The 56,011-nt window shown below is 39.3% G+C and carries 65 protein-coding genes, 1 tRNA gene, 2 pseudogenes and 1 riboswitch (1 of these 69 cut by a window edge); of the genes and pseudogenes, 19 read left to right on the forward strand and 49 right to left on the reverse strand.

The features are described 5' to 3' along the window. The first annotated feature begins 116 nt into the window (after positions 1-116). Positions 117-255, forward strand: a riboswitch (yybP-ykoY riboswitch). A gap of 59 nt (positions 256-314) precedes the next feature. Beyond that, positions 315-902, forward strand: a complete 588-nt coding sequence (gene mntP, locus JEP36_RS07995; protein ID WP_109374204.1) for a manganese efflux pump MntP — start codon at positions 315-317, stop codon at positions 900-902. 91 nt (positions 903-993) lie between these two features. Here the strand turns inward: mntP and rlmA are convergent, their stop codons facing one another. Together rlmA and psiE are read right to left on the reverse strand one after the other, a co-directional pair. After that, entirely contained in the window at positions 994-1,809 is an 816-nt protein-coding gene (gene rlmA / locus JEP36_RS08000; protein WP_109374203.1) for a 23S rRNA (guanine(745)-N(1))-methyltransferase, read from the reverse strand. 146 nt (positions 1,810-1,955) lie between these two features. Next, positions 1,956-2,369 (reverse strand): phosphate-starvation-inducible protein PsiE, encoded by a 414-nt coding sequence (gene psiE / locus JEP36_RS08005; protein WP_023581865.1) that lies wholly within the window; start codon positions 2,367-2,369, stop codon positions 1,956-1,958. A 235-nt stretch (positions 2,370-2,604) separates the two neighbouring features. On the opposite strand from psiE, the gene JEP36_RS08010 reads away from it, so the two are divergent. Next, the gene (locus JEP36_RS08010) at positions 2,605-3,051 is read left to right on the forward strand and encodes a universal stress protein (RefSeq protein WP_198621010.1); all 447 of its coding nucleotides are present in this window, start codon (positions 2,605-2,607) and stop codon (positions 3,049-3,051) included. Between the two features lie 191 nt (positions 3,052-3,242). Here JEP36_RS08010 and JEP36_RS08015 read toward each other — a convergent pair whose 3' ends face one another. From JEP36_RS08015 to cycA, 3 genes are all read right to left on the reverse strand, one after another. Then, positions 3,243-4,061 (reverse strand): MBL fold metallo-hydrolase, encoded by an 819-nt coding sequence (locus JEP36_RS08015; protein ID WP_198630056.1) that lies wholly within the window; start codon positions 4,059-4,061, stop codon positions 3,243-3,245. 214 nt (positions 4,062-4,275) lie between these two features. Continuing rightward, positions 4,276-4,710, reverse strand: coding sequence for a universal stress protein (locus JEP36_RS08020; RefSeq protein WP_100160390.1), 435 nt, complete (start codon positions 4,708-4,710; stop codon positions 4,276-4,278). A gap of 175 nt (positions 4,711-4,885) precedes the next feature. Then, entirely contained in the window at positions 4,886-6,298 is a 1,413-nt protein-coding gene (gene cycA / locus JEP36_RS08025) for a D-serine/D-alanine/glycine transporter (protein WP_198621008.1), read from the reverse strand. 260 nt (positions 6,299-6,558) lie between these two features. On the opposite strand from cycA, the gene JEP36_RS08030 reads away from it, so the two are divergent. After that, a tRNA-Lys gene (locus JEP36_RS08030) sits at positions 6,559-6,634 on the forward strand. Between the two features lie 769 nt (positions 6,635-7,403). Here the strand turns inward: JEP36_RS08030 and JEP36_RS08035 are convergent. The 23 genes from JEP36_RS08035 to JEP36_RS08140 all read right to left on the reverse strand — a co-directional run bounded on the left by JEP36_RS08035 (position 7,404) and on the right by JEP36_RS08140 (position 24,847). After that, on the reverse strand, positions 7,404-9,050 hold the full coding sequence (locus tag JEP36_RS08035; RefSeq protein WP_198630057.1) for a hypothetical protein: 1,647 nt from the start codon (positions 9,048-9,050) through the stop codon (positions 7,404-7,406). 3 nt (positions 9,051-9,053) lie between these two features. Further along, positions 9,054-9,638, reverse strand: coding sequence for a baseplate complex protein (locus JEP36_RS08040; RefSeq protein ID WP_161752052.1), 585 nt, complete (start codon positions 9,636-9,638; stop codon positions 9,054-9,056). Further along, complete coding sequence (locus tag JEP36_RS08045) at positions 9,610-10,332, reverse strand: hypothetical protein (RefSeq protein WP_198630058.1); 723 nt, start codon at positions 10,330-10,332, stop codon at positions 9,610-9,612. Before JEP36_RS08045 ends, JEP36_RS08040 begins: the two co-directional genes overlap by 29 nt. Before the next feature lie 8 nt (positions 10,333-10,340). Next, on the reverse strand, positions 10,341-12,344 hold the full coding sequence (locus JEP36_RS08050; protein WP_198630059.1) for a phage tail-collar fiber domain-containing protein: 2,004 nt from the start codon (positions 12,342-12,344) through the stop codon (positions 10,341-10,343). Positions 12,345-12,347: 3 nt separating this feature from the next. Continuing rightward, positions 12,348-12,905, reverse strand: a complete 558-nt coding sequence (locus tag JEP36_RS08055; RefSeq protein ID WP_159364089.1) for a phage tail protein — start codon at positions 12,903-12,905, stop codon at positions 12,348-12,350. Beyond that, complete coding sequence (locus tag JEP36_RS08060; protein WP_198630060.1) at positions 12,898-14,082, reverse strand: baseplate J/gp47 family protein; 1,185 nt, start codon at positions 14,080-14,082, stop codon at positions 12,898-12,900. The genes JEP36_RS08055 and JEP36_RS08060 overlap by 8 nt, the downstream gene beginning before the upstream one ends. Further along, positions 14,072-14,407 carry a DUF2590 family protein gene (locus JEP36_RS08065; protein WP_198630061.1) on the reverse strand — a complete coding sequence of 112 codons (336 nt, stop codon included), beginning with the start codon at positions 14,405-14,407 and terminating at the stop codon, positions 14,072-14,074. Before JEP36_RS08065 ends, JEP36_RS08060 begins: the two co-directional genes overlap by 11 nt. A gap of 11 nt (positions 14,408-14,418) precedes the next feature. Further along, positions 14,419-16,935, reverse strand: a complete 2,517-nt coding sequence (locus JEP36_RS08070; protein WP_198630062.1) for a phage tail tape measure protein — start codon at positions 16,933-16,935, stop codon at positions 14,419-14,421. Further along, the gene (locus JEP36_RS08075; protein ID WP_192940817.1) at positions 16,935-17,078 is read right to left on the reverse strand and encodes a DUF6890 family protein; all 144 of its coding nucleotides are present in this window, start codon (positions 17,076-17,078) and stop codon (positions 16,935-16,937) included. Before JEP36_RS08075 ends, JEP36_RS08070 begins: the two co-directional genes overlap by 1 nt. Before the next feature lie 44 nt (positions 17,079-17,122). Then, positions 17,123-17,392, reverse strand: a complete 270-nt coding sequence (locus JEP36_RS08080; RefSeq protein ID WP_109373044.1) for a putative phage tail assembly chaperone — start codon at positions 17,390-17,392, stop codon at positions 17,123-17,125. Beyond that, positions 17,389-17,607 carry an Rz1-like lysis system protein LysC gene (gene lysC / locus JEP36_RS17925; protein ID WP_232805433.1) on the reverse strand — a complete coding sequence of 73 codons (219 nt, stop codon included), beginning with the start codon at positions 17,605-17,607 and terminating at the stop codon, positions 17,389-17,391. The genes JEP36_RS08080 and lysC overlap by 4 nt, the downstream gene beginning before the upstream one ends. Then, positions 17,501-17,875 carry a hypothetical protein gene (locus JEP36_RS08085; RefSeq protein WP_198630063.1) on the reverse strand — a complete coding sequence of 125 codons (375 nt, stop codon included), beginning with the start codon at positions 17,873-17,875 and terminating at the stop codon, positions 17,501-17,503. Before JEP36_RS08085 ends, lysC begins: the two co-directional genes overlap by 107 nt. Then, the gene (locus JEP36_RS08090; protein WP_123822327.1) at positions 17,875-18,207 is read right to left on the reverse strand and encodes a M15 family metallopeptidase; all 333 of its coding nucleotides are present in this window, start codon (positions 18,205-18,207) and stop codon (positions 17,875-17,877) included. The genes JEP36_RS08085 and JEP36_RS08090 overlap by 1 nt, the downstream gene beginning before the upstream one ends. Then, entirely contained in the window at positions 18,204-18,497 is a 294-nt protein-coding gene (locus tag JEP36_RS08095) for a phage holin family protein (RefSeq protein WP_060554727.1), read from the reverse strand. The genes JEP36_RS08090 and JEP36_RS08095 overlap by 4 nt, the downstream gene beginning before the upstream one ends. 17 nt (positions 18,498-18,514) lie before the next feature. Next, complete coding sequence (locus JEP36_RS08100) at positions 18,515-18,967, reverse strand: DUF2597 family protein (RefSeq protein WP_036907273.1); 453 nt, start codon at positions 18,965-18,967, stop codon at positions 18,515-18,517. Further along, on the reverse strand, positions 18,967-20,085 hold the full coding sequence (locus JEP36_RS08105; protein ID WP_198630064.1) for a DUF2586 domain-containing protein: 1,119 nt from the start codon (positions 20,083-20,085) through the stop codon (positions 18,967-18,969). Before JEP36_RS08105 ends, JEP36_RS08100 begins: the two co-directional genes overlap by 1 nt. A gap of 14 nt (positions 20,086-20,099) precedes the next feature. Further along, positions 20,100-20,798, reverse strand: coding sequence for a hypothetical protein (locus JEP36_RS08110; RefSeq protein ID WP_198630065.1), 699 nt, complete (start codon positions 20,796-20,798; stop codon positions 20,100-20,102). After that, positions 20,795-21,286: a phage tail protein gene (locus JEP36_RS08115; protein ID WP_109373038.1), complete on the reverse strand. Its 492-nt coding sequence runs from the start codon at positions 21,284-21,286 to the stop codon at positions 20,795-20,797. Before JEP36_RS08115 ends, JEP36_RS08110 begins: the two co-directional genes overlap by 4 nt. After that, positions 21,283-21,735, reverse strand: coding sequence for a head completion/stabilization protein (locus JEP36_RS08120; RefSeq protein WP_198630066.1), 453 nt, complete (start codon positions 21,733-21,735; stop codon positions 21,283-21,285). Before JEP36_RS08120 ends, JEP36_RS08115 begins: the two co-directional genes overlap by 4 nt. Further along, the gene (locus JEP36_RS08125) at positions 21,729-22,160 is read right to left on the reverse strand and encodes a hypothetical protein (RefSeq protein WP_198630067.1); all 432 of its coding nucleotides are present in this window, start codon (positions 22,158-22,160) and stop codon (positions 21,729-21,731) included. Before JEP36_RS08125 ends, JEP36_RS08120 begins: the two co-directional genes overlap by 7 nt. Positions 22,161-22,258: 98 nt before the next feature. Next, the gene (gene gpM, locus JEP36_RS08130; protein WP_198630068.1) at positions 22,259-22,963 is read right to left on the reverse strand and encodes a phage terminase small subunit; all 705 of its coding nucleotides are present in this window, start codon (positions 22,961-22,963) and stop codon (positions 22,259-22,261) included. A gap of 5 nt (positions 22,964-22,968) precedes the next feature. Further along, on the reverse strand, positions 22,969-24,000 hold the full coding sequence (locus tag JEP36_RS08135; RefSeq protein WP_198630069.1) for a phage major capsid protein, P2 family: 1,032 nt from the start codon (positions 23,998-24,000) through the stop codon (positions 22,969-22,971). Between the two features lie 10 nt (positions 24,001-24,010). Beyond that, positions 24,011-24,847 carry a GPO family capsid scaffolding protein gene (locus tag JEP36_RS08140; RefSeq protein ID WP_198630070.1) on the reverse strand — a complete coding sequence of 279 codons (837 nt, stop codon included), beginning with the start codon at positions 24,845-24,847 and terminating at the stop codon, positions 24,011-24,013. Positions 24,848-25,008: 161 nt separating this feature from the next. Here JEP36_RS08140 and JEP36_RS08145 point away from each other — a divergent pair, with 161 nt between their 5' ends. The 3 genes from JEP36_RS08145 to JEP36_RS08155 are packed head-to-tail and all read left to right on the forward strand — an operon-like array spanning position 25,009 to position 28,138. Continuing rightward, complete coding sequence (locus tag JEP36_RS08145; protein ID WP_232805434.1) at positions 25,009-26,799, forward strand: terminase large subunit domain-containing protein; 1,791 nt, start codon at positions 25,009-25,011, stop codon at positions 26,797-26,799. Continuing rightward, on the forward strand, positions 26,799-27,833 hold the full coding sequence (locus tag JEP36_RS08150) for a phage portal protein (protein ID WP_198630072.1): 1,035 nt from the start codon (positions 26,799-26,801) through the stop codon (positions 27,831-27,833). The genes JEP36_RS08145 and JEP36_RS08150 overlap by 1 nt, the downstream gene beginning before the upstream one ends. Then, positions 27,830-28,138 carry an ogr/Delta-like zinc finger family protein gene (locus tag JEP36_RS08155; RefSeq protein ID WP_036935239.1) on the forward strand — a complete coding sequence of 103 codons (309 nt, stop codon included), beginning with the start codon at positions 27,830-27,832 and terminating at the stop codon, positions 28,136-28,138. The genes JEP36_RS08150 and JEP36_RS08155 overlap by 4 nt, the downstream gene beginning before the upstream one ends. 1 nt (position 28,139) lies before the next feature. Here the strand turns inward: JEP36_RS08155 and JEP36_RS08160 are convergent, their stop codons facing one another. The 9 genes from JEP36_RS08160 to JEP36_RS08200 form a co-directional block, all read right to left on the reverse strand. Next, a complete protein-coding gene (locus tag JEP36_RS08160) occupies positions 28,140-28,322 on the reverse strand; it encodes a hypothetical protein (RefSeq protein WP_109373031.1) in 183 nt (60 codons plus the stop codon). 91 nt (positions 28,323-28,413) lie between these two features. Further along, positions 28,414-28,848 carry a hypothetical protein gene (locus JEP36_RS08165; protein WP_109373030.1) on the reverse strand — a complete coding sequence of 145 codons (435 nt, stop codon included), beginning with the start codon at positions 28,846-28,848 and terminating at the stop codon, positions 28,414-28,416. A gap of 208 nt (positions 28,849-29,056) precedes the next feature. Next, the gene (locus tag JEP36_RS08170; protein ID WP_109373028.1) at positions 29,057-31,177 is read right to left on the reverse strand and encodes a replication endonuclease; all 2,121 of its coding nucleotides are present in this window, start codon (positions 31,175-31,177) and stop codon (positions 29,057-29,059) included. A gap of 1 nt (position 31,178) precedes the next feature. Continuing rightward, complete coding sequence (locus JEP36_RS08175; RefSeq protein WP_109373027.1) at positions 31,179-31,430, reverse strand: DUF2732 family protein; 252 nt, start codon at positions 31,428-31,430, stop codon at positions 31,179-31,181. A gap of 76 nt (positions 31,431-31,506) precedes the next feature. Further along, positions 31,507-31,854, reverse strand: a complete 348-nt coding sequence (locus tag JEP36_RS08180) for a DUF5347 family protein (RefSeq protein WP_109373026.1) — start codon at positions 31,852-31,854, stop codon at positions 31,507-31,509. An 11-nt stretch (positions 31,855-31,865) separates the two neighbouring features. Continuing rightward, a complete protein-coding gene (locus JEP36_RS08185; protein ID WP_109373025.1) occupies positions 31,866-32,336 on the reverse strand; it encodes a hypothetical protein in 471 nt (156 codons plus the stop codon). A 172-nt stretch (positions 32,337-32,508) separates the two neighbouring features. Next, on the reverse strand, positions 32,509-32,790 hold the full coding sequence (locus JEP36_RS08190; protein WP_109373024.1) for a hypothetical protein: 282 nt from the start codon (positions 32,788-32,790) through the stop codon (positions 32,509-32,511). A gap of 6 nt (positions 32,791-32,796) precedes the next feature. Further along, complete coding sequence (locus JEP36_RS08195; RefSeq protein WP_109373023.1) at positions 32,797-33,306, reverse strand: phage regulatory CII family protein; 510 nt, start codon at positions 33,304-33,306, stop codon at positions 32,797-32,799. A gap of 30 nt (positions 33,307-33,336) precedes the next feature. Then, positions 33,337-33,561 (reverse strand): regulator, encoded by a 225-nt coding sequence (locus JEP36_RS08200; protein ID WP_109373022.1) that lies wholly within the window; start codon positions 33,559-33,561, stop codon positions 33,337-33,339. A gap of 148 nt (positions 33,562-33,709) precedes the next feature. Here JEP36_RS08200 and JEP36_RS08205 point away from each other — a divergent pair, with 148 nt between their 5' ends. The 4 genes and pseudogenes from JEP36_RS08205 to JEP36_RS08220 form a co-directional block, all read left to right on the forward strand. Further along, on the forward strand, positions 33,710-34,300 hold the full coding sequence (locus JEP36_RS08205) for a phage repressor protein CI (RefSeq protein ID WP_109373021.1): 591 nt from the start codon (positions 33,710-33,712) through the stop codon (positions 34,298-34,300). A 1-nt stretch (position 34,301) separates the two neighbouring features. Beyond that, entirely contained in the window at positions 34,302-34,751 is a 450-nt protein-coding gene (locus tag JEP36_RS08210; RefSeq protein ID WP_109373020.1) for a hypothetical protein, read from the forward strand. Continuing rightward, positions 34,741-35,778: a phage integrase gene (locus JEP36_RS08215; protein ID WP_109373019.1), complete on the forward strand. Its 1,038-nt coding sequence runs from the start codon at positions 34,741-34,743 to the stop codon at positions 35,776-35,778. The genes JEP36_RS08210 and JEP36_RS08215 overlap by 11 nt, the downstream gene beginning before the upstream one ends. Before the next feature lie 102 nt (positions 35,779-35,880). Next, a pseudogene (locus JEP36_RS08220) lies at positions 35,881-36,903 on the forward strand (aldehyde dehydrogenase family protein); the annotation flags it as partial. Positions 36,904-37,339: 436 nt separating this feature from the next. Here the strand turns inward: JEP36_RS08220 and fliZ are convergent. From fliZ to JEP36_RS08245, 5 genes are all read right to left on the reverse strand, one after another. After that, the gene (gene fliZ, locus JEP36_RS08225; protein WP_088495242.1) at positions 37,340-37,870 is read right to left on the reverse strand and encodes a flagella biosynthesis regulatory protein FliZ; all 531 of its coding nucleotides are present in this window, start codon (positions 37,868-37,870) and stop codon (positions 37,340-37,342) included. A gap of 58 nt (positions 37,871-37,928) precedes the next feature. After that, complete coding sequence (locus tag JEP36_RS08230) at positions 37,929-38,651, reverse strand: RNA polymerase sigma factor FliA (RefSeq protein WP_036912728.1); 723 nt, start codon at positions 38,649-38,651, stop codon at positions 37,929-37,931. A gap of 441 nt (positions 38,652-39,092) precedes the next feature. Next, positions 39,093-40,244, reverse strand: a complete 1,152-nt coding sequence (locus JEP36_RS08235; RefSeq protein ID WP_198630073.1) for a FliC/FljB family flagellin — start codon at positions 40,242-40,244, stop codon at positions 39,093-39,095. Between the two features lie 305 nt (positions 40,245-40,549). Beyond that, entirely contained in the window at positions 40,550-40,828 is a 279-nt protein-coding gene (locus tag JEP36_RS08240; protein WP_198630074.1) for a type II toxin-antitoxin system RelE/ParE family toxin, read from the reverse strand. Between the two features lie 227 nt (positions 40,829-41,055). Then, positions 41,056-42,198 (reverse strand): FliC/FljB family flagellin, encoded by a 1,143-nt coding sequence (locus tag JEP36_RS08245; RefSeq protein WP_198630075.1) that lies wholly within the window; start codon positions 42,196-42,198, stop codon positions 41,056-41,058. Between the two features lie 387 nt (positions 42,199-42,585). Between JEP36_RS08245 and fliD the strand changes: the two genes are divergently transcribed. The 3 genes from fliD to fliT are packed head-to-tail and all read left to right on the forward strand — an operon-like array spanning position 42,586 to position 44,806. Further along, a complete protein-coding gene (fliD, locus tag JEP36_RS08250; protein ID WP_198619840.1) occupies positions 42,586-44,016 on the forward strand; it encodes a flagellar filament capping protein FliD in 1,431 nt (476 codons plus the stop codon). A gap of 19 nt (positions 44,017-44,035) precedes the next feature. Next, positions 44,036-44,434 (forward strand): flagellar export chaperone FliS, encoded by a 399-nt coding sequence (fliS, locus tag JEP36_RS08255; RefSeq protein ID WP_023581844.1) that lies wholly within the window; start codon positions 44,036-44,038, stop codon positions 44,432-44,434. An 18-nt stretch (positions 44,435-44,452) separates the two neighbouring features. Beyond that, positions 44,453-44,806 (forward strand): flagellar protein FliT, encoded by a 354-nt coding sequence (gene fliT / locus JEP36_RS08260; RefSeq protein ID WP_023581843.1) that lies wholly within the window; start codon positions 44,453-44,455, stop codon positions 44,804-44,806. Positions 44,807-44,932: 126 nt separating this feature from the next. On the opposite strand, the gene JEP36_RS08265 is transcribed toward fliT, so the two are convergent. From JEP36_RS08265 to fliE, 7 genes and pseudogenes are all read right to left on the reverse strand, one after another. Further along, positions 44,933-45,391 (reverse strand): GNAT family N-acetyltransferase, encoded by a 459-nt coding sequence (locus JEP36_RS08265; protein WP_198619839.1) that lies wholly within the window; start codon positions 45,389-45,391, stop codon positions 44,933-44,935. 251 nt (positions 45,392-45,642) lie between these two features. Next, the gene (locus tag JEP36_RS08270) at positions 45,643-45,924 is read right to left on the reverse strand and encodes a DUF2622 domain-containing protein (protein WP_198619838.1); all 282 of its coding nucleotides are present in this window, start codon (positions 45,922-45,924) and stop codon (positions 45,643-45,645) included. 185 nt (positions 45,925-46,109) lie between these two features. Then, positions 46,110-47,243 (reverse strand): hypothetical protein, encoded by a 1,134-nt coding sequence (locus tag JEP36_RS08275; protein WP_198630076.1) that lies wholly within the window; start codon positions 47,241-47,243, stop codon positions 46,110-46,112. Positions 47,244-47,595: 352 nt separating this feature from the next. Then, positions 47,596-47,811, reverse strand: coding sequence for a hypothetical protein (locus JEP36_RS08280; protein WP_198630077.1), 216 nt, complete (start codon positions 47,809-47,811; stop codon positions 47,596-47,598). 133 nt (positions 47,812-47,944) lie between these two features. Next, positions 47,945-48,043: pseudogene (locus JEP36_RS17770) on the reverse strand (DUF6500 family protein); the annotation flags it as partial. A 74-nt stretch (positions 48,044-48,117) separates the two neighbouring features. Continuing rightward, positions 48,118-48,456 carry a GlpM family protein gene (locus JEP36_RS08285; RefSeq protein ID WP_151435470.1) on the reverse strand — a complete coding sequence of 113 codons (339 nt, stop codon included), beginning with the start codon at positions 48,454-48,456 and terminating at the stop codon, positions 48,118-48,120. A gap of 487 nt (positions 48,457-48,943) precedes the next feature. Further along, positions 48,944-49,255, reverse strand: coding sequence for a flagellar hook-basal body complex protein FliE (fliE, locus tag JEP36_RS08290; RefSeq protein WP_004248328.1), 312 nt, complete (start codon positions 49,253-49,255; stop codon positions 48,944-48,946). Positions 49,256-49,531: 276 nt separating this feature from the next. Between fliE and fliF the strand changes: the two genes are divergently transcribed. The 6 genes in view from fliF to JEP36_RS08320 are tightly spaced (at most 36 nt apart) and all read left to right on the forward strand, a layout consistent with a single transcriptional unit that may run on beyond the window. After that, entirely contained in the window at positions 49,532-51,259 is a 1,728-nt protein-coding gene (gene fliF, locus JEP36_RS08295) for a flagellar basal-body MS-ring/collar protein FliF (RefSeq protein WP_198619836.1), read from the forward strand. Further along, positions 51,256-52,254: a flagellar motor switch protein FliG gene (gene fliG / locus JEP36_RS08300; RefSeq protein WP_109373784.1), complete on the forward strand. Its 999-nt coding sequence runs from the start codon at positions 51,256-51,258 to the stop codon at positions 52,252-52,254. Before fliF ends, fliG begins: the two co-directional genes overlap by 4 nt. Further along, positions 52,247-52,966: a flagellar assembly protein FliH gene (fliH, locus tag JEP36_RS08305; RefSeq protein ID WP_109373785.1), complete on the forward strand. Its 720-nt coding sequence runs from the start codon at positions 52,247-52,249 to the stop codon at positions 52,964-52,966. Before fliG ends, fliH begins: the two co-directional genes overlap by 8 nt. Continuing rightward, complete coding sequence (fliI, locus tag JEP36_RS08310; RefSeq protein ID WP_198619835.1) at positions 52,966-54,333, forward strand: flagellar protein export ATPase FliI; 1,368 nt, start codon at positions 52,966-52,968, stop codon at positions 54,331-54,333. The genes fliH and fliI overlap by 1 nt, the downstream gene beginning before the upstream one ends. Positions 54,334-54,369: 36 nt before the next feature. Next, positions 54,370-54,816, forward strand: coding sequence for a flagellar export protein FliJ (gene fliJ / locus JEP36_RS08315; RefSeq protein ID WP_006533149.1), 447 nt, complete (start codon positions 54,370-54,372; stop codon positions 54,814-54,816). Further along, a protein-coding gene (locus JEP36_RS08320; protein WP_198630078.1) for a flagellar hook-length control protein FliK crosses the window boundary here: on the forward strand, positions 54,816-56,011 show its 5' portion. It continues 208 nt past the right edge of the window; the window shows 1,196 of its 1,404 coding nt (coding positions 1-1,196); its start codon is at positions 54,816-54,818; the stop codon falls past the right edge of the window. The genes fliJ and JEP36_RS08320 overlap by 1 nt, the downstream gene beginning before the upstream one ends.

Genomic DNA, 56,011 nt, shown 5'->3' on the forward strand with positions numbered 1-56,011 from the left:
GATCGTTTAAAATATATTTAAAGCAATCTGATTTAATAATGATAATTATTATCAATATCATCTTTGAAATATAATAAATAATATGTTGCCTTTCGAAAATAATATGTTATCTTCTGCACCAAGTCATTGGGGAGTAGCCTGTCTTAAAATAAGAATAATTATTTTAAGAAATCTGTATCAACATACTCGCTTATTTTCATCTAGCGTGGTGCAGATGCCGTAATACGGTTGGCAAGACCATAGACACATAATTGTACTTCTTTGGTTGGGGGTCAATTGTGTGTATATGGAAATACCCCAACCGAGGCTTTATTATGAGTTTCTACGCTACTATCATTCTCGCCCTTGCCCTTTCTATGGACGCATTTGCTGTTGCTGTCTGTAAAGGAGCCACATTACACAAACCTCGTTTTCGCGAAGCACTCCGCACTGGATTTATATTCGGTATTATTGAAGCCAGCACACCCGTTATTGGTTGGGCGATAGGCTTATATACTAGCCAATATATTATTCAATGGGATCACTGGGTTGCCTTTGGATTACTGTTTGTTCTTGGTAGCCGGATGATTTACCAAAGCTTAAAACGTGGCGATGATTGTCCTTGTGAAGAAGAAGCCCCACAACGCCACGGCTCACTGTCTTTAATCGCCACAGGTATTGCTACAAGCCTTGATGCAATGGCAATTGGTGTCGGTTTAGCGTTCCTTCAAGTCAATATTGTTCATACCGCAATGACGATTGGTATGATGACCATGATCATGGCTACGCTGGGTATGCTAATTGGGCGCTACATTGGCCCAGTACTTGGAAAAAAAGCAGAAATTATTGGCGGGATCGTATTAATTGCTATCGGCTTTAATATTGTATTCGAACACTTAGAATTATTTATGTACGCCAAATAATCGCTAATAAAGCATATTAAAAAGCTTAGGTTTGAAATATCACGACCTAAGCTTTTTTATTAACTTAATAAAATATTGTTATTTCACATTATTAAGCATGACGTTGATAGACTCGAATTAAAAAGTCTGTTTCACATTCAAAGTTTTTACTTTCCGCTAATGTCTGTTTTACTTCTTCGCTTGCACGCCATGCAAACGGCGTCATTTGTAATAAATCAAAAGCCTGCTTACCGTTTAAATTCATCATATAAGCAACCTGATGTTCAGACACTTTATTAAATCCATCAAAATGTTCTTCTTTTAATGGATGAAGATGTACTTCTGAATAAATCAGTGCTTTTAACTGATAAAGGTGACGAGGGGCTGGTGTAACAGTAATAATATAACCATTGTGCACAATGACTCTTGCTAATTCATCACTATTGCAAGGGGCGTAAATACGCACAACTGCATTTAAAGAAGCATCACAAAAAGGTAAACGTTGACTTGAAGCTACACAAAAATGAATGGATGAATAACGTTTAGCTGCATATTTAATTGCAACCTTAGAAACATCTAAGCCATAAACTTGTGGATTATGTAATTTTAGATTTTGATAAAATTGATTGGTGTAATAACCTTCACCACAACCAATATCCAATACAACACTGTTATCTTCAGGCAATAATGTTTGTATTAACTCAGCCACTTTATCTCGCATTGGCTGGTAAAAACCTGCATCTAAAAACTCACGGCGTGCGTTAATCATTTCAGCACTATCACCAGGCTCTTTTGAGCGTTTAAATTGCACTGGCAACAAATTGACATACCCTTCTTTAGCACAATCAAATTGATGATTATTTTCACAGACCCAACTGTGAGCTTGAAGAGAAAGCGCCTGATAACATAATGGACATTGATAAGACATAGTAATATTTTTGTATAACCCAGAATAGAATTGGGAGAGATAATAACATACCTCTCCCAATCTTGCGGAAAACCTTACTCTTTATTTTTAATCTTAAGTCATGCTTTCTATGCTGAGTAGCTTACTAAGCACAACTTATAGGCGAATTAAGTTCGTTTTAGTTTTTCAGTGTTAGCGATAAATAACGCAATAACTAACAACAATATTGCACCTGATTGAATTAGCGTATCAACGGAGTCTTTATGCTCAACAATAATGAGTCGTACTATTGCTGTTATTCCGATATAAATAAAATACCTTAATGGGAAATGCCCACCAGATAAAAAATACTTAACAATAAGTGCAATAAACTCAAAATAAAGAAAGTAGATCAAAATACCTTCTAATAATTGATAAGACGACTCTTCTGCACCTAAATTAAATAATAATGAAGCAATTACATATGTTTCTTTGATAAGAAAACTGACCAATACAATCGCTAAAATAAGTAACCCAATATTAAGCACCCACTGTAATATAGTGGCAATACATTTCAGTAAGTCTTCGCTTGATTTTCTCATATAAACTATAACCTAGTGGGATCATCCCGTGATGTGTAATAATAATAAAAGATCTATTAGACAATTTTACTAAATTTTAATGGATTTACGCATTCACCACACCATTTTTTTATCTTTTAGAGCCAAAAAAACAAGAATAATGATGCAATAATCGCAATATTTACTTTTAAATTTCAACTTATAAGCCGATTTACTTATACTTAATTTAAGGGCTAATTTATTGAAAAGGCACACTATGGCTAACAAATACCTCGTTGCAATTGATTTATTAGAAGATAGCAGAATTCAGCGCATGATCGAAGATATTCACTTCCTAGCTAGGAAACCAGAAAATTATTTCCATTTCATTACAGTTATGCCTAATTTGCGCTCTTTAGAAGCTTATGGGCTTAATTGTGACAGCTCGTCGGTCATTGAGAAAAAGCAACAAGCTTTAGTTTTATTGACTGAAAAATTAGAGCAATGCGTAAAACAACAATTTAACTTACCCAAAGAGCAATACCAATGCCATGCCGTTATTGGTACGCCTAATTATAATATTCTAGAGTTAGCAGATAAAATTGATGCAGATACCATTATTATTGGTTCAAGTTCACGCAATAAACGTAATATTTTACTAGGTTCGACAGCGGATTATATTGTAAACAATACGTCGCGTTCAGTAATGGTTATCCGCAAGTAAAATCACCAAAACACTTTCCTTTTGGCAATAAAGTTATATTATTTATTGCCAATAAGTATTCGACTATTCTCTTCATTGTAAATAGCACTAAATGCACTTTAATTTTTTTGTTTCAATAGCTTATTTTGTTAGAATGCAAACCAAAAAAACAAAAATTTCGTCTCTTTCAATAGACTTCGTTCTATTAAATACTACTCAAAAGATAAAGATTGTCCTGCATTGAAATCTTTCGCATTAAGATATTTTCGCCCTAATACCCCAGTGCAATGGCATCCATACACATCAATATTTTCATCTATGGCTTTTTTAGCACGCTGTAAATCAAATGGTGTTGCACAACGTAAATGCAATCCCCCGACAATCGCTTGAATTTGGTTATTTCCGGTTATTTTTTTCGCGTGCTCAATGATAGATTCAATACCAGAATGACTACAACCAGTGATAATCACTAGGCCTTTTTTTCCTTGCCAAACAAGAAAACTATCATCAAGAACATAATCATCTTCTTCACCTGATTCATAAATAATAACACCATAGCGTTTATTCACTTGACGTTGAGTCACTTGTCCCGAATAGATAAAACTTTTTTCGATTACTAACGGTGCTTGTGTTAATTCAAAAGAAAACTGCGCTTCGAGTTTTGCTCGATCAAATAAAGGTGCTAAACGTTTAAATTTAATATTTTTATTACCTAAAAAAAGGGCTGAATAGCGAACAGAAAATAAATGAGGATGGGCGATAATTCGTGGTTTATGGGTGAAAAAATCTGCTGACAAATGTGTAAGTCCACCAAAATGATCATAATGCCCATGAGACACAACAATCGTTTTCAATGTGGTTAAATCAATACCCATTTTTTTTGCATTTGAAATAAAGGTAAGGTCTTTTCCAGTATCAAAGAGAATTTTAGCTTGGCACTCATCATCTTCTAACAATAATGATAAACCAGGATAATGGTTAAGTTCAGGATTAATCGATTTGTTTTCTAGTAATGCGGTGATCGTTAACATAGGGATTTTTTAATTATTATCAGGAGATAACGTAATAGTAATTAAAAAAAGAATTTGTTCCAAATATAAAAGCTGCTGATTTGTGCGATTGCTTTACCTTTTTAATCGCATAATCGCTGTTACGTGTGAACAAAACATAACAGCGATATCACTAAACTCTGCAAATATTCTTATTTTTCACTTATAAACACATTAGAGTTATCTTACGACTCTATTATCTTACTACCATAACAGAACGTTTTGCATAACGTGTAATATCTGCGGCGGTTGAACCGATATGATAAGAATCATCTTCAGGATTATGCGAACCAATCACAATTAAATCCGCATTCACCTCATCAGCAATCTGCAATATTGCATCTCGTGGTGTACCAATACAAATGTGAGTTTGCATTCTGTCATCAGGTAAATCAAAACGTTCGATTATTTTTTTAAGCTCTTTTTCCGCTGACGTTTTTAAGCATCCTTGATCTAATTGATCGCCATTCATAACAAGTCGATAATAAGAAGATTGTGGAAGTTTAGGTAACACATACAAAAAGTGAACATAAGGATCTTCATTTTTTGCAATATTTTCCACTAACGGAATTGCTTTGTTCATCAGGTTATCTTCATCAATATCAATGGGAACCAAAATATTCTTATACATACCGTCTCCTTTTATTTTAATTGTAGGATAGTGTATTTTTAAAAAATTGCTGGATATAGTTAACATATTCTAAAAATATTTTAACTCACTTGAATGACACCTAATTTTTAATTAAAAAAATAGCCCTATCATGGATTGATAAGGCTATACATTTAATAAAAAAAGAATGCGTAATTTATTTTTCTATTGCCATTTTTTGTTTACGTTTTTTAACGTACTGATAGCCAATTGCTAATGCAATAAACCATAATGGAGTCACACTTAATGCTTGGCGAGTATCATGTTCAAAAGCGAGTAGCAACGTCATAAATGCAAAAAATGCAAGACACAGCCACGACATAATAATTCCCAAAGGCATTTTATAGATAGACTTTTCATGCAATTGTGGGCGTTTTTTACGATATGCCAAATAAGAGCATAAAATCATACTCCAAATAAACATAAATAATAACGCAGAAACTGTTGTTACCAAGGTAAATACGTGCATAACATCAGGAATAAAGTAGATTAATATAATTCCACATGACAAACATAAGCTAGTAAATAACAGTCCATTGGCAGGTACTGCACGTTTAGATAATTGGCTAAACTGTTTTGGTGCTTCGCCTTCTTTAGATAAACCGAATAACATTCGGCTTGTGGAAAATATCCCACTATTTGCAGAAGAGGCTGCTGCCGTTAATACCACGAAGTTTACTAAACTTGCAGCTGCGGGTATTCCTATCATAACGAATAACTCAACAAATGGGCTTTTATCCGCCAAAATAGAACGCCATGGAGTTACCGACATGATAATTGCTAATGCTAATACGTAAAAAGTAATAATACGGATAGGAATAGCATTGATAGCTTTCGGCAAGGATTTTTCTGGATCACGAGTTTCTGCAGCCGCAGTCCCGACTAATTCAATCCCAACAAACGCAAAAATAGCAATTTGGAATCCAGCAAAAAATCCACTTAACCCTTTAGGGAACATTCCCCCATCATTCCAAATATTCTCTAGTGCTGCTGTATGTCCTGCTGGCGATTCAAACCCAATACTGATAAGAACAATACCAACAATAATTAAAGAGACAATTGCGGTTATTTTTATCATGGAGAACCAAAATTCCATTTCTCCGAAGAGTTTGACTGTTGCTAAATTTAAAATAAGCAATGTCAGCACACAAATAAAGGATGTTCCCCATTCAGGAAAATTAGGAGCCCAATAACTAATATAGGACGTTATAGCGACGATATCGGCAATACCCGTAATGACCCAGCAAAACCAATAAGTCCAGCCGACAAAAAAACCAGCCCACGGCCCTAATAAATCACCAGCAAAATCACTAAATGACTTATATTCTAAATTTGATAACAACAGCTCGCCCATCGCTCTCATCACAAAGAACAAGACAAAGCCAATTATCATATAAACAAAAATAATTGATGGTCCAGCTAACGAAATGGTTTTCCCTGATCCCATAAATAGACCAGTACCGATAGCACCACCAATAGCAATTAATTGAATATGACGATTTGTTAGCCCGCGCTGTAGAGTGGCATTTTTCACTCTAGCGGGAGGAGAAATTTCTGTTTGATCTTCCATACAATACCTGAAGTGTTTTCATATTTTCGATGTTGTTTTTACCGCTATTTTATTTTTTGACGCGGTAATATGTTTGCGAAATTATTGTGACACAAATCTCAGTATAAGTAATGAAAAGATCACTTTTAGTAAAATGAATGATGCTTTGATAACCAGATAAGATCCTTTCTTTAATTTAATCGGCGATATTTTATCCATTTGAAAAAAAATCAAAATAAGCACTTGACCATCGCATTTGAGAGGAGAATAATCAGCGCATCGGGTTGTTAGCTCAGTCGGTAGAGCAGTTGACTCTTAATCAATTGGTCGGGAGTTCGAGCCTCCCACGACCCACCAAATTTAAGCTGATAAATCAGACATTTACGCCACTTAGAAATAAGTGGCTTTTTTGTTTTTATAGCTGAGTGTCGCAAAAGTGTCGCACGAGTTTTTTTATCTCTCCCTTCCGAAAGCCGAAAGTTATCGATTTTATTTAAAAATAATTAGTCGTAATAAATTTAATAATTAATAAAAAACATACAGAATAAAAAACTATTAAAAATAATAAAGCCAGATAATCCATTCACATCCACTCTATGTTAACCAAGCATCTCAAAAATAAATTTTCTTAATCATTTCAGTTTCAAAAATATATAACTCACTGAAAAATAAATATTCTCTAAAATGCTCTCACGTAAAATGTGGATCATCAACCCCACGTAAAGTATAAAATTTCTTTTACTATCAATGCGTTATTTTTTTATCGCGATCCTTTTTCTATCTCTCAAACTGAAATAACCTGAAATCTTTTACAATCATTTCAGTTTGACGCCTACGCAAAGAACCCAATCACCGTGCGCCCTCGCTATATGTTTTGTAAAAATTTCAAACTGAAATATTTTTTTGATCCAAATTGTGCAGGCGGGTGCGGAGTAGTGCGAATTACGTGGTGAATGATTTTATTTCATGGGGATTATGCGCACGCAGTCGCACGCTATCAATGCGATCCATTTTGAGTTAATGCAGATGTATTATGAGAATTGAACGCCGTAGCGTGGCGTAGAAGTGGATATATTGACGGGTATAAAAAAGCCCGCAAGCGCGGGCAAGGATGGTAACGATTTTATCACCCAATGACAGGTGAATACTTCTGTTTAAGTCCTGTTGATTTGGTGCCTGTGTTGCTAATGGCTGAGGCATTTAATGGACTGCCCGTGTTGTTATGAGTATGGTTTGCCGTGAGTGTGGCCAACTCATTGACGACATCTAGCGTATCTAACATGCACTGCATCACATTCAATTGTTCATTACCCAAATAAACAACCGGTGCCATGATTTTTTGCATCGCGCCTGCAATACTCGAACGCACTGCCCCGATTTTTTCCTCCAGTTTCTGACCAACATCAACCGTCATATTTTTACCAACCGCCACAACCTTATTGGCTTGCGTTGCTTGGCTAAAGTCACCTTCAGCAATTTGCATAATGGCACCCGCCATTAACGTACTTGTGCCAATGACTGTCGTTTTATCGGTAGCTTGTACGGTGGTTTCTCTGGCGATAACGGTGCGATTTTCTGTGTCTGTTTTGACTTCACGGTGCATCGACTCTTCAATGATTTGCTGGTCAGTTTGACGATGCCATGTGCCGTCCTGCGTAACCCGTTGTGATACCTCTTGACGTTGCTGTTGCAGTTGTTCACCTGGCTTGATGTCGGGCAAGGTATTGCCATGACTTAACACTTGGCGAATAAAGGGCTTATCTGCACGACCATTTTCAAATGCAATTTCAACCATTGAACCCACAGGCGGATATTGAAACATCCCCGACTCATTGCCTGCCATGGGCAACGGTAACGGCACCGCGTGATAAACGGGTGCCACATCATTGCCGTCGGCATCAACCATTTGCACATCAACCGCATATTTTGGTCTGAATGGATCAGAAATATCCCCCGCGGTGGTGTTTTCGGTGGGTGCTTCAACACGGGCAAATTTCGGCAAGTGCAATCCTGCCGAAAGCTCGGGGTAGGCATTATCAATTTGTTGTTGTGCTATGGTGCGGTTTTCGGCTCGTCCTGTAATCGCATCGGGGCTAATCCATGTTAGCGTCATATTGTCGTTATCCAGCGCCACACGCTCTAAGCGTTTATCATTCACTTTCACACCAGGGCGTAAACTTTGCACCATGGGGATAGTCATTTGATTACCCGCACGTTGTTCAGAAGAAAACTGATTGTCTATTTCAATCTCTTTATCTTTCCAAAATGAATCACTCCAGCTTCCCACGAACACGTCACCGTCTGGTGTTTGATACCACACGTAATCAGGAATATTGAAGACTTTGCCCAGGCTATTTAATAATTGATAGCCCGTGCCATTATGGGTGTAGTGTGGGATTGGGGTATTCACATATTCAGCATCTGGTAACACAAAATGTAATCCGCTGTGCTCTTTTAGATAGTCGGTGATCTGTTTTAAAGTTGGGTGTTGAAAAGAGCATGGCCACATTCTGTCGAATACGCCAACCAATTCGCGCACGAACAATTTTTGAAAACCATTTTGTGACGGTTGCGAACGTTCCACGTAGCCCGTGAAATACCGTAATAGTAAATCTGTGTAGCCAATATCAAGACGCACCAATTTACCTGTGTAATCAGTATCGGTTTTAGCAGTAATAAATCCACGACCACATTGGGATAATTCCAGCACCATTTTCACGTCAACAAGGTGCGTTTCATCACCCGATAAATAAAGTCGATTAATCGGTTTCATCTTTTAATCCCCCAAAGCATCATTAACGGGCTTCAACACATTTTTCTCAAACCAGCTCAATTCCTGCTCTTGTTCTGGCGTTCCTTCGCCATTAGCTTTCGGCTTATCACTCATGTTTTGTGTTTTGGCTTTAACCTGTCCTGCTGAACGGCTCTCACGCTTTTCGGGTACGGATAAATGCTCACGTAAGGTAAAGGTGATTTGCCAGGCTTGCTTGCCGTCCATCTTTGATGCATCAATGCCATTGGTAAATGTGCCAAGACGAAAATTAATCGCGCTGGCCATACGGTTGGCGACCCGATAACGTTTTAATAATCCATTTTCTTTGGCTTCAGCTAACGCAAATAAACGGGTTAGCGTTTTTTCTTCAGTGAAAGGAATAGTACCCGTTATACGTAGCTCTTTAGGTTTGATCCCCTGCTCACTGTTAACGGTGCTTGAGGACTGCCCCGATTGGTCTTTATCTTGGTACATCATCGAGGGCGTGACGGTCAGATTTTTTAATAAGATAGCTTCACCATCCAGCGCCAACGTAATGATTTGACTGACTTTCGGTGTGTTATTTTCGTTGAGTGGTATCTGTGTCATGCATCATTCCTTTGATTGCATCAATATCGCCCGCAAACAATGTGGCCAAGGTATAAACCGCATCTTGTTCAGGGATTTCTTTTTTCATTTTATCCGCTAATTCTGCGCCGTTACCTTTTCCCTGGAACACCCAAACAGGGGTTGATTTTCCCAGCAAGCTTGCCAATGAATCAGCCATGTCTTGCAAAATGTTTTTTCGACTTTCCGCAAATCCTTTTACGCTGGAAAGTAACCCTGCAACACTTGCCCCGCTTGAGGCTTCACTTTTTGCCTTTTCAATTAATCCCGCATTAACCACTGCACGGCTATTATTCGTTGATAACGTTTGAGGTTCAGGAATACCCGCCAGTGCCTTAGAGGGTATCTGCATTTTGGTGATATTCAGGCTTTCGGCTGTTTTGGCCATACGTTCAACTTGGCTAAAAACAGGCAAAGGCAATACACCCGAAAAGGCTTGAATTGCATTGATAAACTCGTCATGAGTACGGGCGCAAATCATCGTCACCACAATATCAACGTCGCCCGCCCCCTGAATTTTATTCGCAATATAATTAATCGCATTGGTGGGGCTTAAATAACTGCCTGTGGCGGTATTCTGTCCGACACCATAAATAAAGGGATGAACGGGCAATAATGAACATCTAATACCCGTTAAATCGCCTGATAGTGAAAACTGCTTACGTTGCCATTTCATTATCAACCTCACATCAAATAGATTTCTAAAATCATTAGCGTAGATGCAACTAAATGAATTCTGGTTCCGTTTTCTGTTGTCTTCATTCGAGTCCATCTATCACCATTATTGATAGTGACTAAAATGTTATCCGCTGGAATACGAATTTCTGTTACACCTATATCTGCTCTATCTGTGCGAATATAGAGAGAGCGACACCTAACATCATGCGAAACTTTCACAGACTCCCCTTCATTTATTTGCCCTTTATGAATACTCCCAATCCATTTTTTGGGTAGGTATAAATTATTTGCCTGCCCTTCTGTCAGTGCCCCCACATCTCCCGCATTTAATGTGATATCCGTATTCAGCTGTTTGCCATTGACTTTACGAGTATTGGGTACACGACTATTCGCATTGGTGTTCGCATTATTCGCTGTGGTTTGGGCGGTATTGGCTTTACTCACGCCGTCATTGGCAGTTCTTTGGGCATTATCAGCCTTAGTGACGGCACTGTTTGCCGTATTTTGTGCATTAGTCGCCATGGTTTTGGCTTCATTGACTTGTGCGGGCGTGGATGCGCCCACATCGCCAGCCGTTAACGTAATATCAGTACTTAATGCCTTACCATTCACTTTACGGGTATTAGGCACACGACCATTGGCATTGGTATTGGCATTATTGGCTGTGGTTTGGGCGGTATTGGCTTTACTCACGCCGTCATTGGCTGTCTTTTGGGCATTGTCGGCTTTAGTCTCGGCTCTATTTGCCGTTCCTTGGGCATTATCGGCTTTAGTCTCCGCTCTATTTGCCGTATTTTGTGCATTGGTGGCCATCGTTTTGGCTTCATTCACTTGTGCGGGCGTAGCTGCCCCCACATTTCCCGCCGTTAACGTAATATCTTGTGTTCCATCAAAAGGCACCCCCGAAATTTTGCGCGGTGTTGCCAGTTTTTGCGAGGCAACAGCCGTTCCTGTTGATGGTAATCGGGTATTGGCATTGTCATTCGCCGACTTTGCTGAAGCCATGGCGCTATTATGCAAATCAGTCACTAATTTTTGTGTCGAAGCTAATGCCTGGCTAGTGCCCGTTTTATCCGTTAGTTGGGTAAATCCTTTTGCCGTCAACGTCGCATCGGGATGATTACGGGATTTTTCGTGCGCTTTTAACGCATCATCTAATTGTTGAAAATCCAGTGTTCCTTTAGGGCGTAAATCGGTAATTTTCCCATCTGCTGAAATCGACGCGATCGCAAATACAAAATGCGCAAAACCCGCGTTATCGATAGTGTTTTTTAAATCAGGCTTAACGGTCAGTTGAATATGGGTTTGCCAACGACTGGTAATATTTCCCTGGTAACTCACATCGGCATAAACCTTAGTATTTTCCGCGGGTACGGTAATATTTTGATTTGAGGTTAATTCCGCTCGTAATCCACCAATGTAACCAATACCTTTTGTGACAAAATATTGATTCCCTGTTTTACTCACTAAAAAAGCATCACCCAAAAATGAGGCTTCACCGTAACTGTCGGTATTAATCAGGCGTTGCATTTCATCTATGCCAGAAAGTCTTGCGGTAAAATCAATCTGCCACATTTCGGCGGGCGTGGTAATGGCGGTTTCTTTACTTGCCCCTAAATACTCCAACAAGAAAGAGCGGGTTAACACGTTACCCTGTTGCCCCGCTTGGGTTTTAATTTTGCGTTGGGTAGGTGCGTGCACAATCATCGCCACCGTGCCCGATTTTTTATTTAATAAACCAATCCAATTAAAATCAAAATCTCCAATTTCAGCACCGATGGTCACCGAATAGGCCACCGCATTTTGATTGACGACGCCCGTTTTATTTACCGTTTGACGATGCACAATGTATTTTGCATCGGGCAAGCCTTCATTACGGTCAATCGGCGTTTCAATCTCTAAATTCGGGATATGTGCAAAGACAAATTCGTCTAACACAATCAAGTTTCCATCAATCGACTCTTGGGCTTTCCAGCGCTCAAATGCCGTTGTAATAATAGATTGTGACATTTGTTACTCTCCTTGTAACAGTGACGCGCTAAAGGTCTGATATTCACAATCAGCCCAACCAAAACGCATCACTAATTGATTATTGGTGATCACTTCAAAACGATAACGGCGACACGTGCGCCCATACTGGCGAATAATGCCCATCAATAAATCGGGGTTGCCTGCGATTTGTCCGTCACTGACTCGTAAAATAATGACGTCCCAATCAATATCAGGCTGACGCTCTAACAGCTCGACATAGCCCACACCGAGGCGCTCAAAAATGGCAATAAAGCCACTGACCGACCCCGCATCACGCGCATTAATAAACGCAAACTTTACGCGCTTGCGAAATAAATCTAATGGCTCCCCTTTAAAACGGTGAATATCACGCTGATAGGCAAGCACCGATAACAATTCTTCTGAACAGGTTTCTGCATCCAATTGTTTGAGTGGCCATAACATCCAGTCATAAACACCTGACCAGAATTTACGTACCGCATTTAACAGTTTTGCGGGTTCGCCTTTGTTCATCCATGACGGCAAATTTAAGCCGTTTAATCGTTCCTTGAAATCAGGCATCTTGTAGCTCCACCGTCAGCGATTTTAAACGGGGCACACTCAATTCACTGATGATGTCCGTTTGATTAAATTGCAGGGAATCGACCAGGGTAAAATGGCGGTGAATTTCACGCCCTAAATTGGAAAATGAAAAACGCGAGTATGGCCATGTTTTTTTCACGTCATAACTGGTGTTTTCACGAAACGCACAGCGCACCAGATTTTCAATATCTTGTTTGAGTTTGGTCTGCTCATTGGCGGTTAAGTTGGTGATATTTTCCACATACACCGTCAATGTAATGGCGTGTTGCGTTTCAGGCATTGGCATGCACTGCATATCATCACCGTGCCCATGATGCCCTTGTGTATTGACGTAATCATTTACTTTGTCGATAAAGGGCTGGCTGATCACGCCACTGTCTAACAATAAATAGGCATTGGCGGTGCCTGCGCCTCGAGGCGCATCATGCAAAAAGAAAATACGGTCAATGCTCAAACCCACCACGCTGGCAATCATCCCTTGATATACCGCGTCAGTATGATAGTTCCCCACTAAATTATATTGGTTACGGCAACGATCACGTAAATCATCATCACTCTCTTTATCCGCACCAGGCACTAACAACCAGTTTTCTTCATTTTGCGCCCGTTCAATACCTGGCACGGCAACGGGTAAAATGCGGAAATAGCCTGGCGCGAGATTAAAGGCTCCGCCTGCTTCGCTCGCATCAACCGCAATCAAGGCTGACTCTTTTTCAATTGTGACCGTTTCCGTAGTCACCACACTGTAAATCTGCCCGTTAATGCGCTCTGTCTGCACGATGGTGCCCTTTGGCACCGTGACACTGTTTTGTCCTGCAACGCGATAAAAGCGCACTTGCCCTTTGGCTTTGGTGGCAGGTTTGCGTTGCAGATTAACGCCCCAGGCAAACATTTCTAGCCACGTCCCCGATGCAGTAGCCAGATACATATTGGTGAACACCAAATTAATCAGGGCATCTTTTAGCCACTGAACGGGCGTTGTCACGATGGTATTAATCAAACGCCAAAACGGTGACATATTGGAAGTATTGGTGATTAAGCCTTCTTCTTTCACAATGTCGTTAAATTGCTGATTAATTTCATCGGTAGTAATGGGCATGCCGTTTTCTTTTAATGCTGACTCGTAGTCAATTTGTGGACGTTGTTTATTCGCCATAATTCACCCCGACACTAAGACGGCCAAAATCATAAGTGTCTGCGGTCACCCATAATTTTTTTACGTTTTCTTCATCAACGATAATGGTGCCTGGAATCAGTCGCACATCATCTTCAACCAGTAACACAATTTGCATCCGAATATCGGCGCGTAAGGTGGGGCTACGTTCGGCGACTAATTGTGTCGCTAAACCACTTTCAATAATCGCATGCGCAATGTCTTGTGTGATACTTTGGCGGTTATCACACAATATTGGCTCAAAGCCTGCATTGAGCGTAAAGTCACGCTCGGTTATCAGTAAATCAATGTATTTCGCCTGTTCCATGGCCTATATCCTTAATTAAGCGCGCTCCACTCTTCCAAATCCGCAGGTGACATCACATTGCCATTGTTGATCGTGATATTTCCGTATTGTCTGCGATTATCAACACTCGTTTGATTGTTATTAATTTCTTTGCTTAAACCGCCTTTATTAATGCCTTTTAAATCCCCGCCCGTTAATAATGACGGCTGATAATCAAAACGACGGTTAGGTTGATTTTGATTAATGGCATTAAAATCAGGTTGAATCGGCACATTTGGCAATGCCGAATTGACGACAGCGGTTTCGGTTTCTTTTAAATCAATATTCACGCCAGGGAGATAATTTAATTTGCTAGCCACCGCATTAAACACGCCGTTAAAACTGTCACTTAACCATGTCCAAAGCCCATCAAAAACGCCCTTGATAGAATCTGAAATACCGTTAAACGTGTCACCGATAGAGAAGTTTTCAAACCAACCGCAAAGCGCATCCCAACCGCCTGCGACCACATTCCATAAATCGGCAAACAGTTGCGACACCGTGTTATAAATCGCAATAAAGGCTTTCACAGGTGACAATGAGAAAAACCATTGGCACACCGCATCCCAACCTTGGGCAATCCCTGCATACATCAAATTTGTCATGCGAGTAACGGAATCCCAAAAACTGGCAAATACGCTAACGGGAGAAATACGCTCTAAAAATTGAACCGTCTCGCTCCATGCTGTAATGATGTTATTTTTTAAGTCATTCCACGTTTGAGAAATCCATTTCGATGCATTGATAAATGCGGTGATAATCAAGCCCACACCTTTGATGGTCATGCGCAATGGCCACGACAATAGTTCAATCGCTTTCGCCACACTCTTACCAAACGCCTGCCCCGCAATCGTGGTTTTATTCAGTGTCTTTTCTGAAAACTCAATAGGGGTAAGTAAATCCGTAAACCAATTGAAAACCGTTTTGACCGCTTTCCACACAACACCCAACGCTTTGCCGATGTCGTCAAACATGGAACCGACGGGCGACATAGAGTCAAAGGCCTCTAAAAAGCCTTGCACAAAACCTTTAAAAAAGGCCTTGATAGGTTGCCAAAATTTCACAACTGCGATCGCAATCAGGGCAAACAAGCCGATTAATAATAAAACTGGCCATGTGATAGAGGTAAATCCCAGCGCGGTGGCAAAAGAGGCAATTTTTGTGGTATTTAAAAACCCCGTCAGTTTGGCGAGAGAACTACTAAAAAAGCCTGTGGCTTTCGTCACTAAATCGTATTTACCTTTCATCAGTGAGAGCAACACCCCGCCCGTTTTCCACAACGGCAAAATACCAACCCATAACAACCGACCGATACCCAGCACGATATTCGCCATCGCACCCATTGCCGTGAATGCAATAAACCCCGTCACCACATAACCAATGGCACGCGCAATATTGGGAAATAATGTTAACCAACGGACGAGCATTTGCCCCATATCAGCAATTTTATTAATCAGAGGCACAATCACAGGTAACAGAGTCATGCCGACCGCGATACGGATAGACTCCCAAATCGACAATAACCGTTCCCACGGATTGGCTAACATACTCGCCATTTCTGTGGCACGTTTCATCCCGTCGTCACCGCCTAATGCCGTGATGTTTTTACGTAATACCTCGACGTTATTAAACAGCGATTTAACGACAATAGCGGAATCGCCAAAAGCGTCCTCTATTTCTTTTTGTGCCTTTAAATTGCCTGCAATGGATTTGCCGTATTTGCCTTGCAGTTTCTCCAGCATTTCGGGCATCGTCAGCATTTGCCCTGATGCATTAACAAACGATAGACCGAGTTTTTTCGCCCCGTCCGTTGCCCCTGACAGGAACGACTCATACGCGCCACTGGACTCTGTGCCTAATGAGCGTTGCAACTCGCCTAACACCGCTAACTGTTCATCAATACCAATCCCAAATTGCGTCCCCGCAGAGCGTGCGCCTTCCATCAAATCAGTGATTTCAGCCATTGAGGTGCCGAACGTTTGCGACATAATAACGGCCTTGCCTGCCAGCTCTTCCGCGAACGTCACTTTGCCCACGCTATCGGCATAGCCTTGAAATTGGGAAAACATTTTCCCCATATAGGCATTGGATTCTTCGGCGGTGGTTTTTAGTGCTGATGCCGTAATGTTGCTGATTTTGGTCAGTTGCGGGAGTTCATTATCTGAAATACCACTAATGGCCTTTCGGATAGAAAGAGAAGATTCAACGAATTGCACCGCGGATTTACCGTATTGCGCACTAAAGGTCAGCGCATCATCGGTAATTTTTTTCATCGCGCCATCGTCTACACCTGTGACTTTCGCCATATCTAAGGCGTCTTGAATAGCTAATGCGGGATCTAAAACGTTTTTTAACGCAAAGACAGAGCCAGCCAAGCCAGCTCCGCCGACCGCGATATTTTTAAACGCTTCTTGGGAGGTTTCAGCAAATTGAGTCACGCCTGCTTGCACTGCCTTCAAGGGCTGAGTGACTTTATCAATCATGCTGAGTGTAAAATCTAATGTACTCATCATTCACCCTTGAAAGCTAATGCAATGCCATTTGCGACCGCGATGCGGTGATTTTCTGTGAAGTGGTTATCTAGCCAAATTGCGCGGGCGAAACTGTCGAGATCATCCTGCTCATGAGGGAGATAGTGCCTTCGTAACGTCATGTATTGTTCGAGGGCACTACGTTCAACAGCATCGACTCGCGCCGTTAGTTTTTTAGTTCAATATCCAGTTTAGGTGCATACTCTGAATTCACTTTTTCAAGTAGCTGCATCGCTGAACCTGGGATATTTAAGACCTCTGTTAAGGCTTCTTTGCTTTCAGGGGTAATAATTCGGCGTAAATAAGTTACAGTGGGCGCGACTTTATCCGTTGCCGAAATTTCGTTTAACCAGCCGTTGTATGCGGTCATATTCGGTTCAAAAACTAGCTCTTTACCCATAACTACCAACGTAATTGTGTTTTTCTTGGTACTCATTTTTCCATCCTTTGACGAATTTCGTCCGTTAATTGGTTGTGCCGAACGGCACATTTTCCGTAAATCTCATGGTATTTTAATAATGCAGTGGCTAAATCTGCCCCTGTATTACCGTTTAGTTTCGGTAAAGTTGTCGTGCATTTTGTCAGTAGATTTTCCTGATAAGGCACGTTCGGTGCGCTCAATGGCGTCGTTGTACATCCTGATAAAATCATCACTAACACAAACGTGAGTGAACACAGGCTTAATAATTTCGGTGCGTATTTCAGGCGGTTGCGCATTGGCGAGTGCCTCCAATTTATTTTCTAACGTCCTTGCTGATTGACTCGCTAAATCGTGTTGAGCCTTTAAACTGGCGTTATTGACTTCATTAGCTGTTTTTAATGCGACCAGTTCTAGACTGTCTTGATGCCAACCTTTAACCAGCCAGCCCGCCGAAAAAGCCAAAATAAACGCGAAAAAAATCACCGTTGCTTGTTTCATTATTTCACGCCGTTGTGCTCTAACGAGTAGTGATTACCGTCATTGAAACGACCGCCCCACGTACCGCCAATGGATTCCCAATATTCGCCAAGGGGCTGATGGTCAGTTGTCTTTGTGAGATAACCCCCCTCTTTAAACAGGTTGAAATCCACGGCTAATCGCTGAGTGTGTAAGCTGTTTTTAATACCAGTGCCCGATTTAGCGTTTAATTTTGCTTGTTCTGGTGTGCGATACGCTTCTGAAAAGGTCAGTTCATAACCGTTGTCGTAAGCAAAGATAATCAAGTCCGCAATCATGCGAGTAAACTTGCGTTGTTTTTCACCCAGTGTCATTTTTTCAACTTCCCTGTCAGTAAGTCACTACCCCGTTTTTTCAGCCATAATTCCACTAATTGAAAGCCTGCAATGCCTAATGCCGAACCTAGCCCCGTAATCGCTAAAGGAGAAATACCGGGGATCCAAATCAACAATGCCCCCGCCATAACAGAAACCGCAGAGCCTAAAATCATTCGCCCAATAAAAAGGCGTAACGTAATCGGCTCATTACCTGTCATCATTTTGCCCAGGGCAATCAATGCGCCAATAATAATCAAAGAAATAAGTGTCTTATTATGTTCTTCCATGAACATCTATCCTTTTATTACAGTTTGTCGGTAAGTTCTGATTCCAAATATGGAATGCCATTAATGCGCACAAAATCCGGTGAGGTAACGATAAATTTAATTTTATGCGTCATGACTGCCCCGCCTTTGGGGTCAACGTCTAAAATATCGGTGACGTTTAATTTACAGCCGAAAGACTCAACCTTAAGTTCTTCTGTGCCTGCTTTTGCGTACCACATCAAATCGACTAAGGGGATAGCGCGCCAAGAGCCTGCACTACGGGCTTTTGCTGTAATCACATTTAAATATTTGGTGGATAATTCCAGTTCACCCTCTGCCGATACATCCCCGTTCACATAACCGTCAGGCACCCCATTGGTTTGAGCGACACCTGTATTGTCTGTAATCGATAGACTGACTTTCTCAACATGAACTAAATCACCGTCGATATTAAAATCAATCGACTGACCCGAAATCCGTTTCCCGCTCATTATTCATTCTCCAAGGACGTGTCTAACAGAATGCCAATGGTGATCCCTTTCGGGCATTCATAAGTTCGCACCGTGATATACACTTCAACGTTATTTTTGTTTTTCCATGTAATAACCACATCGCCTTCTTTCGGTGGTTTTACTTCGCCAGGGAAACTCACCCCATTAATTTGCGTACTGCGTGACATTTCACGTAGCACTTTAGCAAAGTAGGCTTGATGGGCTTCAATGCTGGACGGTGTGCTGTTTAAACTGCGGTCAGCAATTTTAGCAATCGCACGAATACGCACCGTTCGCGCGACTTTATCAACGACACGTAGATTCTCAATAGATTGATAATCACCGCCTTCAACATCTAAGGTACGACCATCAGACCAATAAAGTCCGTCATAATCGGGATACCACATCGGCACACTAAAACGCTGTTTTTCCAGTGCTTGCAATGTCGCTAAATCAAGGCTTTTTCCCGTGCCGTCTAATGGAAGATATGCACTACCTAAATCGGTTAATGCGCCCGTTTTAACGCGTGCAGGGCTATCTGCAATCGTCACCGCACGGTTACATAATCGCCCAGCCAGAGCACCTGCCTCATTTCCCCAAAGCATTGGCACCAATTGAATGGCGGATTCCGCTTCCCCTTTTGATAAAGCAGACAAGCGTTCAACATAGCCCGACCACGCTTCATCGTCTTGCGTTGCACCGACACCTAAAATGGCAAATAACCAGCGCCCGTGTTTTGCGATTAAATCAGAGCGTAAGGATTTAGCCGATTGAATAACGGCTTTTGTTGCATCACCAATTAATACATACCCTTCGCAACTGGCAACCGCTTGTGCATCCATCACCGCGTCAACAAATGCCAATTCTTCCGCATCTTCCGCTAATACATGCACATAGCCTGACCAGTTTTGACCTGCATTACGCATCGCCGATAACACGTTACTTTTTAACGAGCTATCTGGCGTTCCTAACACCTCATCGAAATCGGTTTGCGTATTGACCGCAATAGTTTTACCGACATTGGTTTTTCCTTTACCAATAAACAGCAAAATGCGCTCAATTTCCTTTGTTTCGCCTTGCAGTTGGTTATGTTGATTAACCTGAACAGTTGGCCACATAGTAAATTCCTTTTTTATGCACCGTAGCCGATGCCTTGAAGTTGTCTCTCTAACGCTTTGATAAAGTCTTCATCACTGATACCTAAAAACTCACGACTGGGGATATCTACCTCCCAACTGGTTTTTTTAGGTTTATTTTGTAAAAGACGGATTAATAATCCCGCCTGAAAAAAACGCATCTTTCCTGTAATCTCTTTTAAAGGAGGCTTTACCCAACGCTTTCCTTTTTTGGTTTTATAGCCCAATGCCCGTAGTTTTTTGGCTTGTTTCGGTGTTGCGGTAGGCTCTGGCTTCTTCTCACTCGTTGCTTTTCGGATATTATTATCGTTGGCATTTTTACGACTAATTTTTGCTGTCATACCATATTGCTGGCTATATCCCACGACACCAGCACCCACAGGTTTACTGCCATTGCGATAATTTCCGCCCCCGAGATAAATACGGACTATGCCTTTTTCGGGAATTTCGCGAATTTTTAATAGTTTAGGCATTTTACGGAGCATCTTTTTTTTGTAATTACCGTGTCGCCCTTGCCATGCCTCACCATCAGGTGTCTGCTGGTTTTTTACCGCGCGTTTTGAAGCAACAATCACACCGTATTTCGCAATTCGCCAAAGTAACCGCTGGCGCTTTTTCGGCGGTAATTCCAATTCTTTGAGCTGTGCCCGTAATTTTTTTAGTTGCTCTGCGTTTAATTGCCCTTGAATGCTCATTTCACACCACGGGGGATCACATCAATATTTTCAGCAAATAACACTTCAGGATTGGCGAGTGAGTAACGTTTATCATTAAAAGGCACCATGCCTTTTTCATCTTCTTTTAACACAATGGCATCACTTAATTTAAGGGTGACAATGACCATCGCAATATTATCGTCAATCACATCCACACTCATGGTTGGCTGTTCATCATCAAAATCAGGTTCAGTAAGATCCGTTTCTAACTCTTGACGCCAAGCTTCAATCAATACAGGAATATAACGTGCATCAACCTCACGATACGGCCAACGTCCCCAAGCAATCACGGCCTCATATTCTTGCGTTAACATTTGATATTGTTCTTTATCCGACTCATCTTTACCTAAATCACTGTGAGCAGGTTTAAACTCAATATCATCCATTTCGCTACTAAATTCCGTCGCAAATAATGATTCAGGCAAATTTGCACGTAAGAACGCAGTCAATTTTTGTAGTCGGGTCATATCATTTTCACCGTAACGCGAGGCAACTGTTTCATATTGCGAATAACAAAAGTTGATTCCGCTAATAATCGTGACCGTAATTCGTCGCTTTCTTGCTGTGGGTTGGGCGCTCGACTGACAATCGACAAATATTCGCCCAATAAATCCGCTTTTGCCCTGGCATACACCGCTTTTTTATACTGCGCACAAAGAGCATTAACGCCTTTTATTTTTGCGCCTGGTGCGTCTTTTGCCTGATTAATACCTTTTGATAGCCAATAACTTTTTACGTCTTTTAATTCACAATTAATTTCTGTGACTGTGGTTAGTAATGCATCAGCAATAAAATCGGCATCGATATTGGCAGGAATAGCGCGACTTTTTTGAAAATCACCTAAATTTAAATCAGGCCAAAATTCATCATTCGCCAGTGTTTCGTTTTGATAAGTAACGCTATTACCGTTTAACATTCACTTGTACTCGTTTTATTCAAGGTATCGAGTGCATCTAAAGAAAAATGCTTTATTAATTGACTCAAAAAATAGACAAAGATGAAGGCTATCGCGGTAATAATCCAACCCGATAAAATCAGACAGATAATTCCAACAATGTCACTGGCGAGGAATAACCAGAAAAATCTATTTTTAGGTGTGTTTGTCACCTCAAAGAAAAGCTTACTTAATTCACTTTTGTTTTTTTCAGGTAAATTTTTGATAAATGAAACTGCATACCAAGCAATAAAAACAAAACTGCTACAAAACAAAGCCAATAACACAGTAATCCAAGCCATTGACACACCAATATTTAAAAGACTTTCGTTCTGCGTTAAAACCCCCGTTAACAACGGGATTGAAAATAACAGAACGATAACCCAACGTAATATCTTCCCTTTCATCCTTTTATCCTTAAAAAAAACGGGCGAACAGGTTTCCACGACCAATAACAATCAAATTGTTTTGTCTCCACCCTGCCCGTTTTGGCTTGCGGTAGTCTTTACACTTGCTCTAATGCCCGTAATCGTGAGGCAATGCGCAAACGGTGTGTTTTAACCCCACTTTTCGGGTTTAATTGATGTGCCCTAGCAAGATAGGCATCGGCTTGATTCAACGTATCAACACAATCAATTGCGCTGGCTCTTGCATCGCCTACATCGCCTTTTAATAACTCTAACGCGTGGAATTTAAACCACTTTGCTTGTATTTTTTCGTGAACTCGCCAAATTTCCGTGACATTCTTAAATGTCCTTGAAAAATAAGGCTCAATAGGGTTTCCTGCTTCCGCTTCTAACTGTGCCCATTCAAGGATGGTGTCAGCCACAAAAGCAGGGAAACCACTTTTAAAATTGTCGGGGGTGCGCTGTCCTTGCGCAATGGCGATATCCGCCCAGTCCAGTCCTTTATCAAACTCCCCCACATCAAATAACCAAATGACGCAATACACAAAAATCGGGTTTTGATACACCTCGCCTTCATCTAAATAGCGTTGTGCCGTCGGTAGATACATGGGCAATAATTCTTCACGTTTCATGGCCACACGTTCATACGTTTGATTGAGTGCTCGCAGTCGTTTGACATCCCGCTCAATGGCACGCGCTTGAAGATGCATACTTTCACCGTCAGCAATGGTAATAGCCTGATGCTGTTCAAGTTTTTGTTGCATTTCAATTTTTTGCTTGTGTCTTTGAGCGGGTGATAGCATGACGCTTAACCTTCTACTTTTTCAGTCGGCTCGGTGACTTTACCGATAGTCACGGCAGATTCGTCGATAGCTGCATAAAGCTCTGGTTGCTCAATGGCATAACCTTCATTACGCAGATACTTATTTTCGTATTGTTTACGGTCTTCAACAAACTCCGCTTTACGCTGACGGGTATTACGTTGCGTATAGATATGAAGATTTGTTGGGATGGTGACTACCATACGTTTACCAGGCATAAATGGTGGAACCATAGCAGGACGGCCAGCAATCGTAGAACCGAGCATTTGTGCAGCAATCTTTTCTGTTGGCTTATCAGCACCTTGATATAAGCGGTATTGTTCTGCAGAAACTAAATCAGCACCAACCATGACCACTAAACGTGGATCATTTCTAAATTGTGGCGGAATACAGGTGTTAATTAAATCTGACGCCATGGCATCTAATGAACGGTAATCACCGCTATCATCTAATGTAATTGCATCAGTCAGAACTTGAGAACCCTTATTCCACTCTTTAGCGATTTGATGCCAGCCTTTGTTAACATCTTCACCGTTTGGATTTTTAACTGGGTCAGTATTTTCTGCAACAGATTGACCATTCCAACCAATACGAAGCATATCTAATGCAAAAGATTCTTGAACAAAGGCTTGCATGCGATTAATAAATTCTGCTTCACCGCCTGAATTTGCCCAAACTGACAATAAATCCCACGGTAAAATCGCACCCGAATCTGTTTCGACTAATTTATATTCATTACCATCAACACCAACTTTACGACCAAAGCGACCATCTTTAGAACGTCCCGTAAAGAGACCAGGATTACCTACGGAAATAACTTGCCCTGTTAATTGGTCAACATCAGCAACAGTAATCATTCTTAGAAATTCAGATGTTTCTAATAATGCGTCACGTAATTGTGTTTCTTTAGGTTCAGTTAAATAAAAATATTTACTAACATTAGGCACACCGCATGATGCAGAAAATGCGGCTCTATACGCATTCCAATACTCACTAGCACGTTGATTATTTAATGACATCACAATCCCCTTACACTAGGTTAGCAAAGCGTTTTTCTTTACTACCGCGTGGATTTTTACCAGGGATGCGTGTTGCCACATCATCCAACTTACTGAATTTACCTAAAATGGAAGATAAGTTATCTTTCAATTGTTTAAATTCAGGTGTATCAACAGCATCTTTGATGACTTCCACATCCTCTTCAACATCTTCCACTTTTTCTGTTGTTGAAGTCAGTTGTGTTTCAATTGCTGTGACACGAATTTCAAGCGCAGATAATGCTTCCGCAAGTGCTTGCATTGCATCAGTGGCACCTGTTTCTTCTGGTGTATCATCAACACTTGGTTCATCAATATTGAAAAAACTACGCCAGCCTTTTCCTTTAGCCATTTTTTCTTCCTTAAACTGTTTAACTTCATCAAAAACCAACGGTTTTAATGCACCATAGCGAAACTTCTTACCTTTTTTATTAAACTGCAATCGGTCAGTACCAACGCTGGCAGGCGAACAAGTCACGCCAAGCCCTTCAAGATAAGTTTTCCCTGTTCCGCGAAAATTACCCGTTGGGGTAAACTCTGCGGAGGTAAAAAGCAATTGGCCGTCACGATTCGCTTGTAATAAATGCTGATTAGGACGTAGCCGAGCATAAAGTTTTAACGTTCCTTCTTCGTCACGTTCGGCTTTTAACTCTAATACTTCGCCCATCGAACCAAACCAGCGCTCATGCTCTGGCCAAATACACGCGGTATAGAGTTGGCGATCATAAAGTTCAGCAGAATCTAAAATCCAACTGTCTTCAATAATTCGACCATCAACCGTATCTCCCGCTGTTGCGATACAAAGCCAATTTGTCATTAATTGTGACATTACATAGCATCCCCCATCCGTGGGTATTTTCATCACTTCCGTTTGAGTCAATAGTATTGCGAATTTGTTTGATGTAGGCGAATGGTTAAATTTGGATATGGCGTATAACCAAATTCCTCCCAACGCCAGATAGAATCTTACTAGGCATAATGTTTTACATTATGGCGAACTCACGATATTCAGATGAACTAATAGGGGTAGCGAAATCGCTGTACTTGCGACGCTATACTCCTGCAGAAATTGCAACCGAACTTAATTTGCCGAATCGGCGGATCGTTTACTACTGGGCTGAAAAAGGGAATTGGCAGGATTTACTCAGTCATGAATCGGTTTTAGATGCGATTAATCGACGCATTATTTTGCTCAGTGAGCGAAACAATAAAACTGTTTTTGAACAAGAGGAGTTAGACCGTTTAATTAACCATCATATCAAATTGATGGCGCAACAAAATAAACACGCAGAGAAGCTGGCGCAGGCAAAAGCACAAAATAATCAATCTAGCTACTCAAATGATAATGAGTCTGACGATGGTGAACCAAGGAAGAAAAAACGCTATCGTAAAAATGATATTTCTGAATTAACAGAAGAACAATTTCAGCAATTCGCTGACAAAATGCTTTTTGGCTATCAAAAACATTTACGCAATAACATTAAAAAATCCATTCGTAATATTTTAAAGTCACGCCAAATTGGGGCGACTTGGTATTTTGCGTTTGAAGCGCTGGAAAATGCGGTACTCACGGGCGACCCACAAATCTTTTTATCCGCATCAAAACCGCAAGCCGAGGTTTTTCGCTCCTATATTGTCAATATTGCAGAGCAATTTTTCGGGGTGACATTAACAGGCAACCCGATTCGTTTAAGCAATGGCGCAGAACTTCGCTTTTTATCCACCAATAAAAACACCGCGCAAAGCTATTCAGGTCATCTTTATTGTGACGAATATTTTTGGGTACCGAACTTTAAACATTTAAATGAAGTTGCCTCTGCAATGGCAACTCACGACAAATGGCGCACAACCTATTTTTCTACGCCTAGCTCAAAAACCCATCCCGCATATCCGTTTTGGACGGGTGACGAATGGCGCGGTACAGAAAAAGCCCGCAAAAATATCAAATTCCCTACATTTAAAGAAATGCAGGACGGTGGACGCGATTGTCCTGATGAACAATGGCGTTATGTCATTACGCTGGAAGATGCCATTAAGGGCGGTTTTAATCTCGCATCTATTGATAAACTGCGTAACCGTTATAACAAAGACACGTTCGATATGTTGTATATGTGCGTCTTTGTTGATAGTGGCGCATCCGTTTTTAAATATAACGATTTAGAAAAATGTTGGGTTGATGTGGGGCTATGGGAAGATCACTTTCCTGATGAACCGCGCCCATTTGGGAATCGTGAAGTATGGGGCGGTTATGACCCCGCCCGTTCAGGTGATACCTCCGCATTTGCTATTTTAGCACCGCCTTCTGCACCTGGTGAACGGTTCCGTGTTCTGGCCATTTATTACTGGCAAGGTATGGCGTGGAAACATCAAGCCAAAAAAATCCAAGAACTTTATGGGCGTTATCGCTTCACACATATCGGCATTGATACGACAGGTATAGGTCATGGCGTCTATGAGATGGTGCAAGATTTTGCACCACGTGAAACGATGGAAATTCGTTATAGCCTTAGCATGAAAACCCAACTCGTCTTAAAAATGGTGGATTTAGTCGATGAGGAACGTATCGAATGGGATAGAGAGCAAAAAGAAATCACCGCCAGTTTCTTGGCCATTCGTCGAGATACAACCAGCAAGGGCGGTGCCATGACCTTTGTGGCTGACCGCAGTATGGAAACAGGCCATGCCGATAGTTTTTGGGCTATCGCTCATGGCGCAATTAATGAACCGTTGAACACAGATAATCAACGTAAATCAAAATGGATATTTCAAAAGGCATCGTAATGGCTAAGAAAAAATCACGGAAGAACCTCTCTATTTCGGCATCCAGTACCCCGAAAAAAAACATGAGCATTATTACACTGGGTAAACCCGAGCCGATATTAACAACGCATACAGACTATCAAAATATCTGGTATGACAATGAACATGATCATTATTCACTCCCGATTGATAGAACTGCGCTTGCTCAATTAGTTAATTTAAATGCCCAACATGGCGGGGTGATTTATGCGCGTCAAAATATGATTTTATCCGATTTTTTAGGCGGTGGTCTTAGCCATGAACAACTAAAAGCGTCCGTAATGAGTTACCTTATTTTTGGTGATACAGCCATTCTAAAAGTACGAGATTATTGGGGAAATGTCATTCAACTTTTTGTTTTGCCGTCACTTTATCTTCGTTGTCGAAAAGACGGTGATTTTGTCATTTTGATAGAAGGTGAACCGTTAGTGTATCCACCTGAAGATATCATTTTTATCAAACAATATGACCCTCAACAGCAAGTTTACGGTATTCCCGATTATATCGGTGGTATACATGCGGCACTCTTAAATAGTGAAGCCACCATTTTTCGTCGTCGTTATTACCACAACGGGGCACATACGGGAGGCGTTTTTTATTGTAATGACCCTTCTCTCACTGATGAAGTGGAAGCCCAAATCATTAAAAATCTAGAAAATAGCAAAGGTATCGGTAATTTTTCTACGATGTTTGTGCATATTCCTAAAGGCGATCCCGAAGGGATTAAATTTATGCCTATTGGGGATATTTCGGCTAAAGATGAATTTAATAATGTCAAAAATATCAGTGCCCAAGATATTTTAACCGCGCATCGCTTCCCGGCGGGTTTAGCAGGGATTATTCCTGGCAACGTTGGCGGTTTAGGTGACCCAATCAAAGCCCGTGAAGCCTATCGACAAGATGAAGTTATTCCTGTGCAACGCATGTTTGAGAATGCCGTCAATAGTGACCCTGAAATACCGTCACATTTGCATATCAACTTTAAGAAAGATAACGACAGTTTGGATGCAGAATGAGGCAAAAAAAGGTAAAATTACGTAAGTTCGATTATTTTGGAGTTCGTAATATGAAAGTGATGAAAGTCCTCTGCCCCGCGTGCGGTGAAAAGGCAATCATAAGAACAACAAATAGAAAACATCGCCAATTTGCTGACCTTTATTGTCAATGCACAGACTTAGAATGCGGAATGACTTTCGTTTTAAACGTCACTTTTAGTCACACACTAAGTCCTAGCGCCAAAGACGTGAATAAAATGATTGATAAACTGCTACCAGATAATAAACAAATGGCGCTTGATTTACTCAAAGCGCCCATTGCTTAAATTATTGAGCCACATTTTGTGGCTTATTTTTTTCCAATAAGTCCACTCTGGCATTGTCGGCTAACTCAAATATTAATGATAAAACAATATCTTTTTCCTGTGATGTGAAAGAATCAAAACTACCTACTTTTGCGATAAGAGCTATTCTTTCAAGTGCTTCCATGCTTTTTATATTATCTGTCATTATCATACCCTTAAAGAATACTGTATGAATAAACAGTATAGTCAATTTGTGTTTTTTGTGAACCCCTAAGTGATAATAATGTGAGATATAATTACTTATTGTGTGAACCTTGATATTTCGTCACGTAATATCGGGTATGGCATGATAATGAATCAATTAAATAGGCTTCGATATCACTTGGTTGTTGAGGTATTGCATAATAAACATCCCCCGCCAGACCGCCAAATAATGGCTTTTTAAAATCGTCATGACTAACAAAATAAAATTTTGCACCATCCAAGACAAATCGCCTAACACTTGTATTTTCAATACCAAGATGATCGCAAAAACAATCTAAAATATGGTTAACCTCGCATTCATCTCCAATGAAGAATTTATTTTTCCCTGTTAATAATGCGTTCAAAATTGATTCTAAAGAAAAATACTCCTCATGAGAGAAACTTGCCTTTTCGGACAAAACACTGACTTGCTTAAAATACAGGCGAGCCAATAAATCTAACATCAGTTTTATTTTTTTCACACTCATAGATTATCTCTCCTCGCTCATACCAATAAATTTGCGATATTTCTCTGCAAGAAAAAAATAGGATGCAATCAAAATATAAAATGGCCATAGCATTGAGTAATCTATCGCTTCACCTAGGCTGTATTTGTCATGATAGCTTTTTTTAGACTTCATAGTTCTGCGTATAAAAAGAACTATTGATATCAATAAATAAAATAAAACCAAGTATTTATACATTCATTCCTCTCAACTTATTTACTTTATTAAAAATACGGTCTTTTCGTTCATTAAATTGACGGTATTTCAGCTGTGTCGTGCCCGCTCTTATCAAAGAACCGTCTTTGAAACTTCTAAACGTCCTATCATCAATGACTATTCCCGACCCATTTCTCATTTTTTGGGCATCATCAAAGGTGATTTCATGCCCGATTGACCTGAAATTATCTAAAATTTCCGTTACCACCTTTTCTTCATCGTTAATCGTTCGGGTTTCCCCCGTACAGTTATTGACAGAACTCCAAGGGGCGCTAATCGCGCCATCAAAAGCCAAACCACTCCCTTTAACAGACGTGGATTCTTTGGCGACCAGTTCCCACTTAGCTGTGCGGGTAAGATAAAAAGAGTCCTCACACGCAAGCGGTGAGTAAACTCCTTTAATTTTTTTAACGTCTTCGCCGTATTCATTCCCCATTTCTGTGACTTCATAAGAAAGTCTCACTGTTAAATCTCGGCGTTTTACTGTTGCACCACCTTGCAACTCGGTGTAGGCATACCAATCACCCACATCTGACGCAAAACGCACGTTGTCCATATCTTCCGTTGCTAGAATTTGCTCTTCACCTGGCAAGCGACGCAACTCACGCCAAACCGACACAGGAGCACCGCCAATTTGCTGAAATTGTCGAATGCGGTGTAAGCTCGCCCATGCTGAAACGGCTTTGGCCATGTCTTTGCATTTCTGCCCCGTTTCATCGTCTATCTCGTCATCCATGGCGTAACCGTCTATATTTTTAGAAATATATTTAGCGATATAACCCGTGGCGGAACCTTTTTCTTTATCAATAGGCTCAACATAAAAACGGGCTTCTTTTGCCTCTTTGGTTTTTAACTCAAAGGCATCCTCTTCACGTGCATATTCCGCGAAGATCTCTCTCAGCTTTTCAACGTGGTCAGGATGAACAAATAACAATAAATGCCAGTGAGGAGTTGAATCATGATGAGGTTCTACAACACGGAAACCGAATGGACGAATTCCTTCGCGGGCATATTCAGCGCGAACTTTTGACCAGACTTTGCAAAGGTATTTCTGAACATCACGAGGGGATGCGCCATTCCATTGTTCAATGAAACCGCCCTTACTGTATGCATTGTGATATTTTGATGGAGCAGTGAGCGTGTAAAACTCACCGACATAACCCATTTCGTTAGCCATATTTTCAAACCCACGCATACGCACCATCAATTCACAACGGCGAACAGCAGGATTAGAAACACTGGCTAATACCATTTCTTCAAGAGAAACGCGGTCACCATGCTCATTGGTTAAATCGAAACTTTTTATGTAATCCCAGTTACGTTTTTTTTGCTCTATCCATTCATGTAGGGCTTTTCTTGAAATATAAGGTGACGCACTTTTTTGTACCTGCCCGACAGCAATAGCAAGATGCTCAGCACGTAAATCACGCATACGCTTTAAACGCCCATACCACCACTTATCAGACATCATGCGTAATAAACCAGAAAGCAACTGGTTTTCTGTTGGTTTACGTCTACCCCTAATAAATTGTTTCCAATACGGCGGGATGGTACCAATCTGTAAAGTAATCTGACTTATTTTTTTGTAGCCAGATTTAGCACCTTCAGAAGTCTCGCTATAATTTGCACGTTGGCAAAATTCGGTAAATGTAGAAGTGAGATAACGAGCAATACCGTTCGCCAGCTCTTTGATGGTTCCACGGTCTAGGGAGTGTAAGTTAGAAAGTTGTTCGACATAATTTTCAGGGAAGAAATCATAACCTGATGTTACGCCATTAAATTGATATTGAGATAAAACAAGGTTGTATCTTGGTAATACATTCTTAGCCACTTTACGTAAAAAGGTATTAGCAAGACGTCTATTATCTTTTTTAGCAGTCTTAAATATTTTTGAATATCGGGTAGCAAAATAAATAGCCAAACTATCAGGCATATTACCCATAATGCTATTGCGATACTCAATATCAAGCGGGTTTGCATCATACATAATGCGTTCAGCCAAGGACGCTTTTGGCGATAACTCTGGCTGAAATTCTTCTTTTTGGCGACGCATTGAGATAAATACGTCGCTGTTATTCTCCACCGCGATAGTCATATCAAACCAGTTCTTGTGCTTGACGTTCTAGCTCTGACGCTTCACTTTCCAACAGTTCAGCAACGTCGGAATAATCCATTTTGTTTTGAATGATAAGGCTAGATAACTTGCGAATACGGGATGCGTATTTATCAGCGCAGGCTTGCTTTTGCTCATTACGAGCGAACACTAATGCAGAATCTAAAACTAATGCTTGTTCAATTTCAGACACTAAACTAGGCGTAAAAATGGGGGTTGGTATTGATGTATTCATAGTTAATTTCCTTTATTTAGGTTGCAAAAAGCCCTGACCGATTAAGGTCATTTATTTTTACTTTGGGTTTAATTAATTATTCGACTAGAGATAAGCCTTTAGGTAATAAATTACTAAATGATATACGACGATTTATTTCTTTAATGATACTGTTTATTTCTTCCTTGCTAAATTTATCAATATCAAGATTCATTCTTTCTTTTTTTATCCCTGCATCTCTCAATATTCCTGCCAAAAAAATTCTTTTTTCTTCATACATTTCATCGTGCTTATTTTTCATGTCATCAAGAAAAAAACCTAACTTCTCATTATTTCTTTTAAAGTAGATAGCGCGTAATTTAGCTATTGCATTTAATCCATCAATTCTATTTTTCAATGGAATATAAATAGCTCTATCTCCGCTTTCTGATGGATTCTGATACATAATAACCTCACTTAAAATGGTATTTCGTCACAATCAATTTCTAAATTTTCGCAGACAATAATAAATTCATGCGCAAAAGATTTTAATTCATCATGAATAAGGTCTACACATAAACCACTATTTTGTGCATTATTAACTGCATCTATTAATTGCTCGCGTAACATTTGTTTTTTAGTCTGTAATTCTTTTAACCCTTCCGCTATGCAATTATGTTTATGTATGTATCCAGATAATTCTTTTTTTAAAGAAACTGTCTCGTCACCTTTATCACTCAAATCAAACCCCATTCTTATTTTTGATGATTCAAAATTATCATTTTCATATTCTGGATTAGGAATAAAATTCAAACGAGCCACCTCAGCACCTTTATGATAAATGAATGCTTGTCCACAAAAAGAGGTATTAGGAATATCTATATTTTCATACTCAAGTATTGGGTTATTCACTCTTATTGTAACGCTTCCAAAATTAGTCTCTGACATAACTACCTCTCAATTAACTTAAAGCTGATATTAATAAATAACCCATAAATAAAATAAAGCTAACAATATGAATAGAATTGTTATTTTCATTTTTAAATGAATCACTGGATAATTTATATTTGTGTTGTTGAAGCTGTAATGAATTTAATTTCATTTTGAAATCTCACATAAATTATTTAAACAACGGAAATATTTCATCTGAATTATTTTTGACTTTTTCATTAAAAACAATCCATCTATATAAAGTGGTGTGTGATTCTGTAAATTCACTTTTACCTAATTTAGACACTTTCACAAAACCAAAAGGCTGAATAGAATTAAGTCTCTCAATTTCAGTAATTAGTTTCATTAGTAAAATTGGATCAATAATCACATCATCACCATGCAATAAACATGGAGTACAAACCCCTTTTACTAACTCTTTAATCTTCAACACTTCGGCTGATGTTCTCATTTTTTCTCACATCATTGATGGGCTAAGATTTGTTACTGCATCCACTGCACAGACGAACGCTGGGTTAGTATGTAATCTTGCGGATAATGTTATTCCTGCCAACGTTAAACAACGAATTGCTGTATTAACAGAGCGTTTAAAATCAGCGACTCGCGCATTATTTAAATTACCGCCCGATACTGTATTTGTTGCTAACTTTCCAACCTCACCGACTGCCGTTAATAAATAAGCGGGCACATTAGAATCACTCATTTCATTAACTGGCACTGACGGCTGACATTGCATTTGTTCTAACACACCATCAAGAATGGATGCATCTTCGGTTGCATCAGTCAGCTTCATTAAATCAATGCACGTTAATTGGTGCGGTTGTTCAGGGTTTAACTTGTTACGCAACATTTGGGCGTTCATGCCGATGCTTTCAGCAATTTGTACAAGATCCCCTTTATGGGTATTTGCGAAAGCACGGCATGCATTATCAAAGTGCGCTTGTTTGGAAACCTGATAATCAAACATGGTGTTTATTCTCAAAATGCGAAAGACTGACTACGCTTCTAGTGAAATATTGGCTTTAGATAAGGCTTCAACAGTTAAAGCTGCCAAATTAATAAATACTGTAGATTGCTTTAGGTCTTTGCTTTTAGCTCTTACAGGTAAACGACCATCGGCAATCATATTTTTTACTGTATTTCTAGATAATCCAGAGCGCTTAACATACTCTTCAATCGTTATATATGGCTCTGGGATTGTGATTGTAATATTTGGTCTCATAGGGCAAAATCTCCGCATTATGTCTATTTGTATCTATTTGTCTCTATTTGGTTCCCCACGAACTGAGAGTGAAGATACTTCGCGTGAGACGAATAGTCAACATTAAAAATACATATTTTTTGTCTAATGCGAAGTTTTGAGGATGCGAATGAATAGCTCATTTGATTTTGTATCATGTGAAAACACGGCTGAAATTCTTGATAGAATGATAGAAGCGTATGGTTTTACTAATAAAATAATGCTGGCAACACATTTCAATATGGGAGCAAGTAGCCTCAGCGGAAGATATAAACGAAATATTTTCCCTGCGGACATGGTAGTTAGATGTATGTATGAAACTGGGGTAGATTTAGAGTGGTTAGTATTTGGTAAAGGTAAACCTTTTGACCAAGAAAAATTAGATATTTTAAAAATTCCTAATTTTCGATTGAAAAGTGGTGCTCTATTATCTGCTGACATAATAATGATTGATAAAGTAATATTCCCTACTACATCGCAACTTCCTCAAGACCCCATTTCAATTCAAATTGATAATGACTATTTCATCATTAATAAAAAATTCAATGATATTTTTGATGGCAAATGGCTTGTTGAAATTGATGGGAAAAAGAGCATCCGAGAATTAACTAGAATGCCAGGACAAAGAGTTAGGGTGTCTGGGATTGGTATGGCATTTGACTGTGAACTAAATGCTTTAACAGTGTTAGGTAGTGTTATAAAAGAAATAAAGGATTATTAATATGAAAAATATTTTATTAGGTTTAGTTATTTTCTCATCAGCATCTTACTCCTTTGCAATGACTGAAAATTGCACAATAGCTAGTACTATGTTTGAAGACTCTGGTTTAATTATGTCTGACGGCATATCAATGGCTATTAATGATGGAGAGAAATTAAAAAATTCCACCGTTACTTATGATGAATTTTCAATTTGGTTTAATAAAATCTACCCTAAAAAACAAGCTAACTTTCTTAATAAGTACAATCAATATAAAACTAATGACAGCAATAATCCTATATATCTAGGCTTTGTTTCTATTATTGAAGTAGATAATTTCACAGTATCTCTAAATAACTACATGAAAAATAAGCAAGATAATGATTTCAAATCAATGTTAGATGCTAAATCACGTATTGAAAATGCATACAATAAATTAGCAGAAGATTGCGGTAAGAAGTATGAGCGTTAAGAAATTACCTAATGGGCAATGGCGCTTAGATTTTTATCCTGAAGGTAAGAAAAATGATAATGCAAAACGTATACGTAAGACTTTCACGACCAAAGGTGAAGCCTTAAATTATGAGCGCTATATTTTAGATAATACTAATAATCAGCCTTGGCTTGGTGAAAAAGAGGATAATCGTAAATTAAGTGAGCTAATTAACACTTGGTATAGTTTACATGGTGTCACCATTGATGATGGTGATAAAAGAAAATCTTCCATGTTATATGCAACTGATTGTATGGGTTCCCCTTTAGCACGCGAATTCTCTGCTAAATTATTTTCCTCATATAGAGAAAAACGAATTTCAGGAAAACTTAGGCGTACTGAACGGATAGAAAAAGTTTCACCCAGAACAATGAATCTTGAATTGGCTTACTTTAAAGCTATGTTCAATGAATTAACACGTCTTGGTGAGTGGAAAAATGAAAACCCGTTAGAATCTATCCGTCCATTTAAAACAGAAGAATCTGAAATGAGTTTTTTAACTCATGATGAAATAAGGTTATTGCTAAAAGAATGTGAACTCAGTTCTAACCCACACTTATTAACAATTGTAAAAATCTGTCTATCAACAGGTGCACGGTGGTCAGAAGCTGAATCATTAAGAAGCTCGAATATAAGCAAATATCGCATTACTTATACAAACACAAAAGGTAACCGCAATCGTACTGTTCCTATTGATGAACCCCTTTATAATGAAATATTCGCCAATAGAACAAGTGGTACCCTCTTTACATCCTGTTACTCTGCCTTTAGAAGTGCTCTAAAAAGAACAAAAATAATATTACCTGACGGTCAATTATCTCATGTATTAAGACACACTTTTGCTTCTCATTTTATGATGAACGGTGGAAATATTTTAGTATTACAAAGAATACTTGGTCATACTGATATAAAAATGACCATGCGATATTCTCATTTTGCACCAGATCATTTAGACGAAGCCGTCAAATTAAATCCACTATCACAGATAGCAAAAGATAATGGTTAAATTGCCCCATTTTTGCCCCATCAGCTAATCACAGGTTGGCTCTATTTGGCTCTATTTGATTCTTAACATATTGATTTTAATATAACTCATTGATTATATTACATGTATCAAATTACTCATAATAGTTTGCCGAAACACATCGAGAGCAATAGTACTTTTGTTCAACCGACTTTAATTGAGTTAGATAAAGTCAGTTCACTGAAAAAAGAGATCTTTGGTCCTGTTTTACATGTTGTTCGCTACGCAAGCCAAGATTTGCCTACTTTATTAAATGAGATTAATTCCACAGGTTATGGTTTAACTATGGGAGTTCATACTCGTATTGATGAAACTATTGCGTATATTGCTACTCATGCAAAAGTAGGAAACTTATATGTAAACCGAAATATGGTAGGTGCTGTGGTAGGTGTTCAGCCTTTTGGTGGTGAAGGATTATCAGGTACGGGGCCTAAAGCGGGCGGGCCTGCTTATTTATATCGCTTATTATCTAAACGCCCTGAAAATGCGACAACACAAACTTTATCGCGCCAAGATGCTTATCTCCCTCTTGATACTTCAATGCGTAATAGTTTGTTACAAACCTATCATAACTTTATGGCATGGTTAGTGAACAAAGTTGAAAAAACACATTATGCTGCATTAGAAGATTACGCTGCTGCCTCTCAGGCAGGTACATTGCGTGTATTACCAGGTCCGACTGGTGAACGTAATACTTATCAGTTAGTTCCTTGTGGCAATGTACTTTGCATTGCAGATAACGAAAAAGATGGCTTTAGCCAAATAGCAGGAGTATTAGCTTCAGGCTGTCATGCCATTGTGGTTAACAGTGCATTCTCGCAAAAAACATATCGTGAATTACCGGATGACGTTAGGAAATCTATCACTCTTATTGATAAATGGGATGATGATTCAGTTAAAATTAACGCCGTTATTTATCATGGTGATTGCGATCAACTTAAAGAAATTTGCCAGAAAATAGCACAACGTAAAGGTGCTATCATTTCAGTACAAGGATTCGCTAGAGATGAGACAAATTTACTGTTAGAACGTTTATTACACGAGCGAGCCCTCAGTATTAATACAGCCGCAGCTGGAGGCAATGCAAGCTTGATGACGATTAGTTAATTACCCCCTCTCTTTCTCTCCTTATCTTTGAGACCACCTTTAAAGTTTGTTTTCTTAAAGGTGGTTTTTTCTTTTGTTACTCCATTTTTTCTAAAGAGATAGCCCAAAATATTATTTTTTTGAATGCTGTGACTACTCTCACTCTTTTTATATTTATTATTCGCGACGAGTTAGTTTCGTAAATATACTTACGCCCAAGTCAACCTAGAAGTTGATTTAATTATATCTTTATGAATACCTGAAACTTGCGCCCCACTGTGGGCGCTTTTTTTTATCTAAAAATAGGTTATCAGTGCGAATATTCTTATTAAAGGATAAATAAAAAACTTTTTTAAGATAAGAGGAAAAGCAGAAAGGTAAATAAAGTGTGATTATCAGCGACAAAAGAAAAAGGAGTAGGCTAGGCTACTCCTTTTAAGGTCTCTCTTGAGCGCAATTAGTGACTGCTACTCATCGATGGTGGCTCTTGGCACCAATCGAGATATTGCTCATACTTACGTAGCGCAATGTTGTAGTTACTAAATGCAGAGGGAGTGAGCTTTTTACTCAGGTCTGACTGAATTTTCTCTGTCGTAAATTCTTGACGCGGAAAATTAGTTGAAGTCAGTAATTCATCGAGCCGACGTAAACGAACCACATACTCACGAACAGTACTGTGGCTCATCTCCGTTTGTTCAAACAAATACTGCTTAAAAGACATAATGTCAAAGTAGTCAGTTTCACTATTACAGTAAATCTCACTACAGAAACGACATAGCGCAGAAAACTTCTCTTGTAACGTTTCCCACGTTTCATCATCAACTAAATCTGTCATTTCAGAAATGGCTTCTTTATTGATGACTTGGCGATTGAATACGAGAGAGATCCGATCAAGCGCCTTGTGGCAATGTAGACAATGAGTCTGGCTGTGTTTATAGTCTTTAATGTAACGGCTTAGCGGCCGTTTCTTTTGTGTTGAAACAGACATAAGAGATAAAGCCCTGTGTTGTAGTCTTAATAAACAAAAACAAAAATAAGCAAAACTTCTATTTCTCTGGGTTTAAGCGTGCTCGCAGCCTTTTTATGGCTTGGCTGTGTAGCTGGCTCACGCGGGATTCCCCGACATTAAGCACTGCGCCTATTTCTTTCAAATTAAGTTCTTCCTGATAATACAGTGTAAGAACCATTTTTTCCCTTTCGGGAAGCAATTCTATCGCGTCTATGACTCTTTGGCGAATATCACTTTCTAATAACATCTGTAATGGATTGTCATCATGATCTTCGTCTTGAGACGGTTCACAGCTTTCACCGTAAATTTCATGCCATTCGTCATAAGAGAACAATTGGCTGTTATTCGTATCCAATAGGATCTGCCGGTATTCTGCTAACTCAATCTGCAAATGATCAGCAACTTCCTGTTCTAATGGGGGTCGTCCTAGATCCTGCTCTAATTGATGAATAGAATGGGTAACTTCTCTTGCATTTCGGCGCACACTGCGTGGCGCCCAGTCGCGGCTGCGTAGCTCATCTAACATCGAGCCACGGATACGTTGAACAGCATAAGTGGTAAAGGCAGCGCCTTGCATTGAGTCATAACGCTCAACCGCGTTTAATAACCCAATTCCACCTGCTTGCAAAAGATCATCCAATTCAACACTCGCAGGTAACTTGACCTGTAATCGTAATGCTTCATGGCGAACCAACGGGACATATCGCTCCCAGAGGCTATTTTTGTCCATCACGCCTTCGGCGGTATACAAATCACTCACAACAAAAGACACCTTTGGATAAAAGACCGGAAACCATTATCTGGCTAAATAAATTTAGCAATCGACTGAACAGTGAAGCAAAAGCGCCTCTTTTTCACCTATGCCAAATTTTCAGTAAAAATCGGGTTTTCATTGATAAATTAATTTGTCATTGCATTACGAGAACTACTTTACCCTAAAACATTAGTGACTAATCCTTAGAAAAACCGTTAATTAAATTGATACTTTCTCTCATTAAAAGAAATCAGCTCATAGAAAGTGCATTCTGTTCATAAAAAAATAACATATAAATCATAGTATTTTATTTTGTGCGATTTTAGCTTCTTGGGAGTCAGTTGAAATACTCATAAATGATTAATTAAAAAAACGATTGTTTTGATGATAAAACACCCACTACAAAATTTGCAGTGGGTGTTATTTGAGGATTATTTAAGATTGAAATTAACGCAGCAGTGATAATACGTTTTGTGGCATTTGATTTGCTTGAGCCAATACCGCAGTACCCGCTTGTTGTAGGATTTGACCACGGCTCATATTAGACACTTCTGTTGCATAATCCGCATCTTGAATACGGCTACGTGATGCAGTTAGATTACTAACGGTGTTACTCAAATTCGTAATAGTAGAATCTAAACGGTTTTGTACTGCACCCATTGCACTACGTAAAGTATCGACTTGAGAAAGTGCATCATCTAATCCTTTTAATGGTGCATCGTTAATTGTTGGTGGGTTTTTAGGTTTAACTTCATTACCTTTAGTTAAACTCACTTTACCGCCAGGAACAAAGTCGCCAGTACTACTATCAATGACTTTTGATGTATCTGGGGTTGCTTCAAAAGTTTTGACATCACCATTGGCATCTTTTATCTCAATTACCAATTTAGTTTTATCTTCTTTACCAGTTGCATCCACTGCATAATAGACACCTTCTAAAGACTCACCTGTTGCTAAACTTGCTTTTAACGATGTAGTATCAATATCAATATCTTTTGATACTGGGTTTTTTACCTGATTAGTAACAGAGAAAGTTGATGCAGAACCACTATGTAATTTTTCTGGTTTAACAGAAAGATCTAATTTATCGATACCCAATGTAGTGGCATCGGTTTTTTTCAGATCAACACTGATTTGTTCTTTATCAAGCGCCCCCACTTGTAAATTTAATGTGCTGTCTTCACTTAACACTTTTACGCCATTAAATTGAGTCTGTTCTGAAATACGATTAATTTCCGCAGTACGTTGATTCACTTCTTCCTGAATAGATTTAATATCAGAATCTGAATTAGAACCGTTTTTAGCTTGAACAGTTAACTCACGAATACGTTGTAAGTTATTATTAATTTCATTTAATGCCCCTTCTGTGGTTTGGGCAATTGAAATACCGTCGTTCGCATTACGAGAAGCTTGAGTCAAACCATTAACATTTGAGGTAAAACGGTTAGCAATCGCTTGACCCGCAGCATCATCCTTGGCGCTATTAATACGTAAACCAGAAGAGAGGCGTTGGATTGCAGTATTTAATACACTTTGAGAGCGATTTAAATTATTTTGAGCAATCAGTGATGTTGGATTAGTCATAATAACTTGTGGCATATAATATTCCTTCAACTTGATTTTAAAACATTTAATGAATAGGTGGGTTATTACGTCACTGTAATAACGTTGCCTAAACACTATCGTCATCAATTTTGAAGGATTTACGATTTTTGGCGTCGCGAAAATAGTAATAAAAGCCAGTCAGTTAATTTGCAAGGAATAATTTATTGTAGAAAAAAGCGAAATAGATCGGAAGAAAAAATAAAACTAAAAAAAGTAGGGCTAAATATAAAATACTGGGAGCCTGTATTCTAAATCTCGTGCAATAATTTCGCCTGAATGTGAAATTTTAAATTGTCTCATTAATGATAATCCTCATAGTGTAGAATATAGGCATCGCCGTTAATAAATTGAAAAGCAATACACCAATTAGCTCTTACTGTAATCGACCAATATCCTTCTCGATCACCTTTTAATTTATGAAGTTTATATATTTGCCGATTTAATTCGCTAATATCTTTAGCTATATCAATAAATTGTAGTCTATCATTAATTCTTTCTGCATCATTAGCAAGAACTTCTGATGTAACGCCTTTTTCAAAAAGTTGCTTCAATCCTTTATATTTAAATGATTTTATCATCTTTAAATCCGTATTATACGAGATGTAACACACACTAATGTGTCGTTATAATCACCACAACATAAAATGATTTTTATCGTTTTCTTTAGGAAAAATGCTATATGGACATAATTTTTAAAAATAGATGAAGGAAAAATATAAATACTTTTCAACACAAATGACAAAAAAAGGCCCTCTTACGAGGACCTTTTGAATATAGAAAGGTATCTTTTGTGTCAGTGTACGAATTAACGTAACAGAGACAGAACAGTTTGTGGTACTTGGTTTGCTTGAGCAAGTACTGAAGTACCCGCTTGTTGCAGAATTTGACCACGGCTCATGTTAGAAACTTCTGTTGCATAGTCAGCATCTAGGATACGGCTACGTGCAGCAGATAAGTTGTTAACAGTGTTGTTCAGGTTGTTGATAGTAGATTCAAAACGGTTTTGAATCGCACCTAAAGAAGAACGCATACTATCAACGGAGTTAATTGCTTCGTCTAAAGTTTTCAATTGAGCTTCAGCCTTTTTAGTCTTTTCCTCCTCAACCTTAACTTCTTCAGGTGTATAAACTTTAACCTCTTTACCAACTTTATATTCTAAGGTTTTTGCTTGAAGTGGGTCAGCTGGGTTTTTAACTGATACTTCAGCTTCATAAGTTTTACCGCCAACAGTGATATAATTCTTGCCATTTACTTCAGCAACATCATCTACTGTAGCAGCAGGTGCTCCATCAATTGATGCTTTACCTAAGTCAGCAGCAACAATACCTTCACCACCTTTAGCTGGAGCCAACTGTGCAGCTGTTTTTTTACCAGCGGTCATTTCAGCTTTAGTTACACCACTAAATTTAGTTTCAGCACCAACTTCTAATTCGTCGATTTTCAACGTCTTGCTATCAACTTTTATCAATTCAAATTCAATTTTTTCTTTGTCGTTAGTACCAACGTGAACAGTCATAGTTGACTTTTCGCCACTCAGCACTTTAACGCCGTTGAATTGAGTTTGCTCAGAAATACGGTCAATTTCACTAAGACGTTCTTTAACTTCTTCTTGGATTGATTTGATATCTGATTCTGAGTTAGAACCGTTTTTAGCTTGAACTGTTAACTCACGGATACGTTGTAAGTTGTTGTTGATCTCGTTCAAAGCACCTTCAGTAGTTTGAGCGATAGAGATACCATCGTTCGCATTACGTGCTGCTTGAGTTAAACCATTTACGTTTGAAGTGAAACGGTTAGCAATCGCTTGACCTGCTGCATCGTCTTTCGCGCTGTTGATACGTAAACCAGAAGACAGACGCTCGATTGCACTTCCTAAAGCTCCCTGAGATTTATTCAGGTTGTTTTGAGTTACCAGAGACAGATAGTTGGTATTAATGACTTGTGCCATAGCTAGATTCCTTTAAAATCAAGTCGATAAAATAAAAGTTTGCCTATTCATTTTCGGTGTTAATCACCGGCAACAAGTTTATCGGCACTCCACATACAACCTTTAACTTTTCCTACAAAAATTTCTGCGATTTTTTATAGAATCCATATCAAGTTAATGATAAATAAAGAAATTAAATTATCATTTTTTTATTTATTTTTTATCAATTTTCGTCTCAACGTTTTTTTAACCCATCTAAATTCGACTTTGGTCATCAATGGCAATAAAAGGCTTCTATATGGCAGCCTGTTTCACTCATCAAAAATACTAAATAGACGTAAACTTTTCGCCGATTCTACCGATAACATTTTTTGAGGATCATTTTACGAACACAGAAAGGAGACCAGTATGGCTGGTATTGCTTCACTAGGCGTAGGCTCAGGGATGCCTCTAGGTCAAACATTGGCACAATTAGAAGCGGCGGAAAATAAACGCCTTGAACCCCTTGATAAACAGATGAAAAGCTACGAAGCTCAAATTACTGCTTACGGTAAAATGCGCGGACAGCTCGATAAATTACAAAAAGCATCAGAAGATTTAAAAAAATTCGACAAAATTGTAGGTACCAAAGTTGAAGATGAATTTGATGCTTTTAAAGTCACCACTGATGGTAAAGCAAGTGTCGGTAACTACACCGTTTCTGTTACCCAATTAGCTCAAGCTCAAACATTAAAATCTACAGCAGTCAGTGATGTAAAGAAACCGCTTGGGGAAACCTTAGGTGAAGGTAATAAACGGACATTAGTTATTACACAACCCGGCGAAGAAAAACCATTACGTATCGAATTAGAAGATAAACAAACTTCAATTCTTGAATTACGTGATGCTATCAATAAAAAAGAAGGTAATGTTTCAGCGACTATTGTTAAAGCTGATGATAATACTAGCTATTTAGTGCTAACTTCACGTAAAGAAGGTACTAAATCTGAAATGAAAATCACCGTTGAAGGTGATGATAAGTTAAATCAATTCCTGTCGAATTCAACTGCCAAAGACGATGCATCACATACATCAGGCATGAGACAAATTGTTGACGCTAAAAATGCGAAATTAACCGTTAACGGAATTGCGATTGAACGTCAGACTAATGAGATTAAAGATGCGCCTGAAGGGATCGTTTTAAATCTGAAAAAAACCACTGACAATAATAAAGATGGTGTCGATAAGCCTGAAATTATCAATGTAGCGCGTGACATTGAACCAATGAAAAAGGCGATTAAAGCCTGGACTGATGCTTATAACGAACTGAGCACAACGTATAAAGATTTAACCAAATACACCCAAGTTGAAAAAGGCGAAGAATCGTCTAAAAACAACGGGGTTTTATTAGGTGATAGCACCAGCCGTATGATTATGTCTGAGCTAAAAAGCTTTGTTACTAGCTCACAAAGCACATCTGAATTAGATACCCTTAATAAAATGGGTATTAAATTTAAAGTCGATGGCACATTAGAAATCGACAATAAAAAACTTGATGAGGCGTTAAAAGAAAAGCCAGCTAACGTCAAAGAGTTTTTTATGGGTGATGGTAAAGAGACAGGATTTGGTACTCAAACTTATAATTTCCTGAAGAAAACACTGCAATCTACAGATGGCACCTTAGATATTGCCACTGATGGTGTAAAAAAACGGAAAAAAACGTTAGATAACCAAATTAAAAATACGGAACGTAATATTGCTGCCACGATGGAACGTTATAAAAACCAGTTCCAACAGTTAGATAAAATGGTGAACTCCATGACTAACTCTAGTGCATCAATCGGCCGTTTATTAATGTAATTTTTAAAAGTAGGATAATATGTATCAACAATCAGCCAGTAAAATGTATGCTCAAATCGACGTTGAAAGCGAGATTTTAAATGCCACGCCTTACCAGCTGATCCAGATCCTATTTAATGGGGCGCTTAGCGCCCTTCGCCGTGCCTTAATATTAATGGAGCAAGGAAATATCGCAGGTAAAGGCGAAAACATTTCTAAAGCCATTAATATTATTGGTAACGGGTTAAAGCAAGGTTTGGATAAAGAAAAAGGTGGCGAGCTTGCAGAAAATCTGGAGCTCCTTTATGACTATATGGTTAATCAGCTACTCGATGCTAACTTAAAAAATAATCCAGAAAAAATTCATGAAGTCATCAAGCTCTTAACTGAAATTTCTGATGCTTGGCAACAAATCGGCACACAGATTAATTCTTATTAAATTAGAGTGGATAACAATATGGATATTATGGCGGCTTACGAGCATGTTTTAAAATCAAGTGAGCAAATGTTAACGCTTGCCAAAGATCAGCAATGGGATAAGCTGATAGAAATGGAAATGGATTATTTAAAAAGCGTAGAAAGTATCACTAAGATGATAAAACCTGCTGACGGTGAGCTGAGACTACAACAACGCCTCACAGATATGCTAAAGAAAATCTTAGAAAACGAAAATGAGACGCGAAATTTATTACGGGCTCGTCTAGATGAGCTTGGCATATTAATAAGACAGACTGAACAAGAGCAGAGGGTACAAAATAGCTATGGTCAGTTTACAGAACATAGTTATTATCCTGATCTCAACCTGAAATAACTCTCCTCTGCGCCAAAAGCGGTTTTATTAGCTAATGGCGTCTTTTTATCTAAGCAATTAGAGACTTTTATTCAGCTAAATTTGTTATCGGTAACGTACTCTTTTCTGGTTTATCTGTAAGTTATTTTATTTATTAGACTGCATGAATACCATATCGATATGAGGAATATTATCTTCAAGATAACTTTCTGAGTCGATAACAAAACCATGAGATTGATAAAAATCGACTAAATAAGTTTGAGCCATTATTTTTACACTATTGGTTTTAAACTGTTTAAAAGATACTGAAATAGCTTCTTTTAATAATAGATGAGCAACGCCACCACCACGATACTCTTTAGCAACAATCACCCGCCCTATTGATGCCTGTGGAAATACCATACCCTGAGGTAATAAACGCGCATAAGCGATTAACTGCGAAGTTATTTTATCATTAGCAAATAGATGTAATGATTGTTGATCAATACCATCCAAATCTTGATAAGCACATTGCTGTTCACAAATAAAAACCTGATTTCTTAAGGCTAAAATAGCGTAAAGCTCATCGGTAGTGAGTTGTGAAAATGATTTTAAAACCCAATTCATGCACTTTATCCCATGGTTTAAAAGTGATAACAAAACAATCAATGATAATGCAATATCATCGACAAAATTTGTGTTTACTATAAATAATGAAATGATAATGTTGATGGTGCGTTTTGCTAGTGAAAAATGCAGAAGAATAAATACTCAATGCAGAAAGATAGGCGATAAAACCGTTAATCTCAATACGTTCAGACTCCCCCACGAGCCTTGATGACTTTTATTACTTTGCTTATCTATTTATAAAGATAATCTCAAAGTCGCTCTAACCCTTTCCACGCTCTATTTTTTACTTCTGTCACTAAAATGGCAGGATTTAAGGTTATTTTTTCTGCAATTGAAAAAGCCAACTCGATAACTTCTTTGTGATCTTTAGTTTCAGTATGATAATTAAACTCTGCATGAGGCAGAACATATTTACCTTTCAAACCATTAATCTCTTTTTTAAACCCTTCTTTTACCATCTTCTGTGTTAATAACACATAGTCTGCATTTTCGGGATCGGATAACTCTACTCTAACAGTAAACTCAGGCATAGAAACCTCCTACAGTCTATCTATGTCTATTGAAATTCTGTTAGCTCTCAAAAGGCAGTATATTAAATCAACAATCATTTTCCTAGTCAGAAACTGTGATAAATAATGTTATAATGATTGAAATTAGAATCGCCCACTTCACTATGGGCGATTTATTAGCTCATAATAATCTGATAAATAATAATTTATTTAATCACATCATAGAGTTGTTGATTAGATAAGTAATCTGCGGTTAAACCTACTGATGGATTATATTGTCCACCGTGGATCTCAGAGAATGCTTTACCCTCTTTACCTAATGAGACTTTACGTTCATCTTTACCCGTACTTTCATGGATAGAATAGGTTTTACGACGCATTGCTACATATTTATCTGCATCATTAGCAATATCACTGTGATAGCCTGTAATTTGTGCATCCGTTAAGGCTAATTTATTTGCTAAATCACAGCCCCAGCGCGTTAAACAGACCTCTGCAAAATGACGGACTAATAAACCTGGAGCATATAAGCCATTTTCACCATTAGCGCCATCTAAAGAAGCATTACCCACTAATGTGGCATGACGTCCAGAAATAGGGAAAATATGCATTTTAGTTTCAGATTCAATTGTTGGAATAACACAAGTAAATCCTTTAGAGCGTTCATCTCTTGCATAAAATCCGACATATTCTTTGACGTTTTTACCAAGCGTGACTTTTTCAGGTTGGAAATTCAGTGGACCTGGGACAGGATCAATAGCAAAAATATTCACGGGAATATTTTTTAATTGAGGATCTGCCAACATCGCATTCGCTAACATATGGCAAGTAATACCACCACGACTCCAACCCACTAAGTTAACTTGTGTTGGAATAATGCCATCTTTACGGAAGATTCGAATAATTTGCTGTTGAAGTTGTTGCTGAGTGACTTGACGATCGCCATAGTCATATTTACGCCATAAAAAAGAGCCTGTTACTTTGACATCTTCAATGGGAATGCCCGCTTTTTTCAGTTGGTTATACTGCTCTTCGGTTAACTTTTCACGTTGCCAATCAAAGTTACCTTTCATTAAGCAAAGTGCATGCTTCACGTTTTCTTCCCAACCACTACCAAATAGCGAACCCTTGATATCAGAGTAATTAGGACTTTCAACCCATAAATCATCTTCTTGCAGATTACCACTACCCGGGCCATCAACAATAAACCACTGTGCAAACTCTCTTCCTTGGTTATTTTGCGCTAAAGTGGAGACTAATTCGCCTTGCCAGAAGGTCGGATTATTATTATCAAATGAGTTAGACCCAGTACCACATAAATAAACGGTTAATACTGTCATAATTAAATTTCCTTTTATTAATAACTAAAAAATCAAAATAATGATTTTTATTTCCTTGTATTGAGCTATTCCTTAGCCCACCAGCACATTAACCATAAGCCTTTTTTTATTCAATGCGTAAAAGTAAATTAGTAGAGCTGAGATCACATAATTGAATTTTAATTAAGTAAAACAAATAAAAAATCGCTATCAGATCAATGTAATTAAATTATATTAATGAACACCTTATTTTTTTATTATTTCTATTAGTAAATCGATCTATACATAAAGCGCATTAAATAACCAATCCTTAAATTTAGATAAAAAAAATCCCACATTAATAAATGTAGGATTTTCTATTAGGTAGAATGTCTTATAAACGATTAAAAGCAACTACTCTCACCGCAGAAATATCGGCTTGTGCTCCTTCAGCAACTTCCTGACATGCTTTTTCTAACGCAATATGGGGTGTGATCCCACTCTCTGTTTCTACAATTTTATGTCCGGCGTAGGTATCACCATTTCTGGAACGCACTTTATACGCAATAAACCAATATTCCATATCATCACCGTTTACGTTATTAATCATGTAATTACCATAGCCGTTTATGACCTGCTTTAATGTGATAATAATCAATAATTTTTAGTTTAAAAAAATCGTTTTATAAAAAGATGAACTTTATCGTAGGAAAATTAAGCGTGATTTTCCATTTCTGATTGTACTATTTTTTTATTTTTACTGCTTTTTCAAAGTGATCAAATTTATGTGTCATTATCCACCACGCTGCAACTTCCATAAGTAATTCAGGATTGTTATTTTTTGTTGTAGTGATTTTCTCATATTCTCTCTATCTTTATTTTTTAGCGTGAGAATAAATAGGTAAGAGTAAATACTCTATCCATGAAATTTATTCCATAACAGAATAAGCAACCAAGCCGCGATAATCCAGCAAATAACCGCCGTAGCCAATGCTGTAAATAATTTTACATAGTTGATCATCACATAGAGTGAAATTAGGTAAATCATATAAGGTATAACAGCCCATAAACTAAAAATAATTGTGGTTCGTAACGCCTCAATAGAACGTTCAGAGCCAACAATATAATGTGCAATAAGTGCAAAAGTTGGAAATAACGGAACCAATCCCGCAATATAGTAATGACGAGATTTCGATAAAACGGCAATTAATACCACTACAAACGCACCTATCAGTGCTTTAATCAGTAATCCCATTATTTTTTCATCAAGTTATAAAAACCTTACTACTATCATACTTATTCATATTGGTATGTGAGCTGGTTTTATTTTTAGTTATTTAAAATGTAATTAAATATTTAGAAAATAAAATAGAAAAAATTGAGAAGAAAGATGATAACTATGCTTTATACAAAACTAATCCAACATAGGTTAATTAACTTATTTAACAATTACTTTTGATCTTTTTTGAAAGATAAGAAGAGATAAAAAAATGAGTTGCTTTGATATAGATGTGCAAAAGCGCACATCAATAAAATGATGTGTCTATCCCATCTGCAAAAATCGGGGCGCTCATTATCATAAATAACAAACAATAGTATAAGTATTCGAATGTTTAATCACATTCGAAAGCTTATATCATCTATTCAATGACATTGAGCAAGATGCCCCATCTCTATTTTGATTAGGTGTTTTTTATCTCGTGATAGAAAAGAAAAGTCACCTTTATCAAATAAATAAGGTACTACACCTGCATGCTCATAATTTCTTGATAAGCAGCGACTAACTTATTACGCACTTGTACACCCATTTGTAATGAAATACTGGATTTTTGCATATCCACCATCACATCGTTTAATTCAACACCTGGAGTACCTAAGGTAAACGCTTGAACTTTGTTGGTTGCATTCACTCGAGTTTCATTAATTTTACCCACGGCTTGAACAAGCTGAGTTGCAAATCCTGCTTGTACTGGCTGGGGTTTCGCAATATTGGATGCTTGCAAAGTCTGGATTTGCATTTTATCCAGAACACTTTCAATAGCTGGAATTGACATATAAACCTCTGCGTTAATCATCTAATTCAATTACTGAATCAATGTCATAGTAAGGAAGTGAACCAACACGCTTACCGAGTTATACCCTAACACAGGGGCTTCATTCCAAAGCGAGTAATTAACGCAAAAGTTAAGGGCTAATTACGCCATTAAATGAAACGCAAAAGGCCAATAATGAGACACCTGAGAGTAGGTTTATTTATTTGCGTAAGGGGAGTCTGTTTTGTTACGCCACGCTTTTAGTATTCATCCCGAACTACAAGGCAAGGATTGTCTATGAATGCCGAAAAAACCGACGTTGTGAACCAGAATAAGGGTTTTAACGCCATTATTAACCGGATAAAAGCCGATCCGAAAATTCCGCTCATTATTGCGGGTTCGGCGGCTATTGCCATTTTTGTTGCTGCATTTTTATGGTTACAAAGCCCTGATTATAAGGTGCTTTATAGTAATCTTAGCGATAAAGACGGTGGCGAAATTGTCACACAGTTAACACAGATGAATGTACCTTATCGCTTGTCACAAAATGGCGCAGCGATTATGGTGCCTGACAATCAGGTTCATGAATTACGCCTGAAACTCGCGCAAGCGGGGCTTCCAAAAGGCGGTGCTGCCGGTTTTGAACTGTTAGATAAAGAAAAGTTCGGGATCAGCCAATTTAGTGAACAGATTAACTATCAACGTGCACTTGAAGGTGAGCTTGCTCGCACTATCGAGACATTAGGTCCTGTACAAAATGCCCGAGTTCATTTAGCACTACCAAAACCATCTCTTTTTGTTCGTGAACAGAAATCCCCTTCTGCATCCGTTACGGTGGGTCTTTTACAGGGTCGAGCGCTGGATGAAGGTCAAATTAATGCCATCGTGCATATCGTTGCGAGCAGTGTTGCAGGTATGCCTGATAGCAGTGTGACCATCGTCGACCAAAGCGGCAAATTATTGACACAACCTGATGCATTAGGTCGTGATCTTAATTCTATCCAACTGAAATATGTTCAAGAGCTAGAAAGCCGTTATCAGCAACGTATTGAAACGTTATTAGGCCCAATTGTGGGTCGTGGAAACGTTCATGCACAGGTGACTGCTCAAGTTGATTTCTCTCATACAGAAGAGACTGCTGAAGAGTACAAACCAAACCAGCCACCAAATCAAGCCGCAGTGCGTTCAAAACAGTTGAGCCAAAGTGAGCAGAATGGTGGCATGTTAGCTGGCGGTGTTCCTGGTGCATTATCTAATCAACCTGTTGCTCCACCACAAGCACCTATTGAAGCGCCAAAAGCGCAAGAAGGTGAGAAAGCAGATGACGCCAATGCAACGGGTACAAATCGCACATTAACGCGTAATCCAAACAGTAATAGCCGTTTAGATGAAACAACCAACTATGAGGTTGATCGCCGAATTCGCCATATCAAGCGTCCAGTAGGTAATGTCGAGCGTCTTTCTGTCGCTGTTATTGTGAACTACAAAACAGTTGAAGATAAGAAAGAAGCCGCTGAAGGCGAAGAGCCTGTTGTTGAAACTAAACTTGTTCCGCTAACTGATGAGCAAATTCAGCAAATTGAAGGACTTGTTCGTGAAGCGATGGGCTATTCCCAAGAGCGTGGTGACTCTTTAAGTGTCGTGAACTCCCAGTTTAACGATATTGAAGAGAAAGTGATCACCGTTCCTGTATGGGAAAACCCAGATATTCTTGCGAAAGCATTAGATTTAGGTCGCTGGTTATTACTTGTCATCATCGCATGGATCTTATGGCGCAAACTGGTGAAACCACAGCTTGAAAAACGCCGTGAAGCTGAAATTGCTGCACAGAAAGCCGTGCTGAAAACCAAGCTACAAGTTAAAGATGATGTTGATGAAGCAGAATTAGATGACGAAGCAAGACGTAAACAAGCACGTAAACGTGTGAGTGCCGAATTGCAGAGCCAACGTATCCGTGAAATGGCAGAGAAAGATCCTCGTGTCGTCGCAATGGTAATTCGTCAATGGATGAGTAAAGAGCAATGAGTAATAACTTAACTGGAACCGAAAAAAGCGCCGTTATGTTACTAACTCTCGGTGAAGACCGAGCGGCGGAAGTATTTAAACATCTAAGTACACGAGAAGTTCAGCAACTCAGTATTGCAATGTCATCAATGCGCCATATCTCAAATCAGCAATTAATTGATGTTATGGCAAGCTTTGAAGAAGATGCTGTTCAATATGCCGCATTGAACGTGAATGCAAATGACTACTTGCGCTCTGTTCTTGTTAAAGCCTTGGGTGAAGAACGCGCTAATAACCTGTTAGATGAGATCTCTGAAACACGAGAAACTTCAACAGGGATTGAAACGCTTAACTTTATGGAACCACAAATGGCTGCCGATATTATCCGCGACGAACATCCGCAGATTATCGCAACCATCTTGGTTCACCTTAAACGAGGTCAAGCGGCAGATATTCTGGCACTGTTCGATGAGAAACTGCGTAATGACGTAATGCTTCGTATCGCGACATTTGGGGGTGTTCAGCCGTCAGCATTAGCAGAGTTAACTGAAGTACTGAATAACCTGCTTGATGGTCAAAACCTCAAACGCAGTAAAATGGGTGGTGTTCGTACTGCTGCTGAAATCATCAACTTGATGAAGAGCCAGCAAGAAGAGAATGTCATTACTGCAGTTCGCGATTACGACGGTGAATTGGCACAAAAAATTATCGACGAAATGTTCCTGTTCGAAAACCTTATCGATATCGACAACCGTTCAATTCAGCGCATTCTACAGGAAGTGGAATCCGACTCCTTGGTTGTGGCATTGAAAGGGTGCGATCAAGAGCTGCGCGATCACTTCCTTGCCAATATGTCGCAACGTGCTGCTGAGATCATGCGTGATGACTTGAGTTCTCGCGGCCCTGTTCGTATGTCTCAAGTGGAAGCAGAGCAGAAAGCAATTCTGCTTGTGGTACGCAAATTAGCAGAGACTGGTGAGGTTGTTCTTCATGGAGGAGACGATACCTATGTCTGATAAACATACTGATACTAACTGGAAGCCTTGGGTTCCCAAAGAACTCACTGATTGGGCATTAAATGTCGAGGACACGACAGAAGACGAAAAGGAAGTCGAAAAACAGGAAAAAGAAGTCGTTCAGCAACAGAAAGTCCTTGAGCAAATTAATATGCTTGATGACATGAAAGAAAAGGCTCAAAAATTGGGCCACGCTGAAGGCTTTGAGGCAGGGAAAAACCAGGGTTATCAGGAAGGCTATCAGGCTGGATTACAATCAGGTATTGAAGAAGGTATTCGCCAAGGCATTGCTCAACAATCGCCATTAATTAATGAATGGCAAGGATTGTTGGCTGAATTTAGGCACTCTTTAAATGGGTTAGACAGTGTTATTGCTTCACGTTTAATGCAAATCGCCCTCACAGCGGCAAAAGAAGTTCTGGGTCAGCCTGCTGTTTGTGATGGGTCTGCATTACTGGCGCAAATAACCTTAATGTTGCAACAAGAACAAATGTTCTCAAACAACCCACAGTTAAGAGTTAACCCAAAACATATTCCACAAATTGAAAAAGAGCTGGGTGATTCACTTTCTGCTCATGGTTGGAAAGTAGTTGCCGATAACAGTATTCATGTTGGTGGATGCCGTGTTGTGACAAATGATGGCGATCTTGATGCCACGATTGCAACTCGTTGGCATGAGCTTTGTCGTCTTGCTGCTCCGGAGGCGTTGTAATGACAGCAAGATTGGGGCGTTGGTTAGAAAAACTCAGTGATGCAGAAGCACGTTTAAATAAAATTCCGCGTGTACGTCAATATGGTCGTTTAACCAGAGCAACAGGTTTAGTCATGGAAGCTAAGGGGCTTGTTATGCCCCTTGGCTCTACGTGTTTAATAGAACGTACCATTGGTAAAACTGTTGAAGAAGTTGAAAGTGAAGTCGTTGGGTTCAATGGTAGCCAAATGTTGTTAATGCCTTTACAGGAAGTCGAGGGATTAACACCGGGTGCTCGTGTTTATGCACAGGCCACTCCGAGTGGTGAAAATGAAGGTCGCCAATTGCCTCTTGGCGATGCGCTGTTAGGGCGTGTTTTAGATGGCTCTGGTTATCCTTTAGATGGTTTACCACCACCCGATACAGGTTATCGTGCGCCACTGATCACTCCACCTATCAATCCACTACAACGTACCCCTATTACTGATGTACTGGATGTAGGCGTGCGTGCAATCAACTCACTGTTAACCGTGGGTCGTGGTCAGCGTATGGGGCTTTTTGCAGGTTCTGGTGTAGGTAAAAGTGTGCTATTAGGCATGATGGCGCGTTTTACCCAAGCTGATGTCATTGTTGTTGGATTAATTGGTGAACGTGGACGTGAAGTTAAAGACTTTATCGAAAATATTCTCGGTACTGAAGGTTTAGCACGCTCAGTGGTTGTAGCAGCGCCTGCTGACGTATCACCACTTCTTCGTATGCAAGGTGCTTCTTATGCAACGCGTATTGCAGAAGATTTTCGTGATCGCGGAAAACATGTCTTACTGATTATGGACTCACTCACACGTTACAGTATGGCGCAACGTGAAATCGCTCTTGCTGTAGGCGAACCGCCTGCAACCAAAGGGTATCCACCTTCTGTCTTCGCTAAATTACCTGCACTCGTCGAACGTGCAGGAAATGGCGTTGATGGTGGTGGTTCTATCACGGCTTTCTATACTGTTTTAACTGAAGGTGATGATCAGCAAGATCCAATTGCAGACTCTGCTCGTGCGATTTTAGATGGTCACATCGTGCTTTCGCGTTCTCTGGCAGAATCTGGGCACTACCCTGCTATTGATATCGAAGCCTCTATTAGCCGTGCAATGACATCACTGATTGATAAAACACATTATCGTCGCGTACAAGTATTTAAACAGCTTTTGTCTAGCTATCAACGTAACCGCGATTTAATTAACGTAGGTGCTTATGCTGCGGGTAGTGATCCTATGCTTGATAAAGCCATTGCACTTTATCCGTCCCTCGCGAAGTTCTTACAACAAGATATCCAAGAGCAATGCAGTTATCAAAGTGCATGTGAGCAACTTAATCAACTGATCACAGTAAACTAATTCTGAACATAATCAGAGAAAGTAAAGAGGGTTCCAATGCGGGAGCAGTCACCTTTAGTGACACTGAGAGAACTGGCACAGACAGCGGCTGAACAAGCCGCTATTCAACTGGCTCAGGTCCGGCAGAGTCATCAACAAATGGAACAGCAACTCAATATGTTGATTGGGTATCAGGATGAATACCGTGTACGTCTAAATGAAACGTTGAATTTGGGGGGGATGTCGTCAGCATCGTGGCAAAACTACCAACAATTTCTCAAAACGCTCGAATTGACTATCGAACAACATAAACAACAACTTCAACATTGGCAGGCGCAGCTCGATCTTGCAACTGAACAATGGAGAGAAAAACAGCAACGACTCAATGCATTTGAGACTTTGGAGCAACGTGCTGAAGATAGCCGTAAGCGACATCTTGATCGTATTGAACAGAAACAAATGGACGAGTACGCACAGCGTAGTACTTTACGGAGAACAACTTGATGGAGATAACGCTTCTGACCATGGATGTCGCTGCAGCCTCTTCGGGAACGACATCCGCTTCAAATAGTCAGCCCGGTGATAATGCCCCGACATTTGCTCAGCTTTTGGGCTCTCAACCCCAAAATACACAGAGTGATAAAAAGACAACCAATATCACAAACCATTCAACGAAAGAAAACAAAGCACATTCACACTCTGATGAAGACAAAACAAAAGAAGACGGTAGTCATCTTGCGTCTGTCACCACAGAACCCAATGTGATAGAAGAGCCATCTTTTGAGAAATCTCAATTGACTCTGACTTTGCCAGATAATGAACAATTTGCGGCTATTGTTGAAAATAAAACCCCTTCTTTATTAATGTCAGCAGAAGAACTTGCTGCTGAACTTCCCGTTCAGTTAGCAGGACTACCTGGATTAAAACGGCTTACCCTTCCCTCAGAGCAACTGACTCAAGCATTACAACAGCCTCAATCAGTTAAACGTGGTGAAGATTTAGCCTCGTTAGCACGCACTATTTCAAAAGATGGTGATATGTCGGACTTCAACCTTACCGACAAGCTTAATCTATCAAAATCAGATGAAAAGTCCTTGTTAACCCAGCTACGTCCAGAGACGGCGACATTAGCAACAGAAAGTACGCTTGTCTCTGCTAATCAAACAGAAAAGCCTTCTGCGAAAAAAGTAGATAGCATCGCGACACTTTTAACGCCAACAGCAGAAAAAGTGAATGCATTGCTAAACGGCGATAAGCAAGTTGCAAATGCAAAATTAGCGGACAATGTTGCTCAGCAAATGGTGACAGGTAATCGTGTTGTAGAAAGCGATCTTCACAACACCCTTTCTACCTCTTCTTCTTTGGCTTCGCAAAGCATTACGGGTCATGCTCACTCTTCAACACAACCACAAATGCAATTTTCACCGATGGCAACACAGGTATTAAATGCACAAGTGGGAACACAAGAGTGGCAACAGCAACTAAATCAACAAATTGTGATGTTTAGCCGTAATGGCTTACAAAAGGCAGAGCTACGTTTACACCCTGAAGAGCTAGGTTCATTGCATATCCGCATGAAAATAGAAGATGGGCAAGCGCAGTTGCACCTTGCTTCACAAAACGGACAAGTTCGTTCTGTATTAGAAAATGCCATGCATCAATTGCGTCAAGCTCTCTCTGAAAATGGGATCCAGCTCAC

The organism is Proteus sp. PR00208, assembly GCF_016238545.1.
GTDB lineage: Bacteria > Pseudomonadota > Gammaproteobacteria > Enterobacterales > Enterobacteriaceae > Proteus.

Bases quoted from the DNA above. Each gene is read 5' to 3' on its own strand.
- JEP36_RS08070 (WP_198630062.1), bottom strand. From the start codon at position 16,935: ATGAGTACATTAGATTTTACACTCAGCATGATTGATAAAGTCACTCAG.
- fliF (WP_198619836.1), top strand. From the start codon at position 49,532: ATGAATGCCGAAAAAACCGACGTTGTGAACCAGAATAAGGGTTTTAAC.
- lysC (WP_232805433.1), bottom strand. From the start codon at position 17,607: ATGATTTTATCAGGATGTACAACGACGCCATTGAGCGCACCGAACGTG.
- JEP36_RS08280 (WP_198630077.1), bottom strand. From the start codon at position 47,811: ATGATTAATAACGTAAACGGTGATGATATGGAATATTGGTTTATTGCG.
- fliS (WP_023581844.1), top strand. From the start codon at position 44,036: ATGTATCAACAATCAGCCAGTAAAATGTATGCTCAAATCGACGTTGAA.
- JEP36_RS08105 (WP_198630064.1), bottom strand. From the start codon at position 20,085: ATGTGGCCAACTGTTCAGGTTAATCAACATAACCAACTGCAAGGCGAA.
- JEP36_RS08060 (WP_198630060.1), bottom strand. From the start codon at position 14,082: ATGGCGAATAAACAACGTCCACAAATTGACTACGAGTCAGCATTAAAA.
- JEP36_RS08265 (WP_198619839.1), bottom strand. From the start codon at position 45,391: ATGAATTGGGTTTTAAAATCATTTTCACAACTCACTACCGATGAGCTT.
- JEP36_RS08180 (WP_109373026.1), bottom strand. From the start codon at position 31,854: ATGTATCAGAATCCATCAGAAAGCGGAGATAGAGCTATTTATATTCCA.
- JEP36_RS08100 (WP_036907273.1), bottom strand. From the start codon at position 18,967: ATGAGCGGGAAACGGATTTCGGGTCAGTCGATTGATTTTAATATCGAC.
- JEP36_RS08285 (WP_151435470.1), bottom strand. From the start codon at position 48,456: ATGGGATTACTGATTAAAGCACTGATAGGTGCGTTTGTAGTGGTATTA.
- fliT (WP_023581843.1), top strand. From the start codon at position 44,453: ATGGATATTATGGCGGCTTACGAGCATGTTTTAAAATCAAGTGAGCAA.
- JEP36_RS08150 (WP_198630072.1), top strand. From the start codon at position 26,799: ATGGCTAAGAAAAAATCACGGAAGAACCTCTCTATTTCGGCATCCAGT.
- fliG (WP_109373784.1), top strand. From the start codon at position 51,256: ATGAGTAATAACTTAACTGGAACCGAAAAAAGCGCCGTTATGTTACTA.
- gpM (WP_198630068.1), bottom strand. From the start codon at position 22,963: ATGCTATCACCCGCTCAAAGACACAAGCAAAAAATTGAAATGCAACAA.
- JEP36_RS08190 (WP_109373024.1), bottom strand. From the start codon at position 32,790: ATGAGAACATCAGCCGAAGTGTTGAAGATTAAAGAGTTAGTAAAAGGG.
- JEP36_RS08200 (WP_109373022.1), bottom strand. From the start codon at position 33,561: ATGAGACCAAATATTACAATCACAATCCCAGAGCCATATATAACGATT.
- fliI (WP_198619835.1), top strand. From the start codon at position 52,966: ATGACAGCAAGATTGGGGCGTTGGTTAGAAAAACTCAGTGATGCAGAA.
- fliD (WP_198619840.1), top strand. From the start codon at position 42,586: ATGGCTGGTATTGCTTCACTAGGCGTAGGCTCAGGGATGCCTCTAGGT.
- JEP36_RS08135 (WP_198630069.1), bottom strand. From the start codon at position 24,000: ATGTCATTAAATAATCAACGTGCTAGTGAGTATTGGAATGCGTATAGA.
- JEP36_RS08110 (WP_198630065.1), bottom strand. From the start codon at position 20,798: ATGAGCATTCAAGGGCAATTAAACGCAGAGCAACTAAAAAAATTACGG.
- JEP36_RS08155 (WP_036935239.1), top strand. From the start codon at position 27,830: ATGAGGCAAAAAAAGGTAAAATTACGTAAGTTCGATTATTTTGGAGTT.
- mntP (WP_109374204.1), top strand. From the start codon at position 315: ATGAGTTTCTACGCTACTATCATTCTCGCCCTTGCCCTTTCTATGGAC.
- fliE (WP_004248328.1), bottom strand. From the start codon at position 49,255: ATGTCAATTCCAGCTATTGAAAGTGTTCTGGATAAAATGCAAATCCAG.
- JEP36_RS08020 (WP_100160390.1), bottom strand. From the start codon at position 4,710: ATGTATAAGAATATTTTGGTTCCCATTGATATTGATGAAGATAACCTG.
- JEP36_RS08215 (WP_109373019.1), top strand. From the start codon at position 34,741: ATGAGCGTTAAGAAATTACCTAATGGGCAATGGCGCTTAGATTTTTAT.
- JEP36_RS08080 (WP_109373044.1), bottom strand. From the start codon at position 17,392: ATGAGTACCAAGAAAAACACAATTACGTTGGTAGTTATGGGTAAAGAG.
- JEP36_RS08210 (WP_109373020.1), top strand. From the start codon at position 34,302: ATGAAAAATATTTTATTAGGTTTAGTTATTTTCTCATCAGCATCTTAC.
- JEP36_RS08205 (WP_109373021.1), top strand. From the start codon at position 33,710: ATGAATAGCTCATTTGATTTTGTATCATGTGAAAACACGGCTGAAATT.
- JEP36_RS08165 (WP_109373030.1), bottom strand. From the start codon at position 28,848: ATGAGTGTGAAAAAAATAAAACTGATGTTAGATTTATTGGCTCGCCTG.
- JEP36_RS08045 (WP_198630058.1), bottom strand. From the start codon at position 10,332: ATGAAATGGCAACGTAAGCAGTTTTCACTATCAGGCGATTTAACGGGT.
- JEP36_RS08275 (WP_198630076.1), bottom strand. From the start codon at position 47,243: ATGACAGTATTAACCGTTTATTTATGTGGTACTGGGTCTAACTCATTT.
- JEP36_RS08170 (WP_109373028.1), bottom strand. From the start codon at position 31,177: ATGACTATCGCGGTGGAGAATAACAGCGACGTATTTATCTCAATGCGT.
- JEP36_RS08115 (WP_109373038.1), bottom strand. From the start codon at position 21,286: ATGACCCGACTACAAAAATTGACTGCGTTCTTACGTGCAAATTTGCCT.
- rlmA (WP_109374203.1), bottom strand. From the start codon at position 1,809: ATGTCTTATCAATGTCCATTATGTTATCAGGCGCTTTCTCTTCAAGCT.
- JEP36_RS08090 (WP_123822327.1), bottom strand. From the start codon at position 18,207: ATGACACTGGGTGAAAAACAACGCAAGTTTACTCGCATGATTGCGGAC.
- JEP36_RS08095 (WP_060554727.1), bottom strand. From the start codon at position 18,497: ATGGAAGAACATAATAAGACACTTATTTCTTTGATTATTATTGGCGCA.
- JEP36_RS08145 (WP_232805434.1), top strand. From the start codon at position 25,009: ATGGCGAACTCACGATATTCAGATGAACTAATAGGGGTAGCGAAATCG.
- JEP36_RS08065 (WP_198630061.1), bottom strand. From the start codon at position 14,407: ATGGAACAGGCGAAATACATTGATTTACTGATAACCGAGCGTGACTTT.
- psiE (WP_023581865.1), bottom strand. From the start codon at position 2,369: ATGAGAAAATCAAGCGAAGACTTACTGAAATGTATTGCCACTATATTA.
- JEP36_RS08140 (WP_198630070.1), bottom strand. From the start codon at position 24,847: ATGTCACAATTAATGACAAATTGGCTTTGTATCGCAACAGCGGGAGAT.
- JEP36_RS08185 (WP_109373025.1), bottom strand. From the start codon at position 32,336: ATGTCAGAGACTAATTTTGGAAGCGTTACAATAAGAGTGAATAACCCA.
- cycA (WP_198621008.1), bottom strand. From the start codon at position 6,298: ATGGAAGATCAAACAGAAATTTCTCCTCCCGCTAGAGTGAAAAATGCC.
- JEP36_RS08035 (WP_198630057.1), bottom strand. From the start codon at position 9,050: ATGAAACCGATTAATCGACTTTATTTATCGGGTGATGAAACGCACCTT.
- JEP36_RS08175 (WP_109373027.1), bottom strand. From the start codon at position 31,430: ATGAATACATCAATACCAACCCCCATTTTTACGCCTAGTTTAGTGTCT.
- JEP36_RS08270 (WP_198619838.1), bottom strand. From the start codon at position 45,924: ATGCCTGAGTTTACTGTTAGAGTAGAGTTATCCGATCCCGAAAATGCA.
- JEP36_RS08040 (WP_161752052.1), bottom strand. From the start codon at position 9,638: ATGACACAGATACCACTCAACGAAAATAACACACCGAAAGTCAGTCAA.
- JEP36_RS08050 (WP_198630059.1), bottom strand. From the start codon at position 12,344: ATGTCACAATCTATTATTACAACGGCATTTGAGCGCTGGAAAGCCCAA.
- JEP36_RS08195 (WP_109373023.1), bottom strand. From the start codon at position 33,306: ATGTTTGATTATCAGGTTTCCAAACAAGCGCACTTTGATAATGCATGC.
- JEP36_RS08055 (WP_159364089.1), bottom strand. From the start codon at position 12,905: ATGCCTGATTTCAAGGAACGATTAAACGGCTTAAATTTGCCGTCATGG.
- fliJ (WP_006533149.1), top strand. From the start codon at position 54,370: ATGCGGGAGCAGTCACCTTTAGTGACACTGAGAGAACTGGCACAGACA.
- JEP36_RS08085 (WP_198630063.1), bottom strand. From the start codon at position 17,875: ATGAAACAAGCAACGGTGATTTTTTTCGCGTTTATTTTGGCTTTTTCG.
- JEP36_RS08075 (WP_192940817.1), bottom strand. From the start codon at position 17,078: ATGACGTTACGAAGGCACTATCTCCCTCATGAGCAGGATGATCTCGAC.
- JEP36_RS08240 (WP_198630074.1), bottom strand. From the start codon at position 40,828: ATGATAAAATCATTTAAATATAAAGGATTGAAGCAACTTTTTGAAAAA.
- JEP36_RS08160 (WP_109373031.1), bottom strand. From the start codon at position 28,322: ATGACAGATAATATAAAAAGCATGGAAGCACTTGAAAGAATAGCTCTT.
- JEP36_RS08015 (WP_198630056.1), bottom strand. From the start codon at position 4,061: ATGTTAACGATCACCGCATTACTAGAAAACAAATCGATTAATCCTGAA.
- fliH (WP_109373785.1), top strand. From the start codon at position 52,247: ATGTCTGATAAACATACTGATACTAACTGGAAGCCTTGGGTTCCCAAA.
- JEP36_RS08125 (WP_198630067.1), bottom strand. From the start codon at position 22,160: ATGAAAGGGAAGATATTACGTTGGGTTATCGTTCTGTTATTTTCAATC.
- fliZ (WP_088495242.1), bottom strand. From the start codon at position 37,870: ATGTCTGTTTCAACACAAAAGAAACGGCCGCTAAGCCGTTACATTAAA.
- JEP36_RS08120 (WP_198630066.1), bottom strand. From the start codon at position 21,735: ATGTTAAACGGTAATAGCGTTACTTATCAAAACGAAACACTGGCGAAT.
- JEP36_RS08235 (WP_198630073.1), bottom strand. From the start codon at position 40,244: ATGCCACAAGTTATTATGACTAATCCAACATCACTGATTGCTCAAAAT.
- JEP36_RS08245 (WP_198630075.1), bottom strand. From the start codon at position 42,198: ATGGCACAAGTCATTAATACCAACTATCTGTCTCTGGTAACTCAAAAC.
- JEP36_RS08010 (WP_198621010.1), top strand. From the start codon at position 2,605: ATGGCTAACAAATACCTCGTTGCAATTGATTTATTAGAAGATAGCAGA.